This window comes from Flavobacterium sp., assembly GCF_049318325.1.
Lineage (GTDB): Bacteria > Bacteroidota > Bacteroidia > Flavobacteriales > Flavobacteriaceae > Flavobacterium.
The window spans coordinates 1-45,452 of sequence record NZ_JBMOGQ010000003.1 but is presented as its reverse complement, the minus strand read 5'-3'; the positions used below and the strand labels follow the sequence as shown (position 1 = coordinate 45,452).

The following is a 45,452-nucleotide window of genomic DNA, read 5'->3' as shown; positions in this document are numbered from 1 at the left end:
AACAGAAAATAATCAGTTCCGAAGTTCGCAACTGACGCCAAGCGTGGGAACGTTATGGCTGATCGCTTTAGAAACCGGGATATAAAACAGTAAAAAAAATGGAGATTCTTGTAAAGATTATAACATTTACACTACTTGCAAGTCTAATCGCTTCTCCATTTTTCGTGATATATTGTTTTAATAAAATGAAGTGGCGTAAAAATTTCATTGGCTATATCATTTTGGGAATTTTAATAACCTTTATTTTAATAGTGATTATGGGTTGGTGGGGTGATTTTTCAAATCATATTTTACTTACACATTACGGCTATAATTTTGAGGCTATGAATAGCGCTGAAAGATTTGAAAATGTAGATGTTGAAAATTTGGACAAAGTAAACGTTTTAGAAAAGAATATGTTGGGAGTTGGATGGCCTCTCAAAGTAATTATGTTTTATATATTTTTTTCTCCTGTACTTCTAATTCTTTACAGTTTAGTTTACTATTTCATAGTGAAAAAGAAAAAAGAATTAGTTTCTTAAGTTGCGACCAAGCCATAACAACTGACAAACGCAATCTCTGGTTTTCGGTAATTTTATTTTCCTATTTTCGTTTTTTCTAAATTTAGAAAAAACTCAGTTCCTTAGCCACGACAGTCTTCTGTCAGCGAAACGTTACCAGTAAGCGCCAAAAAAATCGAAATAAATTAGACGTTTACGTAGTAAATTATTATTTTTGTACGTAAATAAATTTATTATGAATACTAAACTCACATTAAATCTTGACAAAGGCATAATAGACCAAGCGAAAAACTATGCGAAAGATAATAGCATAAGCCTTTCTAAACTTATCGAAAATTATCTTGATTCTCTAACAAAAAGATCAGAGAAAAAATCCAAAATTAGTCCATTAGTACAGAGCTTAACTGGAGTTATTCCGAGTGGAAACTATGATGACAGAAATGATTACAAAGATTATCTTTCTGAAAAATATTCATAATGGAAAAACTTTTAGTTGACACAAATATCGTCATAGACTTACTTTCTAAACGAGAAGATTTTTTTCAAGAAGCGCAAGAATTGTTTACGCTTGCGGACAATAAAAAAGTTGGGCTTTATGTTTCCGCTTTAACTTTTGCAAATACACATTATTTACTTTCTAAACACCAAAAACTTGATGAAGCTAGAAAAACATTAATCAAATTTAAAGTGTTGGTAGAAGTTTCCCCATTAGATGATAAAATTGTAGAACTTGCTTTAGTTTCGGATTTCAGAGATTTTGAAGATGCAATTCAATATCATACTGCTATAGAAAATGGAATTGATATTATAATTACGAGAAATAAAAAAGACTTTAAGAATTCGAAGCTGCCAATTATGACAGCAAAAGAATACTTAAAGAAATAAGTGCCTGCTGCTAACTCCCGTTTCTCGCAATTCCATACTTGTATTAAATTCACGTTTGCACTTCGTAAGAGCTTTTACCATATAAATCGGCTATGCCTTTTTCGGCAATGAGCTATTGCACATGAATCCTAGTAGAAACAACACCAACTTCTTGTTAAAAAAAATGAACAATACTGATTTCGCAAATTAGTGTTAGAATTTTATTGTTTTATATTGAAGATAAAACTAATTATCAGAAAATAAAAAATTAAATAAAAGTTAAAATTTCTTTTTTGATAGTAATACTATTATATTTGCAAATAAATTATTATTGAGATTTTGAAACTAAAAATATTAATCCTTTTAATTGCATTTACAAGTACTAGCCAAGTTGCTTTTTCTCAAGAAAAAAATAATCTTGGTTCATGGAACATTCTAAATGTAACAATGAAAATAAATCCGAAATGGAGTGTGTTTTCTGAAGGCCAAATTCGGAGTTTATCATTTTATGATGAATTTCATTATTATGAGTTAAAAGCAGGAATGACTTATAAAATAAAACCTAATTTTTCGGTTACAACAGGTATTGGAGATTACAATACTTATAGCGAAGGTGGAAATTTTGAATCACCCATTCAAAATAATGAAATTCGAACTTGGGCTCAAGTCAATTTAAAAAACCCTTTTGATTATATCGTTTTTGAACATCGATACCGAGCGGAACAACGATTTACTTCAAACGGATTCCGAAATAGATTTAGGTATAGATTATCAGCCACGATTCCTTTACAAGAAAAAAAAATAGAACCCAAAACCTTTTATTTGAGTGCTTGGAATGAAATTTTCTTTACAGACAAGGAGCCATTTTTTGAAAGAAACCGACTTTTTATAGGAGGTGGTTATGAGTTTTCAGAAAATTTAGCGATTCAAACTGGATATATTTATCAATTTGATTATAAAATTAACGACGAAACGGGACGCGATTTTTTTAACATTTCATTACTATACAATTTTGATTTAAAACAAAAGGGAAATCATGATTTTCATCCTTCAACAAATGATTAAAAAATGAATAATTTATTATTATCGTTAAAAATCCAAATTAATGACAAAATATATGTCAAAGACCCTGAGACTTCATCGCTTGGCAGAAAGATTATTCAGGAAAGCATCATCTTAATCGATGAAATTGGTTTTGAAAATTTTACTTTTAAAAAGCTTGGCGAACGGATTGGCTCTAATGAGAGTTCTATTTACCGCTATTTTGAAAGCAAACACAAATTATTAGTTTATCTCTCTTCGTGGTATTGGAGTTGGATTGAATATAGATTGGTTTTTATTACCAATAATATAGAAAGTCCAATAGAAAAATTAAACAAAGCCATCATGGTAGTCACTCAAAAAATTGAAGACGACAGCCAAACCGAACATATAAATGAATCTATTCTAAATAAAATTATTATTACAGAGTTTACCAAAACAATGATGACTAAAGAAATAGATACTGAAAACAAAGAAGGTTTTTTCTTAATATATAAAAGAGTTATCAATAGATTAGTAGCCATGATTGAAGTAGTGAATCCTCAATATGCCTATTCTAAAAGCTTAGCTTCATCAATTGTAGAAGGCGCATTACACCAACATTTTCTTAAAACCCATTTGAAAACCATAACAAATTGTAATGAAAACATATCGCCAACCGAATTCTATTTAAACTTAGTTGCCCAAACTTTAAAATCATAATCATGTCAATATCGCCATTACAACGATTAATTAATTTATTAAAATTAGACAAAAGAGATATTTCTCAAGTCTTTTTCTATGCTATTTTTGCTGGATTGGTAAGTTTATCTTTGCCGCTGGGAATACAGGCTATTATTAATCTTATACAATCCGGAAGAGTAAGCGTTTCTTGGATTGTTTTAGTCATAATTGTAATTATTGGAGTTGCTTTAGTTGGCATTTTATCCATCATGCAACTTAGAATCACTGAAAATTTACAACAAAAAATATTTGTTCGCTCTTCTTTTGAATTTGGTTATCGTTTACCAAAAATTAAGTTCGAAGAACTATATAATCAATACCCACCAGAATTAGCCAATCGTTTTTTTGATACTATAACTATTCAGAAAGGAGCTTCAAAATTATTGATAGATTTTTCTACCGCATTACTTCAGATTGTTTTTGGGATTATTTTGCTTTCATTGTATCATCCGTTTTTTATTTTCTTTGGGTTAACATTACTCTTCTTACTTTATATCATTTTTAAATTTTCCTATAATTCCGGACTATCAACCAGTTTAAAAGAATCTAAATTCAAGTATAAAGTAGTGAGTTGGCTACAAGAAATAGCGCGCAATAATTTCAGCTTTAGAAAAGAAACAAGTTTTGAATTTGCATTAAATAAAAATAACAACTTAGTATCTCAATATTTAGACTATAGAGAAAAACACTTTGAAATAATAAAAAGACAATACTTTCAATTGATCATTTTTAAAGTGATTATTACTGCGGGATTGCTTTTTATTGGAGGCTATTTAGTACTGAATCAAAAAATGAATATAGGCCAATTTGTGGCTGCAGAAATCATCATTTTATTGGTAATAAATTCAGTAGAGAAAATTGTAGTAGGTTTAGAAACATTGTATGATGTTTTAACTGCAGTTGAAAAAATTGGGCAAATAACTGATTTCCAGATAGAAACTTCGCAAAGCATAACCAATGAAATATGTTATAATAACATTTCAATAGAAGCTGAAAATATTAATTATAAGTTTCCTGAATCAACAGCTAATGTCTTAAATAAAATTAGTTTTAAAATAGAAAATTCTGAAAAAATACTCTTAGACGGCGATAATGGTTCCGGAAAAACCACTTTAATTAGAATATTATCAGGACTTATCCAGCCTACTTCGGGAGCCTTTTTTATTAATGATGATACTTATAGAAAAATAGATTTACAACAATATCGTTCCCAAATTGCAACAATTATTAACGGTGAAACGCCATTTGAAGGAACCATTTTAGAGAATATAACTTTCAATAATCCTGCTATTACTCAAGAAAATATTAAATGGGCGATTGAAAGTGTAAAATTAGGCTCATTTATTAAATCGTTACCAAAAGGGTTGGAAACAAAAATTTTTCCAGAAGGGAAACAACTCTCTTCTTCTAATGCTCAAAAAATTCTTTTAGCAAGGAGCATTGTGAATAAACCAAAAATTCTTTTTTATGAAGATGCTTTAGACCGAATGGATGCTGATGTTGCTAAAGAAATCATTGACTTTTTAACTTCAAATGAAAATAAATGGACATTAATTGTGTCTTCCAAAAACCCTTATTGGAAAGAAAAATGCACACGAAAAATAACTATGCAAGAAGGAAAAATCAGTAACGACACTAAAACTATTTAATCATGCTCAATATTTCTAACAACAACTTGATTACTGAAAAAATTGAACATTTTAGCACAGTAAAAAACTTAAGCTACAGGCCACATTATAAGGTATTAAATAAAATTATTTTTGGTGTTTGCATGCTTGGATTAATCATTTTATTTCTGCCTTGGACCCAAAATATTTCTGGTTCTGGAGCGGTAACAACTCTTAAACCAGATCAACGACCACAAACTATTCATACGGCTATCGCAGGTAGGATAGAAAAATGGTATGTTAAAGAAGGAGATTTTGTAAACAAAGGTGATACTATTTTATTCATTTCTGAAACAAAAGAAGATTACCTTGATCCGAACTTAGTTAAAAATACAGAAAGTCAAATGAAGGCAAAAGAAATGGCGCAAGTTTCTTATGGTGGAAAAGTAACTACACTTTCAGCTCAAATTGCGGCTATACAAAGCGAAAAGAATTTGAAACTTCAACAAGCTAAAAATAAAATTAGACAAAGTTATCTTAAAGTAAAAAGCGACAGTATTGATTTAATAGCGGTTAGAACTCAAGTGAAAATTGCCAATACCCAATTCAATCGTGCAATTGCTTTAAACAAAGAAGGTCTAAAACCATTAACTGATGTTGAAGAAAAAAGACTAAAACTACAAGAAGTTGACGCTAAAATCATCACACAAGAAAACAAACTTTTAGCCAGCGAGAATGAACTAATTAATGCGAGAGTAGAAGTCAATCGAATCATGGCTGAATACAATGAAAAAGAACAAAAAGCAAGAAGTGATCAATATACCGCATTAAGCAATCAATATGATACCGAAGCTCAAGTAAACAAATTAAAAAACCAATATACTAATTATCAAATCCGAAACGGAATGTACTATATTAAAGCCCCACAAAGTGGTTATGTTAATAGAGCTTTACAGTCAGGAATTGGAGAAACTATAAAAGAAGGAACTCAAATAGTTAGTATCATGCCATCAAAATATGACATTGCTGTTGAAACTTATGTAACTCCAACCGATTTGCCTTTGGTTCATAAAGGAGAAAAAGTAAGAGTTTGGTTTGATGGTTGGCCTACAATAGTATTTTCAGGTTGGCCTAATATGAGCTATGGAACTTTTGGCGGAAAAATTGTTGCTGTCGAAAATTTTATTAGTGATAATGGTAAATTTAGAGTTTTAATTGCACCTGATGCAGAAGAAGAACCTTGGCCAAAACAAATAAGTATTGGATCTGGTGCTCAAACCTTAGCATTACTAGATAATGTTCCAGTTTGGTTTGAACTTTGGAGAAACCTAAACGGATTTCCTCCAAATTATTATCAACCAAAAAGTGGAAATTCACAAAAAGAAAAAAAATAATGAAATCAATAGTTTTTGGATTTTTATTTATTAGTTTTTTGGGGGTTGGTCAAACGATGACTCAAAAAGAATTTACCTATAACGAATTTTTAGGTTTTGTGAAAAAATACCATCCAATGGTTAAAAGTGCGGCTTTAAATATTGGCGCTGCACAAGCAAACTTAATGATGGCACGTGGTGGTTTTGATCCAAAAATTGAAGTAGATTTTGAACAAAAGAAATTTAAAGACAGTGAATATTACTCAATTCTCAACAGTAGTTTCAATATTCCAACCTGGTATGGTATAGAAGTAAAAGTAGGTTTTGATAACAATGAAGGCATTTATCTCAATCCTGAGAACACTGTCCCAAATCAAGGATTAACTTCATTAGGAATAAGCATTCCTCTTGGACAAGGTCTGTTTATCAACCAACGAATGGCTGACTTACGAAAAGCAAAATTACAAATCAAATTAAGCGAAGCTGAACAAAAACTTCAAGCCATCGCGGTTTTATTTGATGCTTCTGTAGCCTATTTTAATTGGAAAAGAAATTATAATGAAATGAAGCTTTATGAAACCTATGCCAAAAATGCACAAGTCAGATTTATAGGTGTAAAATCACTTATAAGAGAAGGTGACAAACCTTCTATTGATAGTGTCGAAGCAGGGATAATTGTAAAAAATCGGTTGTTGAGTTTAGAAGATTCTAAATTGAAATTAAATAAAGCCAAGCTCGAATTATCCAATTTTCTTTGGCTCGAAAACAACATTCCGCTCGAGTTAGCTGATGAATTAATCCCCGAAGAAAATTTACAACAAACCATTCAAGAAACATTACGAACCAATGAATTATTAAATACTGATATTTCTATTACAAATCATCCCAAAATTAATGCGCTTCAAAATAAAGTCGATATTTTAACTGTTGACAAAAAACTGAAAGCTAACATGCTCTTATCAAAAATTGATTTAGGATACTCCTACTTATCAGAGCCAAGCTATTTCGATGATTATAAATTTCAAGATTATAAAGTAGGTTTAAATTTCTCATTCCCTTTGTTCTTAAGAAAGGAAAGAGGTAGTTTAAAAATTGCTAAATTTAAAGTTCAAGATGCACAACTTGAACTAGATTTAGAAAGGGTACAACTGAAAAACAAAATTAATGCGCAACAAATTGAGATTACATCTTTATTAAAACAAGAAGATATTATTTCTGATTTAGTAAAAGATAATAATACGATGCTGACTTCTGAAGAACGTTTATTTTCCTTTGGAGAAAGCTCTATTTTCTTAATCAACACTAGAGAAAACAATCTTGTGCTTAGTCAATTATCAAAAATAAATGTCGAGAATAGGTTTTTTGTATCCAATGCTGAACTATTTAAAATCATGGCAAATCCAGAATAACTAAAGTTAAAATAATTACTTTTGCCAACTGAACCGAGTCCAATGTTCAAAGGAACAAAGTAAAATTTACTATACATGATTATTCCAAAAACTGCCGAAGAAATTGAATTAATGCGCGAAAGTGCTTTATTGGTTTCTAAAACTTTAGGAGAAGTTGCCAAAGTGATTAAACCTGGTGTAACCACTTTAGAATTAGATAAACTAGCAGAAGAATTTATTAAAGATAATGGCGGTATTCCAGGTTTTCTTGGACTCTATGGTTTCCCAAATTCACTTTGTGTTAGTCCGAATGCACAGGTTGTACACGGAATCCCAAATAACATTCCGTTGCAAGAAGGCGATGTTGTTTCGGTTGACTGTGGTGTATTGAAAAACGGATTTTACGGGGATCATGCTTACTCTTTTGAAATTGGTGAAGTTGCTCCGGAAGTAAAGAAACTTTTAAAAGTTACTAAAGAATCTCTTTACGTAGGAATGAGAGAATTCAAAGCTGGAAACCGAGTAGAAGACGTTGGCAATGCCATTCAAAAATATTGTGAATCTCACGGATATGGTGTAGTGCGTGAATTGGTAGGTCACGGACTAGGAACCAAAATGCACGAAGATCCAGAAATGCCAAACTATGGGAAACGTGGTCGCGGTAAATTATTCGTCGAAGGAATGGTCGTTGCCATTGAACCGATGATTAATATGGGAACCAAAAACATCAAGCAATTAAAAGACGGTTGGACAATTCTGACTGCTGACGGAAAACCAAGTGCTCATTTTGAACATAATGTAGCTTTGGTAAATGGTAAACCTGAATTGCTTTCAACTTTCGACTATATATACAAAGCATTAAGAATTATAAGTAATGAGGAAGATGAATTCAGAAACACAGATTCCACAAATTTCCACAGATTTTAGGGTGGAAGATTTTTATCTAAAAGAAGAAACCTATCAAATAATTGGTTTGTGCATGGAAGTCCACAAAATTCTTGGCAAAGGGCATAATGAAAATGTATATGGTGATGCTTTGGAATATGAGTTTAAAATGAATAATATCCCATACGAAAGAGAAAAGAAATACAACATTGAATACAAAGGCATTGTGCTTCCTAGGTATTATTTTTCTGATTTTACAGTTTTTGATGAAATTATATTAGAACTTAAAGCCATTGAAAAACTATCTAAAAGTGAATTAAAACAAACCTTAAACTATTTAGCTGCTTCTAAAAACAAGATTGGTTTACTAATCAATTTTGGTGAAGATAGTTTAAAATACAAACGTGTTATTCTATAATTTAATCTGTGAAAATCTGTGAAATCTGTGTTTAAGTTTATTCTGAATACCATTCCGAGGCCAATTCTTATTCGCTTAAGCATTGTCGTTCGTCCAATATTGGCTTTTTTATTAAAAGGAAGTCGTTTTACTGACCCAATCGACGGAAAAAGTTTCCGTATGTTTTTGCCTTACGGATACGGAAACCAAAGAAATAATGTGCTTTCTCCGAGTACACTTTCGTTAGAAAGACATCGGTTATTATGGTTATACCTTCAAAACGAAACGGATTTCTTTCAATCTGAACTAGATTCAGATTATCCTGTAACCCAAAACAAACGAATTAAATTACGAAAAGATGCTGAAACCAGTTCAGCATTAAAAGTATTGCATTTTGCACCTGAACAAGAATTCTACAAGCGTTTCAAAAAGCAAACTAATATCGAATATACTACTACTGATTTACTGTCTCCCTTGGCAGATGTGAAAGCTGATATTTGTAATTTACCTTTTGAGGATAATATATACGATATCATTTTTTGCAACCATGTCTTAGAACATATTCCTGATGATTCTAAAGCGATGCAAGAATTGTTTCGTGTATTAAAACCTGGCGGAATGGGAATATTTCAAATCCCACAGGATTTATCAAGAGCTAACACCTTTTCCGACGACACAATTGTTGATCAAAAAGAACGCGCGAAAATATTCGGGCAATACGACCATGTTCGTGTGTATGGCAGAGATTATTTTGACAAACTTAGAAGTATTGGTTTTAAAGTAATTGAAGAAGATTATACCCATAAAATAGCACCTGAATTAGTGGAAAAATATTGTTTGGCAAAAGGAGAAATTATTCCGATTTGTTTTAAGTAAAACATAATTATTGGCATATTCTTAATTAGTTAATTTAGTATCTTTACATTTCTTATTTTCAAATTATGCTAAAAAAGTTGCTGTTTCTTTACCTATTATTAGTAGCAATTATTTCTTACTCTCAAGTTGAAAAAGAAATTATTCCACCATATAATTTTAAAACTATAAGCTTTTTGCAAAATGGTCAAAATGTAATTCCAATTTTTAGATTAGGTGATTCATTCCAATTTGTGTTTGATGATTTGTATGGTACAGAAGCCAACTATTTTTATACTATAACCCATTGTGATTATGATTGGAAACCATCACAATTAGCAAAGCAAGAATATCTAAATGGTTTTGATGACCAAAGGATTCAAGATTATTCCAATTCATTAACTACTCTTCAATTATATTCCCATTACAGGCTAACTTTTCCCAATAGACTTACTCAATTTAGAGTAAGTGGTAATTATATGATAAAGATTTTAGACGATGATAAAAATATTGTCTTTACAAAAAAGTTTATTATTTATGAAGAACTCGTTTCGGTTCCAATGCAAGTAAGAAGAGCTAGAAATGTTGCAGTTGTTGAAAAAAAACATAATATAGAATTTTCTATAAAATCTGCCATTATAAATTTTCAAAGTCCTTTACAAAATGTAAAAGTAATGCTACTACAAAACGGAAAATTTGATTCTGCAATTACTAATATAAAACCTCAATTTACAATTGGCAATGATTTAATTTATCGATACGATAAAGAAACACAGTTTTGGGCAGGAAATGAATTTTTATTTTTTGAAAACAAAGACATTCGCGCTGCCAACAACAGTATTGCAAGAATTGACTCCAAAAGTGGACTCTATAATGCCTATTTGTATTTGTCCCAAGCAAGAGCGAACTCACCCTACACCTATTATCCAGATATTAACGGAAATTATATTGTGAAAAACATCGGCCGAGAAAATAATGAAATTGAAGCAGATTATGCTTGGGTTTTTTTCTCACTTTCAGCCCCAGCATTTTATGAAAAAAAGTCTATCTATGTAAATGGCATGTTTAACAACTTTGCTATTGGAGAAGAAAATAAAATGGATTACAATTCCGAAAAAGGAATCTACGAAAAAGCAATTATGATAAAACAAGGGTTTACGAATTACCAATATGTAATTGCAGATAGTAACGGAAAAATAGATGAAGAAAATGCCATTGATGGTAACTTTTTTCAAACAGAAGACAATTATTTTGTTTTAGTTTACTATAAAGAAAACAACCAACGGTATGATAGGATTATAGGAAGAGGAATTGCAAGTTCAGTTGATATAACTAACTAAAAATTAACACTAAATTAATCCACCGACCAGTATTTTTTATAATTTTGATTTCGTTTTATATTCTTATTTATGGTTACTCAAATAACAAGAGGCATAAAAATTTCGGTTTTAACTAGTTTTGAAGGTACCTACTTCAAGAACTACAAGCTTCATTTTGCCTTTAGTTATGAAATTACCATAGAAAATCACAGCAAGGATTCTGTTCAGCTAAACACTCGTCATTGGGAAATCCTTGATTCTCTAAATAATATTGAAATTGTAGACGGCGAAGGTGTAATTGGTAAAAAACCAGTACTAAAACCTGGCGAAAAACACACTTACAATTCTGGTTGTTTGCTTTCCTCTCCTTTTGGTGCAATGAGTGGTTATTTTAATATGATTAATTTCACTACCACAAAAACTTTTAAAGTTCTAGTACCTACTTTTAAATTAAGCGCTCCATTTGCTTTGAACTAATTTTGGCTTTACTTCTTAATAAAATTCAAAATTTCCTTTGTACTTTTGTACACTTTAGATATCTGTTATCTAAAAATCTGAGATGTCTAATAATCTAATAATCTGAATAATATGCCAAAAGGATTTTTTCATGTGCCAAAAGCGGTCAATGAACCCGTAAAATCATACGCTCCGAATTCTCCGGAAAAAGCAGCAGTTTTAGCAGCTTATAAAAAAATGTGGAATGAAACCATTGATGTTCCAAACTATATAGGCAGCGAAGAAATTCGTACCGGAAATACCAAAAACATGACGGCACCGCATGACCATCAACATGTGGTTGGAAAATACCATTTAGCAGAAAAAGTTCATGTTGAAAAAGCTATTACCTCTGCGCTTGAAGCCAGTAAAAAGTGGGCTAATATGGCTTGGGAACAACGTGCTGCTATCTTTTTGAAAGCTGCTGAATTAATTGCAGGACCATATCGCGCAAAGATTAATGCAGCTACAATGATTGCACAGTCAAAAACTATATATCAAGCTGAAATTGATGCCTCTTGTGAATTAATTGACTTTTTGCGCTACAACGTAGAATTCATGGCACAAATTTACAACGACCAACCAAAATCAATTTCTGATGTTTGGAACCGAGTTGAATACCGTCCTTTGGAAGGATTTGTTTATGCAATTACCCCATTTAACTTTACGGCGATTGCAGCCAACCTTCCAGCAAGTGCTGCATTAATGGGTAATGTTGTTGTATGGAAACCAAGCGACAGCCAAGTATTTTCTGCAAAAATAATTATCGATGTTTTCAAAGAAGCCGGAGTTCCTGATGGTGTTATCAATGTAGTTTTTGGTGATCCTGTGATGATTACAGATACTACTTTGGCACATCCTGATTTTGCCGGAGTTCATTATACAGGTTCAACTTTTGTTTTCAAAGAAATCTGGAAAAAAATAGGATGTAATATCCATACTTATAAAACCTACCCGAGAATTGTTGGAGAAACCGGTGGAAAAGACTTCGTTTTGGCGCATCCGAGTGCGAACGTAAAACAAGTTGTTACCGGAATTACCCGTGGCGCCTTTGAATTTCAGGGGCAAAAATGTTCAGCTGCTTCCAGAGGTTACATCCCACAAAGTTTGTGGCCAGCTGTCAAAGAACAATTGATTTACGATGTAAAATCAATGAAAATGGGTTCTCCGGAAGATTTTAGCAACTTTATTACGGCTGTAATTCATGAAGGTTCATTTGACAAATTAACGAGTTATATCGATCAAGCTAAAAAAGATGCAGAGGCCGAAATTATTATTGGTGGTAATTATGACAAATCAAAAGGATACTTCATTGAACCAACTGTAATTGTTACTGCTAATCCAAAATATGCCACAATGGAAACCGAGCTTTTTGGTCCAGTGATCACAATCTATGTATACGAAGATGCCAAATGGAATGAAACTTTGGCTTTAGTTGACGGAACTTCAGAATATGCTTTGACAGGAGCTATTTTCAGTCAAGACAGATACGCTATTGAAGAAGCTACTTTGGCATTACAAAATGCTGCAGGAAATTTTTATATTAATGACAAACCAACCGGAGCTGTTGTAGGAATGCAACCATTTGGTGGAGCTAGAGCTTCGGGAACAAATGACAAAGCGGGTTCAATGCAAAACTTATTGCGTTGGGTTTCTCCACGAACCATAAAAGAAACTTTTGTCACTCCTGAAGATTACCGTTATCCGTTTTTAGGAGAATAAATCGTACTATAATTTTTTAAATGTCCAAGAATAAACTTGGACATTTATTATACATTTGGCTTTAAATAAATTAAATGTAAAATTCTTTTAAATAATACTATAATGAAAATAAAATTACTTTTAACATTTCTTATTATCACTTCTATTAGTTTAGCTCAGAATCAAGTAAATTCATTTTACGGCACCAATGGTTCTATTGTTTCAGCAATTGCCAATCCAAATACACTAAATCATGGTGCAGGAGGTGTTAATCAAAACTGGACTTTTAGTGGTTTTGTACCTCTTGAAAATACAACTTATACTTATGTTGCTCCAACAACTTCGGAATCTTCAACCTATCCTGGTACTACCAATGTAATTGTTTCGACTTCAACTGCAGCTACTGGAAAAATGTTTACAAAAGCTGCCGGGGCAACTGTTTCGATAACCGGTTTAGATTCTTCCGGATTAAATATTAACTTCAATGGCGGCATCGGTGGAAGTGGCAATGCAACATTGGGAGCTTTTCCAATGGTTTATCCGTTTACCAATACCGATAATAACGTCAGTGGAAACTACGTTTATGGAACTAATTCGGGAACATTTTCAGGAACATTAACCACAACAGTTGACGGTTATGGTGTTTTAAATTTACCTGATTATAGTTACACAGGTAATGTAACCAGATTAAAAACTGTACTTTCGGTAACTTTATACCTAGGCATTTTCCCAGTAGGAACGGCTTCTCAAACCACTTATGCTTATTATGAGCCAACCGACACATCGAACAATTTTAAATTTAGAAGTCTTAACACAGTTGTTGTAGCATCTGTAGCGGGGATTAACCAAAATGACACAACATATGAATTAGGGACAATGCCAATTTTGGGAAATGCTCAAAATACGTTACAGTCGGTTTGGATTCAAAATCCAGTACAAAACTCAATTAATATCAATTCATCAAACACCATTGAAAATGCTACCATTTATGTTACGGATATGCTGGGAAAAACTATTTATCAAGCAAAAAACGAATCAATAAATGGCACATTGGAAATTCCGGTTACACTAACTAAAGGAATATACCTCATCACAATCGAAAATGAAAAAGGAAGTGTAAAGAAGAAAATTGTTAAAAGTTAATACTAAAAAGCCCTTAAACAAGGGCTTTTTTTATGCTTTGAACTTTAGTGGTAAATGAACAACTTTTTTAGTTTCGAAAAATTCGTCTTTAAAGAATTCAGCAATGTTATATTCGGTTGCTTTTGGGAAGTCTTTTAACTCTTCACTCAAATCTCCACCTTTTAAATAAAGGATGCCATTAGGCAATTGGTGTTTGTTTTGCTTTTTGATTTTGTCTTTTATCCAGAAAACAAAATCGGGCATATTGGTTACGGCTCGACTTACAATAAAATCGTAATCGCCTTTTACTTCAGAAGCTCTTATTTGTTCCGCTTTTACATTTTTTAATTCTAAAGCTTCCATGACAGCTTTCACCACTTTGATTTTTTTTAGAATTACATCTATCAAATAAAACCTTGTTTCAGGAAACAAAATCGCTAATGGAATTCCAGGAAAACCACCGCCAGTGCCAACATCTAAAATATAGGTTCCAGGTTCAAATGGTTGGATTTTAGCAATAGCTAGCGAATGTAATACGTGTTTGGTATATAGTTCATCTATATCTTTTCTAGAAATCACATTAATTTTAGTATTCCATTCATGGTAAAGCTCTTTCAATTTTTTAAACTGTAGTATTTGATTTTCAGTAAGATTAGGAAATTGTTTCAGAATTTCTTCCATAAATTAAATTTTTAACAAAAATAGTGCATTTGGTTAATAATTATGATTTGTTTATAATCTTTAAAAAAATTATAATAATTATCTTTGGAAAAATTTGAATAAAAAAACATGGACACCACAACGCCTATTTTTTCTAAAAACGATTCGCTTAAATTCTTTAGAACTCTAAATTCAAGAGTTAATAATTACTTCAAAGAAAATAATCTTGAGAGAACCGGAAACTGGAAGCTGCACTTGAAAACAATAGTGATGTTTTCCATTTTCCTTACTCCTTATTTCTTTTTACTAGCTATGGACATGCCTTTTTGGGTTTATCTTTTACTAAATGTAGTTATCGGAGTTGGAATGGCAGGTGTTGGAATGAATGTTATGCACGATGGGAATCATGGCGCCTATTCTTCTAAATCCTGGGTCAATAAATTTATGGGCGGAAGTATTTATATTTTGGCCGGAAATGTATACAATTGGCAAGTGCAGCACAATGTGTTGCACCATACTTACACCAATATTCTTGGCCATGATGAAGATTTAGAAGCAGGAAGAATTATGCGTTTTACAAAAGAAGCAAAATGGTATCGTTTTCATAAATTCCAACAATATTATTCCATTTTTCTTTATGGATTATTAACTTTCAATTGGGCAATCACAACCGATTTCTTTCAAATGAAACGCTATTTGAAAAGAAATTTATCTTATGGCGAATTCAAAAAACCTTCAATTCGTTGGACAACTTTAATCATTACTAAAGTTATTTATTTCTCTATTTGGATAATATCGCCAATGGTAATGGGAATCACATGGTGGAAAGTAGTTTTAGGATTTTTGGTAATGCATTATACCGCCGGAGTTATATTGAGTGTGGTTTTCCAATTAGCTCATGTTGTGGAAGAAACTGAAAACCCGATTCCTGATGATAATGGCGAAATCGAGAATACTTGGGCTATTCATCAATTATTTACCACTGCTAATTTTGCGCCTAAAAACTGGTTGGTAAATTATTATACCGGAGGATTAAATCACCAAGTAGAACATCATTTATTTCCTAATATTAGCCATATTCATTATGGGAAAATTGCTGAAATCGTAAAACAAACAGCCAAAGAATGTGAGTTGCCATACTACGAATTCAAAACAACTAGAGCTGCAATCGTTTCTCACTTTAGACATTTAAAAGAGCTTGGAAGACAGCCTCAATTAGCCTAATATTTTCCAATAAACGCCTTTATCGGCTACGCTGTATTTAACAAAATTAACATTATAATGAGTATTTTATCGGATAGAATTAATAATTTATCTACGTCGCAAACTCTTGCCATGGCAGCATTAGCAAGAGAATTAAAAGCACAAGGAAAAGACATAATCAGTTTAAGTCTAGGTGAACCCGATTTCAATACTCCCGATTTTATCAAAGAAGCTGCTAAAAAAGCTATCGATGAGAATTATAGTACGTATACGCCTGTTGATGGATATGTTGAATTGAAAGATGCAATTTGCAGAAAATTCAAACGCGATAATAATTTAGATTACAAACCTGCAAACATCGTTGTCTCTACAGGGGCGAAACAATCATTATATAATATTGCACAAGTAATGCTTAATGATGGCGATGAAGTTATTCTCCCTGCACCTTATTGGGTTTCTTATTTTGAAATTATAAAACTTTCTGGCGGTGTTCCTGTTGAAGTACCAACTTCAGTAGAAACCGATTTTAAAATGACCGCAGCGCAATTAGAAGCGGCCATTACACCAAAAACGAAAATGATGTGGTTCAGTTCGCCATGTAACCCAAGTGGTTCAGTTTATAATCGCGAAGAATTAACTGCCATTGGTAAAGTTTTAGATAAATACCCAAACATCTATATCGTTTCTGACGAAATCTACGAACATATTAATTTTTCAGGAACGTTTTGTAGTATTGGTTCAATTCCAGGATTGTTTGAAAGAACCATTACCGTGAATGGTGTTGCCAAAGCTTTTGCTATGACTGGTTGGAGAATTGGATACATAGGCGCACCTGAATTTATTGCCAAAGCTTGTACAAAAATGCAGGGTCAAGTGACATCCGGAGCAAACTCTATTGCGCAAAGAGCTACCATCACTGCAGTTGACGCTGAACCAAAAGTGTTAAATGAAATGGTGTCGGCATTTAAAAACCGTAGGAATTTAGTAGTAGAATTAGCCAAAGAAATTCCTGGTTTAAAAATTAATATTCCCGAAGGCGCTTTCTACCTTTTCCCTGATGTTTCCTCTTACTTTGGAAAAACATTACGAGGAAAATTAATAAATAATGCCGATGATTTATCAATGTATTTATTATCCGAAGCTAATGTAGCTACCGTAACTGGAGCTGCTTTTGGAAATCCAAATTGCATCCGAATTTCTTACGCCACAAGCGAAGAACTACTAACGGAAGCTTTCAAAAGAATCAAGGAAGCTTTAATCTAACATTTTAAATATAAAACCATTAAAGTGTTAATTTTCATTAAGTGTAGTAATTCTTAATCTTCTTAATGCATTAATGGTTTAAAAATATACCAATGGCAAAAATAGTATTACTCGGTTCTGGAGAATTAGGAAAAGAATTTGTAGTAGCGGCACAACGAATTGGGCAAACTATAATTGCCGTAGATAGTTATGAAAATGCACCTGCAATGCAAGTAGCACATGGATTCGAAGTGATTAATATGCTTGATGGCGAAGAGTTAGACCGAATTGTAGCCAAACATAATCCCGACTTTATAGTTCCCGAAATTGAAGCAATTCGCACGGAACGATTTTATGACTATGAAAAACAAGGCATAACTGTTGTTCCGTCTGCAAAAGCGGCAAATTTTACTATGAACAGAAAAGCCATTCGTGATTTGGCATCGAAAGAATTAGGATTAAAAACAGCCAATTATCGTTATGCAACTTCTGCCGAAGAATTGAGAAAAGGCGTTTCTGAAGTTGGCATTCCTTGTGTAGTAAAACCATTAATGAGTTCTTCTGGAAAAGGTCAATCAACTATAAAAACAGAAGAAGATATTGAAAAAGCATGGAATTATGCCGTGGAAGGTTCACGAGGTGATGTAGTTGAAGTAATTGTGGAAGCTTTTGTAAAATTCAATTCCGAAATTACTTTGTTAACAGTCACTCAAAATAATAATCCAACATTATTCTGCGCGCCAATTGGTCACCGACAAGAACGTGGCGATTATCAAGAGAGTTGGCAACCAGCAATAATTGCAAATAAAGACTTGTTAGAAGCTCAAGAAATGGCTCAAAAGGTTACAGAAGCACTTGGTGGCGCAGGACTTTTTGGAGTTGAATTTTTCCTAACTGATGAAGGTGTTTATTTTTCAGAATTATCACCAAGACCACATGACACTGGAATGGTTACATTAGCTGGAACACAAAACTTTAACGAATTTGAACTGCATTTACGTGCCATTTTAAGTTTGCCAATATTTGAAATTACTATAGAAAAAGCTGGTGCAAGCGCTGTTATTTTAGCATCTGAGAACTCAGATAATCCAAAATATTCAGGAATTTCTTCTTTAGCCGCACTTCCTAAAACAGATTTTCGTATTTTTGGGAAACCAACTTCAAGACCATTTCGAAGAATGGGTGTCGTATTAACACATGACTCTCTCGAAATACCTATAGAAGTAGTAGTAATAAAAGCTAAAAGAGCTGCTAGTTTAGTAACTGTAAAACCTTAACATAATGAAAAATATTTTTTTAACTTTATTTCTTTTTATTTGCATTGCTACAAATGCACAAGACAAAGCAAAAACACAAATTGTAGAAGCTTCATGTGGTCAATGCCAATTTGGTATGAAAGACAAAAAAGGTTGTGATTTAGCTGTTCGAATTGACGGAAAATCATATTTTGTTGACGGAACTGATATCCACAAACATGGTGATGCTCATGCCACAGACGGATTTTGTTCTGCCGTAAGAAAAGCAGAAGTGGTTGGTGAGATTAAAGACAATAAATTTATAGCTTCAAGTTTTAAGCTTCTTCCAGTAGAAGGGCACGATAGCCACGAAGGTCACAAACATTAAAAAAATACAATTGTCCCGAATAAATCGGGACATTTTTTTATTACAAATTAATTAATATGAGCATGAAAAACACAATATTACATAAAGCCAATACTCGCGGACATGCAGACCATGGTTGGCTTAACGCTCACCACACTTTTAGTTTTGCGAGCTATTATAATCCAGATAGAGTTCAGTTTGGCGTATTGCGTGTTTTAAATGATGACATTGTCGCTTCAGGCATGGGATTCGGAACACATCCACATGATAATATGGAAATAATTACAATACCTCTCGAAGGTGATTTGGCACACAAAGACAGCATGGGCAATACCGAAGTTATTAAATTTGGAGATGTGCAGGTAATGAGCGCCGGAACTGGAATTCAACATTCAGAATTTAATCCGAATCATGATAAAAGAACTAATTTGTTACAGATTTGGGTGTTCCCAAAATATAGAAATGTAGTACCACGTTACCAACAAATTACACTTGACACATCCGATCGTCACAACAAATTACAACAAATACTTTCTCCTAATACTGATGATGCTGGCGTTTGGATACATCAAGATGCTTGGTTTCACATGGGTAATTTAGATAAAGGAAATTCAATTGATTATAATCGCAAAAAAGAAGGCAACGGTTTGTATGTTTTTGTAATAAAAGGAAGCCTAAAAGTTGATAGTCAGCAATTGGAAGAACGCGATGGGTTAGGCATTACAGATTTTGACAAAGTAACTTTTGAAGCTACAGAAGATAACGAAATCTTGCTGATGGAAGTGCCCATGGTATCCTAATTATTTTTAAAAACCATATTTTTGCCAAAACTTTTAAAATTTACATAAAATGAAAGCATACGTTTTTCCGGGACAAGGAGCACAATTTACGGGTATGGGTAAAGATTTATATGATAATTCAGCTTTAGCAAAATCTCTATTTGAGAAAGCTAACGAGATATTAGGTTTCCGAATCACTGATATTATGTTTGAAGGCACAGCTGAAGAATTAAAAGAAACCAAAGTAACTCAACCTGCAGTATTCTTGCATTCCGTGATATTGGCAAAAAAATTAGAAAATTTCAATCCAGATATGGTGGCAGGCCATTCCCTTGGCGAATTTTCAGCATTGGTTGCTAATGGAAGTTTGTCTTTTGAAGACGGATTAAAGTTAGTTTCACAACGAGCTTTAGCAATGCAAAAAGCTTGTGAAATTAAACCTTCAACAATGGCTGCAGTTTTAAATTTAGACGATAAAATTGTGGAAGAAATATGTGCATCTATTGATGGTGTTGTTGTTGCTGCCAATTATAATTGTCCAGGACAATTAGTGATTTCAGGAGAATACAAAGCGGTGGAAATGGCTTGTGAAAAAATGAAAGAAGCCGGAGCCAAACGCGCCTTGATTTTGCCTGTTGGTGGCGCCTTTCACTCGCCAATGATGGAGCCTGCAAGAGAAGAATTAGCTGCAGCTATTGAAGCAACAACCTTCTCAACTCCAACTTGTCCGGTATATCAAAATGTGACTGCAACTGCCGTCTCATCTGCAGATGAAATAAAGAAAAACTTAATTATCCAATTGACTGCGCCGGTAAAATGGACACAATCGGTTCAACAAATGATAAAAGATGGTGCGACCAGTTTCACTGAAGTTGGTCCAGGAAAAGTCTTAGTTGGATTAGTAAATAAGATTGACAAAGAAGTAGAAACAATTTCAGCTTAAATTACCTATGAAAAAAATATTTTTAACCATTTCTCTGTTCTCATTTTTGATAGCTTGTCAAGACAAAACAAAAGAAAAACTAGACGAAGCAAAAGAAGCTTTGACCGAAGAAGTAAAAGCAAGTGTTGATTCGGTAAAAGAAAAAGCCGAAGCAAAACTTGATACATTGAAAGATAAAGCCAATGCCAAAATAGATAGCGCTAAATTAAAGGGTGCTGAAGAAATTGAAAAAGCAGCAAAAAAATTAAAGGAATCGATCAAGAAGTAAAAAAATTGTGCACTATGTTGAGAATTTTTGTATTTGTTGGATACAAAATTAACTTCTAACTTTTTGCTCCCATTTCCAGGCAGAAGCTAGTGCATCTTCTAAAGAAAATGCTGCCTTCCAACCTAAAACTTTATTTGCTTTATCGGTATTAGCATAAGCGGAGATTACATCTCCTTCTCTTCTGCCAACAATTTTGTATGGTAATTTTTGTCCTGAAACTTTTTCAAAAGCATTGATAACTTCCAAAACAGAACTTCCTTTTCCTGTGCCTAAATTGAATGTTTCTACTCTCTCAAGATTTTGTTTATTCAATAATCTTTGTAATGCTACAACGTGGGCTTTCGCCAAATCAACTACGTGAATATAATCGCGAATACAAGTACCATCCGGAGTTGGATAATCATTGCCATACACCGAAAGTTCTTTTCGTATGCCTATTCCCGTTTGGGTAATAAATGGCACTAAGTTTTGGGGAACTCCAATTGGCAACTCTCCTATTTCAGCACTCGAATGTGCTCCAATTGGATTAAAATAACGTAGCAAAACCGAATTGATATTGGTAACTTTTACAACATCATTTATTATTTCTTCACCGATTTGCTTCGTATTTCCATAAGGTGAATTTGCCGGTTGAACAGAAGCATCTTCCGTAATTGGCATTTTTTCGGCCTGACCATAGACCGTACAAGACGAGCTGAAAATAAAATTAGCTTGTGGTAAATTTGCCAGTTCTTGAAGAAGATAAACTAGTGAATTAATATTATTTTCATAGTACAACAGTGGATTTTCAACGCTTTCACCAACCGCTTTTGATGCCGCAAAATGAATTACGCCCATAATATCTTGATGCTTTTTGAAGAAATTTTGGATAGCCAATTTTTCTCTTAAATCAATATTTTCAAATAACAGTTTTTTGCCTGTAATTTTCTCAATTCCGTCAAGAACTTCAAAAGAAGAATTGGAAAGATTGTCAATTGCTACTACTTCAAAACCTTCATTTTGTAATTCAACTACTGTGTGTGAACCTATAAATCCTAAACCGCCAGTTACTAGTATTTTCATATTTATTTAGATGATAGATGATGGACGAATGGATAATAGAAGGTTAATGTTGAATGTCTATTTTCCATTTTCTATAATCTTTGCTCTTTATTTTAAAAACTCTAAAACACTATCCGTAATAAATTTGATTTGCTCGTCATCAAGCTCAGTGTGCATTGGCAATGAGATTACTTCTTTAACCAATTGATTTGTAACCGGAAAATCTTCTTCTTTATATCTTGAATCTACATATGCTTTTTGTGAATGCAACGGAATTGGATAATAAATAGCACATGGAATTCCTTTGGCTAACAAATGCTCCATTAAAGCGTTCCTGTCAGCATCAATAATTCGTAAAGTATATTGATGAAAAACATGGCAATCACAAATATCACAAATACTTGGAGCAATTATATTTTTGTGTCCTTCAAAAGCTGAAGAATATTTGCGTGCCGCATTCTGTCTGGTTTTATTGTAACCATCCAACAATGGTAATTTTGCATTCAAAACTGCAGCTTGTATACTATCCAAACGAGAGTTTACACCAACCACATCATGATGGTAACGAACGTACATTCCGTGATTTACAATTCCGCGAATGGTGTGTGCTAAAGCGTCATTATTGGTAAAAATTGCTCCACCATCTCCATAGCATCCTAAATTTTTTGATGGGAAAAATGAGGTTGACGATACGTGACCTATCGTTCCTGCTTTTCTTTTAGTTCCGTCCGAGAATTTACAATTGGCACCAATGGCTTGTGCATTATCTTCTATTACATATAAATTATGCTCATTGGCAATTCTCATGATCGCTTCCATATTAGCCGCTCTTCCGAACAGGTGCACAGGGACAATTGCTTTAGTTTTTGGAGTTATTGCTTTCTTAATCGCATCTATAGAAATATTCATGTTTACTATATCAACATCAACCAAAACCGGAGTTAATTGCAACAAAGCAATTACTTCAACTGTAGCGGCAAATGTAAAATCGGCAGTAATCACCTCATCGCCAGGCTGTAATCCCAATCCCATCATTGCAATTTGCAACGCATCGGTTCCGTTAGCACATGGTATTACATGCTTGACGTCCAAATATTCTTCAAGATTTTTTTGGAATTCATGAACTTTTGGTCCGTTAATATAAGTTGTAGTATCTAAAACTTCTTGAATAGAAGCATCAACAGTAGATTTGATTTTTTCGTATTGACTTTTTAGGTCAACCATTTGTATTTTTTTCATACTTATGAAATTTGAGCCACAAAAGTAAGAAATTCTATAGTAGAATATCCAATTCGATAAAAGAAACGTATTTTAGCGCAACAAATTTTTGAGGATGCTTTTTCTGTATAATTTTTTAATACTTTTTGCTTCACAATTAGTGAAATTTTTGGCGATTTTCAGTCCCAAAATCAAGCTTTTTGTAGATGGGAGAAAAACTGTTTTTCAATCATTGGAAAGTAAAATCAGCTCTTCAGATAAATCGATATGGTTTCATGCAGCTTCGTTAGGTGAATTTGAACAAGGTTTGCCCGTGATGGAAAAAATCAAAAAAGAATTCCCAAATCATAAAATTGTGGTTACTTTCTTTTCACCTTCTGGTTATGAAGTTCGCAAAAATAATAGTATAGCAGATGTCTGTGTTTATTTGCCTTTGGACACCAAATCAAATGCGCAAAAATTCTTAAAACTTGTTCATCCCGATTTAGTTTTCTTTATCAAATATGAATACTGGCCCAATTATTTGAACGAGTTAAAGAAGCTAAATATCAAAACCTATTTGATTTCGGGAATTTTTAGAGAAAATCAGGCTTTTTTCCAATGGTATGGTGGATTTTACAGAAATGCCTTAAAGGCGTTCGATCACTTTTTTGTTCAAAATGAAAGTTCAAAATTGTTACTTCAGAAACTTGGTTACAAAAATGTGAAAATATCAGGTGACACAAGATTTGACAGAGTTGTTTCGATTTTAGAAAGAGACAATTCTTTGGATTTTATCAAGCAATTTAAAAACAATACAATTACAATTGTTATTGGAAGTTCTTGGCCAAAAGATGAAAGTTTATTGGTAAATTATATCAATCAAACTAATGTGAAAGTAAAATTCATCATTGCACCGCATAATATTAAAGTGGAACAAATTCAGGAATTGAAAAATTCTATTACTAAAAAAACCATTTTGTTTTCTGAAAAAGAAAACACGGATTTATCCAGTTATGATGTTTTAATCGTTGACACCATTGGCATTCTGACCAAAATTTACAGCTATGCTGATATTGCTTATGTTGGCGGTGGTTTCGGGAATCCTGGTGTTCATAATATACTTGAACCTGCGACATTTGGAATTCCGATTATTGTAGGACCAAATTATTCTCATTTTGCTGAAGCTGTTGCTTTAGTTCATCAGGAAGGCTGCATATCTATTGCGAACCAAAATGAACTTAATGATACTTTTTCTAATTTGATTTCCAATGAAGATATTCGACTAGAAAAAGGGCATATTTGCAGTACTTATGTACAGATGAATAAAGGCGCGACAGAGGTTATTTTAAAACATATTTATAACAAATAAACAATATTACAAACTCATTATTCCCTTCAATAATTTACACTATGAAATTTTTAAAACTACTCATTTTATTTGTTTTTACTCAAGTTTCCGCGCAACAAGGCGGTATGTGGATTCCTTCTTTGTTAAAAGGAATGAACGAAAGCGAAATGAAAAAATTAGGCATGAAGATTTCTGCCGAAGATATTTATTCGGTTAACAAATCTAGTTTAAAAGATGCGGTTCCTCAATTTGATGGCGGTTGCACTGCCGAAGTTATTTCAGACAAAGGACTCATTTTAACTAATCATCACTGTGGCTTTGACAATATTCAAAGTCATTCAACAGTAGAAAACGATTATTTAACCAATGGTTTTTGGGCCTATAAAATGGAAGAAGAATTGCCAAACAAAGACTTGTATGTTACTTTCATCATCCGAATTGAAGATGTTACTACAAAAGTTTTGGAAGGAACAGGAACTTTGGCTACTGAAGCTGAAAAACAGAAAAAAATTCAAGAGAATATAAGTTTTTTAAATAAAACTTTGCCTAAAGAAGCTTGGCAAGAAAACAACATACGAACATTTTATGATGGAAATCAATACCTTCTTTTTGTAATTGAAAACTATAAAGATGTTCGACTTGTTGGTGCTCCACCCAGTTCTATTGGCAAATTTGGCTCTGATACAGATAATTGGGTTTGGCCAAGACATACGGGTGATTTTTCATTGTTTAGAATTTATGCAGACAAAAATAATCGCCCTGCAGAATATTCAAAAGACAACGTCCCTTATAAACCAAAACACTTCTTACCTATTTCTATAAATGGAATTAAAGAAAATGATTTTACTATGGTTATGGGATATCCGGGAAGAACGCAAGAATATTTACCTTCAATGGCCGTTGATCAAATTGTAAACACTTTAAACCCAGTTAAAATTGAAGTCCGAGATGCTGCCTTGAAAGTGCAAGATGGATTTATGAGAAAAGACAATGCTATAAAAATCCAATATGCTTCAAAATATGCTGCTGTAGCTAATTATTGGAAAAAATGGATAGGAGAAACCAAAGGTTTGAAAAAGTCTAATGCAATTACTGTAAAACAAAAATTTGAAGTGGCCTTCAAAGAAAAAGTTATTTTAGCAGGAAAGCAAGCAGAATATGGTAACATAATTAGTGATTTTGAAAAAAATTATAGCGAAATAAAAGACTTTGCCTTAGCGAGAGATTTATTTTCCGAAGTAGTATTACGTAATTCTGAATTACTTCAAAACAGCTATCGTTTATATCAATTAGAACAAATTTTAAAAAATAAAGGCGAACAAGCGTTTACAGATAGAAAAAACAATTTATCAAATGGAATTGTGGATTTCTATAAAGATTATAACGCCATGGTTGATAAAAATGTGTTTGAACAATTAATAGCTATTTATGCCAAAAGAATACCAAGCCAATTTTTACCAAATGAATTGAATAACCTGAATGCTTATCAACTTACAAATGATATTTACAATAACACTAAATTAATAAAGCTAGAAGATTTTAGAAGTTTATTAGAAGGTGACTCCAAAACCGTAATTGAAAAAATAAATGCAGACAAAGGATATCAAATATTAAAAGTAATGGCTGATGCTTACACAAAAAATGTATTGCCGAAATATGATGAACTTAATTTAAAAAATATTGCTACTCAAAGAACCTACATGAAAGCTATTTTAGAATTATTTCCAAATAATAGAATTTTTCCTGATGCTAATAGCACACTTCGTGTTACTTATGGAAAAGTGAAAGGATATAAACCAAATGACGCCATTACTTTCGAACCTTTCACCTATCTTGATGGTGTGATGGAGAAATACGTACCGGGCGATTATGAATTTGATGTTCCCAAAAAACTAATTGATTTATACAACTCAAAAGATTATGGTGTTTATGCTTCCAAAGGAAAAATACCTGTTGCTTTTATAGCAACTAACCATACTACTGGAGGAAATTCAGGTAGTCCAGCGCTTGATGCAAAAGGAAACTTAATCGGATTAAACTTTGATAGAGTTTGGGAAGGAACAATGAGTGATATTTATTATTCACCTGAAATCTGCAGAAATATAATGGTTGATATTCGCTATGTATTATTCATCATTGATAAATTTGCAGAAGCTAATAACTTAATAAATGAGTTGAAAATCATTGCTCCAAAAAAGAAAATGTAATTTTTAACATCAATTTAAGTTTTGGCATGATTGTTGATAAAAAGTAGCCGAAGTGAAATATAGGTTTTTTAAAAAAAAATTAAAAATTATTTTAACCTATTAAAAAATTTATATCTTTGCCTCGAATTAATAATTAACCTTTTATATTAAGTAAGATGAAAAAAGTATTTTTAAGTTTAGCTGTTATTGCTGCATTAACTGTAGTATCTTGTAAACAAGCTGATGCTAACGCTGATGCTGCTGCTGACACAACTGCTGTTGAGGCTGTAGACACTGCTGCTGCTGCTGTTGATACTGCTGCTGCTGCTGTTGATGCTGCTGCTGCTGCAACTGAAGCTGCTCCAGCTGCTGCTCCAGCTGCTGCTCCAGCTGAAAAAAAATAATTAGAAACTAATTATTTTTTAAGATTTAAAGCCATCAGCCATAAGCGATGGCTTTCTTTTTTAATTATATTTTGCTAATAAAAGCATCTATCTCAATAAAAAAATAAGAGTTTAAAATTTATATTTTTTTAAATCTTTGAATCAAAATATCAAATATGACCATTTATGAAATTATAATTTCAATATTTTTTTGTATTCTAGTAGCTTTATTTTTAAAATGGATATCTAACATTGACAGAAAAATAAAAAAAGAAGAAAAATTGAAAAAATATTACTTTGAAATTTTAAAAAAAGAGAAAGAAAAAGAAGAAAAAGAAATTGAAAAACCACAATTAAATAAACACTAATTCAATTATCTAATTATTTAATATTATTAACTGAATTAAAATCAATGTTTTTTGACTGTTAAACCATAAATAAAAAGCCTCTAATTAAAAGTTAGAGGCTTTTGTACTCAAGGCGGGACTTGAACCCGCACGAACATTGCTGTTCACTGGATTTTAAGTCCAGCGTGTCTACCAATTTCACCACTCGAGCATTATAGTAGTAGAGCGAAAAACGGGGCTCGAACCCGCGACCTCGACCTTGGCAAGGTCGCGCTCTACCAACTGAGCTATTTTCGCATTAACATTATATGTTAGAACAGCAATACTTATGCTGTATTGCGGATGCAAATGTAATATTAAAAATGAATAATACAAACCTTTTTTTTTAAAAAAAAGTTTGTTACACCCTAACCAATTGATAAACACATTTCATTAACTGCATTTATTTTTTCTGTAGTATACGCTTTAATTCATTTAGCTTCATCAAAGCTTCAATTGGCGTCAAAGTATTAATATCTAAATTCATTATGTCTTCTCGAATTTCTTCCAGTAAAGGATCATCTAGATTAAAAATATTCAGTTGCATCTCGTCCTTAACCGATTTTATGCCATTTAATGATTCACTAGAATGGTTTTTTTCTAATTTCTTTAATATTTTCTGAGCTTTCTGAATTACCATTTGTGGCATTCCGGCCATTTTTGCCACATGAATACCAAAACTATGAGCACTTCCTCCGGCAACCAACTTTCTGATAAAAAGGACAGTGTCTTTTAACTCTTTTACCGAAACATTATAATTATTAATTCTTGGCAACAACTCACTCATTTCGTTCAATTCATGATAATGCGTAGCAAATAATGTTTTTGGTCTGGCCGGATTTTCATGCAAGAACTCAGCAATTGCCCATGCTATAGAGATACCATCATACGTACTCGTTCCTCGACCAATTTCATCTAACAACACCAAACTCCTATCTGAAATATTATTCAAAATTGAAGCAGTTTCATTCATCTCCACCATAAAAGTAGATTCGCCCATCGAAATGTTATCGCTTGCCCCTACTCGTGTGAAAATTTTATCTACGATTCCCATCCTGAGTTTCTCAGCCGGAACAAAACTTCCCATTTGTGCTAACAAAACAATCAATGCCGTTTGTCTCAAAATTGCCGACTTTCCCGACATGTTTGGCCCCGTAATCATAATAATTTGTTGTGATTCTCTATCTAAGAAAACATCATTGGGAACATAAGGAATACCAACAGGTAATTGCTTTTCAATAACCGGATGACGTCCATTTGTGATTTCCAACTCGAATGTTTCATCAAGAGTTGGACACACATAATCATTTTCTATCGCTAATTGTGCAAATGAAATCAGGCAATCTAATTGTCCTATTAAATTGGCATTCAGTTGAACTTGTTTAATATAAGTTGCAATCCAACTGACCAATTGTTCAAATAATTGACTTTCTATTTGATGTATTTTTTCTTCTGCTCCAAGGATTTTAGTCTCGTATTCTTTTAATTCTTCAGTAATATAACGTTCTGCATTAACTAAAGTCTGCTTTCTAATCCACTCAGCAGGAACTTTATCTTTATGTGTGTTTCGAACTTCAATATAATAGCCAAAAACATTATTAAAAGATATTTTTAAAGAAGAAATTCCTGTTAATTCTGATTCTCGTCTTTCAATGTCTTCTAAATATTCTTTCCCAGAAAAAGCAATATTTCGTAATTCGTCTAATTCAGCATGAACACCATTTGCAATAGCGTTACCTTTTGCAATAGCTACTGGCGCATCTTGATTTAAAGTGGTTTTTATTTTTTCACGAAGCAAATCACACGAATGCAAACTATCGCCAATAACCCGAACAGCTTCTTGTTTACTTTCTAAAGCAATCTTTTTTATTGGAATTATTGCATCTAATGATTCCTTCAGATAAATAACTTCTCGAGGAGAAATTTTTCCGGTTGCCACTTTTGAAATCAAACGTTCCAAATCGGAAATTTGCTTGATTTGGTATTGTATTTTCTGAAGAATTTCTGAATTTTGCTTTAAATAAGAAACAACTTCATGGCGACCTCTGATCTTGTGAATGTCTTTCAATGGCAATGCTAACCAGCGTTTCAACAATCTGGAACCCATTGGCGAAAGCGTTTTATCTATCACATCTAATAGGGTAACAGCATTATCAGAATGACTGTGATACAATTCTAAATTCCGAATAGTAAATCGATCCATCCAAACATAGGCATCTTCCGCGATTCTTTGAATATTGGTGATGTGCTGCACTTTATTATGTTGTGTTTCTGATAAATAAAACAAAATTGCGCCTGATGCTATAATGCCATCGAGCAATTCTTCAATTCCAAAACCTTTTAAGGATTTAGTTTGAAAATGATTGTTTAATGTTTCAAGCGCATAATCTTCTTTATAAACCCAATCTTCGAGATAAAAAACATTGAATCTTTCTCCGAATAGTTCTTTGAATTGATTTCGGTTATTTTTTTGAATTAAAATTTCACTTGGACTAAAATTCTGCAGCAGTTTATCAATATATTCCTCATTGCCTTGAGCCGTTAAAAATTCTCCAGTAGAAACATCTAAAAACGAAACGCCTAATTGCTTTTTCCCAAAATAAACCGAAGCCAAAAAATTATTCGATTTCGATTGTAAAACCTCATCGTTCATAGAAACTCCTGGCGTAACCAATTCTGTTACACCTCGTTTGACAATCGTTTTAGTCATTTTTGGATCTTCAAGTTGATCACAAATCGCAACCCGAAGTCCGGCTTTTACCAATTTTGGCAAATAGGTGTTTAAAGAATGATGTGGAAAACCCGCTAAAGCCGTTTCGGTTTCTGAACCTGCACCACGCTTGGTTAAAACAATTCCAAGTATTTTAGATGACCGAATAGCATCTTCTCCAAAGGTTTCATAAAAATCACCTACTCTAAACAACAAACACGCATCGGGATATTTTCTTTTTATCTCGTTGTATTGCTTCATTAAAGGGGTTTCTTTCGTCGAAGTTTCTTTGGCTGCCAATAGTTTTGGAATTAATTTTAGTGAAAGCGAATTTAAATATTTTAGAATGATTTAGCCATCCTAAAAAAAATTAATTTAACCTTAAGACAAAAAAATGAGGGAAGTTATAATTTTTAAATAGATTTGCTCCAGAAACTAAAATACTATAAAAAATGAAAAAAATTATTTTATTAGCTGCAATAACTGTATTTGGTGTTGCAACTAGCAATGCGCAAACTGCAAAAAAAGCTGCAAAAAAAGCTGATGCTCCAGTTAAAGTTGAAACTCAAAAAGTTGACGGACCTGGAATGGTTTTCGAAAACGAAACTATCGATTACGGAACAATTCCTCACAATTCTGATGGAAACAGAGAATTTGTTTTTGTAAACAATGGAAATAAACCTCTAAAAATTGAAAGTACTCAGGGTTCATGTGGCTGTACTGTTCCTACTAAACCAGAAGGTGACATTGCTCCAGGTGCAAAAGGAAAAATCGGAGTAAAATATGCGACTGATAGAGTTGGTCCATTTACTAAAACAGTAACTATTAAATCAAATGCTGTAGGACAAGAAACTAAAGTAGTTACTATAAAAGGAACTGTTTTACCTGATGCTCCAGCTGATGGTGCTGCTCCAACAAAAAGCTAAATTTTACTTAATTATAATTCAAGAAAATCCCGTCTCATTGTAAAAAACGAGATGGGATTTTTTTGAATATCTTTGCCATTTACTAAAGATGGTTGACTCGAAGCTTTAACTGAAAAGACAAAGCAATTTTATAAGATAAAAAATATGCGCAAGCTTGAAAATAAAGAATTAGAACGTAAATCAATTGCTGACTTTAAAGAAGCCGTAAAAACACCCTTAATAATTATACTGGATGATATTCGAAGTCTCCATAATATTGGCTCTGTTTTTAGAACTGCAGATGCCTTTTTAATTGAAAAAATATATTTGTGTGGCATAACGGCAATTCCTCCCAATAAAGAAATTCACAAAACAGCACTTGGCGCTACCGAAACGGTTACTTGGGAATATCAAAAAGATATTTTAGAAGTAATTGAAAATCTTAAAAAAGAAAGCATTTCCGTTTTTGCCATTGAACAAGTTGAAAACGCAATCTTTCTTCAGGATTTTAAAATGGATAAAAATAAAAAATATGCCTTGATTTTTGGAAACGAAGTGTATGGCGTCGACCAAAAAGCTATTGAGCTTTGTGACGGAACCATTGAAATTCCTCAATTAGGCAGCAAACATTCTTTAAATATTTCGGTGAGTGCAGGAATTGTAGTTTGGGATTTGTTTCAGAAAATGAAGTACTAACCTGAGATCTTATTCTGAATTTCATTTAAAATATAAACATAATCTTCTTGATTATTCTGAAAATCTCTATTGGTCACATCAATAATCAAAATGTTTAAATTTGTTTGCGATTTGATATAATCCAAATAACCATTATTTATTTTTTCAAGATATTGTGCCGGAATTTCCTGCTCATAAATTCTTCCTCTTGCTTTGATGTTTTCCAAAAGTCGATCTGTGGTTTGATACAAATAAATATACAAATCGGGCTTCGGCATTTCTTTGTAAATAATATCAAACATGGTTTTATACAAACGAAACTCATCTTCGGAAAGAGTAACTTTAGCAAAAATCAAGGATTTAAAAATATGATAATCGGCAACAATAAAATCTTTAAATAAATCAAATTGCGCCAAATCATCAGAAATTTGCTGATACCTGTCTGCTAAAAATGACATTTCAAGCGGAAAAGCATAACGGTTTTGGTCTTCGTAGAATTTTGGTAAAAAAGGATTGTCTGCAAAACGCTCAAGAACTGATTTAGCATTAAAATCTTCAGCTAGTTTATTTGTCAAGGTAGTTTTTCCAGAACCAATATTTCCTTCTATAGCGATATAATTAAAATGATCGAGTTTTAATCTGGCAATTGGGATTTCAAGATTTTGAATGACTTTGCAATTGCTTTTATCTTCCGAAAGAACCAATAATTCATGCAAATATTTTTGTAAAATAGGATGACGCCAGTCTAAATGCAAATCCTGCATCGGCAGCAAAACAAACAAACGGTTTTGCATTTCCGGATGAGGTACCTGTAGTTTCTCGGAAGCGATAATTTCTTCGTCAAAAGTTATCACATCAATATCAATGATTCGCGCATGATACCCTTTTGCCTCTTCGCGTACTCTTCCCAAAGCTTCTTCGAGTAAAAGGCATTCTTCCAAAACTTGATGTGCTGATTTATGTGTATTCATAATCACAGCACAATTGTAGAATTTCTCACTATCAAAACCCCATGATGGTGTTTCATAAAGTTTTGAAACTCTAATTATTGTACCTATTTCTTTGTGCAAATTATCAATGCAACGGACAATGTTTTCGAGACAATTGCCTAGATTGCTGCCTAAGGATAAAATGACTTGATGCTGCTTTTTCATGTAAGCACAAATTAACTAAAACTATTTTAGAATAATGCCAAAAACAACCGACTGTTAATAACAATTTCTCAACAATTAATGTGAACTTTAAATCATAAAACTTCCACAAATAGTAACCGCTTTTTGAGTAAAAGGCTTTATTTTTGTTATGTGCAAGCGTAACTAAATCTATCACATCATGTTAAAGAAAATCTTAAAAATCGTTGGAATTGTTTTGTTGCTGTTAGTCATATCGGCATTTGCAATTCCGTATTTCTTTAAAGATCAAATCAAAGCTAAAATTTTAACTTCCATTAATGAAAAAGTAGACGCTAAAGTGGCTTTCGTCGATGCAGATTTGAGTTTATTTAGAAATTTTCCCAATGCTAGTGTGTCAATTGAGAAACTTTCAATAATCAACAAAGCACCTTTTGAAGGAGATACTTTAGTAGCTTTTGACGAATTGAATCTAAAAATGTCAATCAAAGAATTGTTTAAAGGCGATAACGAAACTATTAATATCGATGGGGTTTCATCCAAAAATGGTTTAATAAATATCATCTTAAACAAAGACGGAATTGGCAATTATGATATTGCTTTAAAAGATAAAAATAATATCGAAGATAAAAAAAACAAACCGCTTTCGTTAAAGATAAAAGACTATTCCGTAGAAAATTTCAAGTTTAAATACTATGATGAAAAGTCAAAAATAAAAATGGTTTTAGATAGCATCAATCATGAAGGTACTGGTGATTTTGCCTCTTCAAAATTGGATTTAGTAACTAAATCCAATGCCAAAGTTTCTTTGGATATGGATAAAGTAAATTACATGAAAAATGTTGGGATTACTCTAGATGCCGTTATTGGAATTGACTTAGATAAAAGCAAATATACTTTCAAAGAAAATAAAGCCAAAATCAATGAATTACCTTTAGAATTTGACGGTTTCATCCAATTGGTCGATGCCGGACAACAATATGATTTGACATTTAAAACACCAACTTCTTCGTTCAAAAACTTCTTGGGATTAATTCCGGCGCAATATTCGAGTAATTTAAAAGAGGTGAAAACCAGTGGCGATTTTACCGTTGCCGGTTTTGCGAAAGGATTGTATTCAGAGACTTCTGTGCCAAAATTCAATGTCAAAATTGCTTCAAACAATGCATCATTTCAATATCCGAATCTACCAAAGTCAGTCAATAACATTATCATCGACACCAAAATCATCAATGAAACCGGGGTGATTAATGACACTTATGTGAACTTGGATAAATTGTCGTTCCAAATTGATCAGGATGTTTTCAATGCCAAAGCAAATATTAAAAACATTTCCGAAAATGCTTTAGTGAATGCTACACTAAAAGGAACTATCAATTTGGCTAATCTCACAAAAGCATATCCTATAAAATTGGACAAACCGTTAACCGGAATTCTAAAAGCCGATGTAACGACAGCATTCGATATGCAATCGGTAGAAAAAAGTGATTATGCACGAATCCGAAATTCAGGAACGCTTGACTTAACAGGTTTTAATTATACGGATGAAGATGGTAAAACCATGAAAATCAGCAGAGCTTTTGTTTCATTTGACCCAAGTCGTGTAAACTTAAAACAATTTAATGCAACAACCGGAAAAACGGATTTGGCTGTAACTGGAATTTTGGAAAATTTCTATGGTTTTGTGTTTAAAAATCAGGAATTGAAAGGGAACTTTAATTTGAATTCCAATCAATTGGCGGTAAGCGATTTTATGACTTCGAAAACGGATGCTAAAAAACAAATCAAAGCAAATGAAGCCATGAAAATTCCGGCGTTTTTGAATTGTTCTCTTACAGCAAAGGCGAACACGGTTTTGAATGATAATTTGGTTTTGAAAAACGTTTCCGGCAAGGTAATTATCAAAGACCAAAAAGCTACTTTGGAAAATGGCAAAACTGATATTTTTGGTGGGTTGATTACGTTTAATGGTGAGGTGTCTACAAAAGAAAAAATATCCAAATTCAATATGAATTTAGAATTAAATGGAGTTGAAATTGCTCAAACTTTTACACAGTTGGACATGATGAAAAAAATTGCTCCAATAGCTGGAGTAATTAACGGAAAACTGAATTCGAAAATCAAAGTTTCTGGGAATCTGAACGACAAAGAAATGACGCCCGATTTGAAAAGCATTACGGGAGATTTAATGGGACAATTGCTTTCAACAACAGTGAATTCAAGTAACTCAACTTTATTAACCGCTTTGGATAACAAGTTAGGTTTTGTGGATTTGAAAAAATTAAATCTTAATGATTTAAAGGCCGCATTAACTTTTAAAGATGGAAAAGTAAACGTAAAACCTTTCGACATCAAATACCAAGACATCAAAGCTACAATATGCGGGTCGCATGGTTTTGATCAATTGATGAACTATAATGTGAAATTAGATGTTCCGTCTAAATATTTGGGAACAGAAATCAATAATTTAATCGGAAAATTAACCCCTAAAGACGCCAATAAATTTGAAACGATTCCTATAAATGCTATTCTTACCGGCAATTTTAAAAATCCAAATATTACAACTGATGTTAAACAAACTACAACCACTTTGGTTACTAACTTGGTGAAACAACAAAAAGATAAGTTGATAAAACAAGGCACTTCTGCACTCGGAAATATTATCCAAAATATCACTAAACCAAAGGATACTTCCAAAACGGCGACACCAAAACCAGATTTGAAAACACAGGCTAAAGATTTACTCAATGGCTTGTTCAACAAAAAGAAAAAAGAGGAACCAAAACCGGCTATAACAACACCAACTAAATAAGGAATTTTTTTTAAATAGGCAGGGCTATATACAACTAAAAAACAGAGTTTAAGTGAAGAGGAACTAGTTAGAATTTTCGTTAACTAGTGCCTTTTCCCTTTTAACTTTTCTCTATTTCGTCACGTAGTTTTTTTGTCAAACTCTTATAAACCAAATCATAGGAATGATTGATTAATTCGCAAATCATTTTATCAGAAACGTCACTATTAAAATCAACGGTTATCCAATGTATTTTACTCATGTGGTATCCTGGATTTATAGCTTCAAATTGCGCGCTAAATTCTGCATTATTTTCAGGTTCTCCTTTTAGGTTTAGTGACGGTGTTCCTTTTTCCCATTCCTTTAGTGAAGTAAGGCAAAACATTTTACCGCCAACTTTAAAAACCAAAGTATCTTCATCAAACGGGAAATGTTCAGTCACCGCTTTTTTAGATAAACAAAATTCATAGAGTTGTTGAATGTTCATGTGTTTTAGTTTTCAGATGCAATTTTTAATTTTCTCCATCATTTTTTCGGGATGAGCCAAAGGGGTAAAATCAAATTTTTCATATAAAAAATGGGCATCCGATGTGGCTAACCGCCAAATTTTGACTTGTTGCAATTGTGGTTCTTTCATCATTGTATCAATCAAGATGGTAGAATATCCTTTTCCGCGATGTTTCTCATCTATAAACACATCCATCAGATAAGCAAAAACAACATAATCCGTAATAACACGAGCAAAACCAATTTGATCCTCATCCTCATAAATTCCGAAACAAAATGAAGCATCAATTGTAGTTTGCACTTCATCAATTGTCCTGCCGGCTGCCCAATAAATATCCTTCAAAAAATTTTGAATAAACGGAACATTGAGTTTGTTTTTATCGGTGGAAACGGTTATCATATTGATTGTTGATTGAACATTAACGATTGTTGATTTTTAACTTCAGAAATCTAAATTCAAAAATCTTAAATCTTAAATAATACAGGTTTACTTGGAGATGCATCATTTTCAAACGGCGCTATTTGTAAATTCAACAGATAACTTCCATCACGAATGTTGTCATCAACAAAAATCAGTTCAGTAATGGTACAATCCAATCGTGCATCTTCATTGAGATTATTGATGTCTTTGACGTTCCAAAAGGCTTTGTGTGCCAATAATCTTCCTTCATCTTCTTCCCTGTCAACACTTGGTAAATCAATTAGCAAATGCTTAATACCGCTTTCGCGAATGAAAGTTGCAGCTTCTTCTAATAAATATGGCGGATTCGTTTTGGAATAGTTTTTATGTTTTTTGCTATCAAAATTTGGCAAGGTTCTAATGACAATAGCTTCTGGAGTTATACCGCTCAACCCTTTTTCAATTTGTTCCTTGGTTATAATCATATCTCCATTTATGTTCTCTGGTTCAATCGAAATTAATTCAGCTGTAAAGAAAAACTGTTTTAAACATTGATTAATGCTATAAAATTCGCGTGTTATATGTCCTAGACATTCGGTATGCGTTCCGTGTCCGTGTGGATTGAAGAAAATATTATTGAAATTAGTCGAACTTCCTTCAGAAACTTTTCCAATCCAATTACCAAATTTTACCGGTTCAATTTTCGGTTTTTCGATATACCAAGCAATCGGATTGGCATTGGTATTTGATAATGGAATAGAAATATCAATAGGTTTTGATAAGTCGATTTCGAAGTTTTGAATTTTTGCTTTCATAGTTTAACCGCAAAGAGCGCAAGGATTTTACGCAAAGTCCGCGAAATTTTTATAGATTGTTAACTATTCTTTTTATTCCATTTTTTATTAAAACGACATTGAAATTAATCAACATCCCTAATTTACAATTTGTGAGTTTTAAATAAGTCAATAGTTGTGCAAAATGAACATCATTTAAAGCATCAACTGATTTTATCTCTAGAATTATTTTATTTTCTACAATTATATCGATTCTATAACCAACTTCTAATTTAACTTCTTCATAAAACAGAGGTAATGATTTTTGCTTTTGGACCTCTAATCCGGTTTTTTTCAATTCGTAAAATAGACATTCTTCATAAGCACTCTCTAAAAGTCCTGGTCCAAGTGATTGATGTACTTTTAGTGCGCAATCAAATACTACTTTTGATAATTCATTTACTGTCATAAACTTAGCGCTCTTTGATTATTTCATTGCGAACTTTGCGGTTAACTACTCCAAATTTAGCAAAAACAAATCACTTGCAATTCCATCACTAAAAAACTTACCATTTTTCGTGGTTCGCAAAATATTATCATCTACAAAAAGCAAATGATCTTCGATATAGTTGTAGGATTGTTTATTTAAATAATCCAAATATGTTTTCCCAAATTCGCGCTCAATTCGGTCTAAAGAAATGCCCCAAATGGTTCGTAAACCAGTCATCACATACTCGTTGTATCTATCTGTTTTGGTTAAGGTTTCTGTTTCCGATGGCAACATGTTATCAGAAATTGATTTTAAATAAAGTGTATTGTTTGAAATATTCCAACTTCTCGAAATTCCATTGTAACTGTGCGCCGAAGGACCAATTCCGATGTATTTTTTTCCTAGCCAATAACTCGAATTGTTTTTGGAGAGATAAGTTGACTTTCCAAAATTAGACAACTCATAATGAATAAATCCATTTTGTTCGAGCTTGTCAACCAGCAAATGAAAATGCTCCTGCGCCACTTCATCATCGGGTGGCGGAATAATTCCTTTTTGGACAAAGGTATGTAAAGCCGTTTTGGGCTCGACTGTCAAAGCGTAACTCGAAATGTGAGGCACGTTAAAAGACAATGCGGTTTCTATGTTTTGCAACCATTTTTCATTTGACATATTTGGTACACAATAAATCAAATCGATGGAAATATTATCAAAATATTGTGTGGCAATTTCCAAACATTTTTTGGCTTCCGCCGAATTATGAGCTCGGTTCATCAGCTTTAAATCATCCTCAAAAAAGGATTGGATTCCAATGCTTAAGCGGTTGATTCGGTTGTGTGATAATTCGATTATTCGAGTTTCTGTTAAGTCATCTGGATTGGCTTCAACCGTGATTTCCGGATTTTCTGCAACAGTATAATTTCGATATACTTCATCAATCAAAAATCTTAAATCCTGAGTCTCCAAAATCGATGGCGTTCCGCCACCAAAATAAATCGTTTCGACTATTTCATCTTTTAATTCAATTGCACGCAATGAAATTTCTTTGGCTAAAGCCAAAACCATCTCATCTTTTTTCTTTAATGAAGTCGAAAAATGGAAGTCACAGTAATGACAGGCTTGTTTGCAGAAAGGAATATGGATGTAAATGCCGCTCATTGATTTGAAAATTGATTAATTTGAAAATTTGAAAATGAAACTACCAACTTCAAATTTCCAAATCTTCAAATTATTTAATTCTGTCTTCATTCTGTTTTACAAAAGCATCCCAACCGGTATAACTCTTTGTTCCCGTAACTTTTCCTGAGTTGAAAAAGTGGCAAACTGCTGCGGCTAAACCATCTGTTGAATCGAGATTTTTTGGTAATTCTTTCAACCCTAAAAGCTGTTGCAACATTTTGGCTACTTGTTCTTTACTGGCATTTCCGTTGCCCGTAATAGCCATTTTTATCTTTTTGGGTTCGTATTCGGTAATTGGTATTTGACGTGACAAACCAGCAGCCATGGCAACACCTTGCGCTCTTCCAAGTTTGAGCATTGATTGTACATTCTTGCCAAAGAATGGCGCTTCAATTGCAATTTCATCTGGATGATGCGTTTCTATTAATTCAATAGTTCGTTCAAAAATAACTTTTAGCTTGGTGTAATGATCATCATATTTACTAAGAATCAATTCGTTCAGTTGAATGAATTCCATCTTTTTGTTTACGACTTTTATCAACCCAAATCCCATAATGGTGGTTCCCGGGTCAATTCCTAATATTATGCGTTCGTTTGCCATTTTTTTAATGGTTGTCGGTTGTTGGTTGTCAGTATAATTTATTTTCAAATTCTCAAATTCTGAAATCTTAAAATCCAATTACCTACTTTTGTAACAATGATTACAATTCCACACAAAGCTAAGCAATTCAGTGTTTTTATTATCAAACTTTTGATTGTAACTGCTGCTTTTTATTTCATCTACGAGCAATTAGCCAATAATGACAAACTCGATTGGGTAAAATTCCACAGTTTGCTTTATGATAACCAATCGATTTCGGGAACTTTATTTTTGCTTTCCTTCAGTTTTACCAATCGGTATCTCGAAATTTTAAAATGGCAAAATCTGGTTTCGGTTATAAAACCGATTTCACTTGGCGAATCTACTAAACAAGTTCTCGGAGCATTAACTGCAGGGATTTTTACACCAAATGGACTTGGAGAATACGCTGGGAAAGCTTTGTATTTTGACAAAAAGAAAACCAAGAAAATCATATTTCTAAATCTAATTTGCAACGGAATTCAGATGGTTTTAACCGTGGTTTTTGGAACAATTGGACTATTGATTCTTGGCTATTGGAAATGGAGTTTAGCCATAATCGGTTTGTCTATTTTCTTTATACTATTTTCTTTTCTCTTCAAGAATATCAAGATTAAAGGCTATTCGATTGAAAAACTTATATACAAAATCAACGAAATCCCGAAACGAATTCACACTAAAAACAATCTTCTTGCACTTTGTCGCTATTTGGTTTTTTCGCATCAATACTATTTTTTATTTCTCGCTTTTGATGTAGATTTACCTTATATAACGATGATGGCAACCATTGCAACTGTATATTTTTTTGCTTCGTCTTTACCGAGTTTCCAGTTTCTGGACTTTGCTGTAAAAGGCAGTGTGGCGGTTTTTTTCTTCGGAAAATTAGGTGTAAACGAATGGATTGTTGTTTTTATTTCCGCTTTAATGTGGTTTTTAAATGTGGTTTTACCTGTTGTTGTCGGAAGTTATTATGTACTTAAATTCAAACCAAAATGGGAATAGTTTCGATTGTATTGCTAGTTATTTTATTGGTATATGTTCTTTTAATTGTTCAATTGATTTTTGGATTCAACAAAGTGAAATCTTTTCATGTAACAGATTTGGCTTCAAAAACGGCTTTTACAATTGTGATTCCTTTTCGGAATGAAGCTAAAAATTTACCAAAACTTTTAGAATCGATTTCCAATTTGAACTATCCGCATAAGATGATTGAAATTATTCTGGTAGATGATTTTTCAACCGATAATTCGGAACGCATTTGCATTCAATGGCGCATGAAATATGAGCATTTGGACACAACATTATTGGAAAACCTTCACCTTTCCTATTCGCCCAAAAAAGATGCAATAGGACGAGCTATGCCAATTGCCAAACACGATTGGATAGTTACTACTGATGCTGATTGTATAGTGAATAAAAATTGGTTATTGACATTAAATAATTATATTCAAACAAATAATCCAGAAATGATTGTAGGTGCTGTGATGTATCGAGCCAAAAACAACTGGTTTCATCATTTTCAACAGCTGGATTTAATGAGTTTGCAGGGCGTAACTATCGGGAGTTTTGGTATTGGGAAACCATTTATGTGCAACGGAGCGAACTTTGCTTACACCAAAAAAATCTTTTCTGAAATTGGTGGATTTGGTGGAATTAGTGATAAAGCCAGTGGCGATGATGTTTTCTTATTACAAAAAGCGGTAAATACCAATAAAGAGAAAGTGCATTATCTTAAAAACAACGATGTCATTGTAAAAACCAAACCAGAAAACGATTTATATAAACTTTTTATGCAACGGGTTCGTTGGGCAGGAAAATCAACCAGTTATAAAAGTGATTATGCTAAGTTTTTGGCAGTTATAGTCCTTCTGATGAATTTATCTTTAACTATTGCCTTTTGCCTTTTGCCTTTTGCCTTTTTAAACTGGAAAGTAGTATTGAGTGTGTTTTTGATAAAATATATAGTTGATTCTATTTTGCTTTATAAATCGAATGCTTATCTGCGTAAAGGGAAGTTTTTTGTACCGATAGCAAGTAGTGTCACTTATCCTTTCTTTTCAAGTTTGGTTGGAATTTATTCGCTTTTTGGAAGCTTTAGATGGAAAGGTAGAATGTTTAGAAAATAATTACTCCGTTTTAATAATAACTGGAAGCACAAATTTTGTTTTAACCGGAATTCCCCTTTTAATGGCCGGATTAACTTTAGGGAAATTAACCAAGCGAACACGAAGAATGCTGTCGATTTTTATAGTGTCATAAGCAACCGAATCTTTTGGAAATTGTGGCTCGAACTCCATAATTGAATTAGGAAAAACAGTCACTTTAACTTCAATGGTATCGAGTTTTGGAAATAAAGTTGAAAGAGTATCAACTGCCAGTTTTTGTTGAATGGTTGCTGTTAAAAATTCGAAAAAACATTGTTTGCGTTGGGTTGCATCGGTAAGTTTTTCACAATCGGCCACCGATGGATATTCATCCACTTCATTCCAGTTAATTTCCTTCAATTGCTTTTCCAATAATTCTTTTTCATTAGGTACTTTCTTTTCAAAGTATTGACAGGAAAAACACAGTGATACTAAAAATAAAGCAATAGCTTTTTTCATGAACGATTTCAATGGATTAATAAAACCAAAAATAAGAAATTATATTCACTACCTCTTTCGTTTGCCAAAAAAAGAAAAGCGCTCTTCCGATACTTCAGAATTGAGCGCTTTTCTTTTATATAAATTTTAAAAAATTATTCTACTATTAATTTTTTAATCACTTTCATATTATTGTCTGAAGTAACTTCAAGCAGATAAACTCCTTTTGAAACTGATGACAAATCAAGAGTTTGTAATGAAACTGCTCTTGTTGGTTTTTCAATAAGTATTAGTTTTCCAAGTATATCATAAACAGCAATTGCTGCAATAGTTCCACTGTTTTTAACCGAAATAGTAACTAAATCAGACACTGGATTTGGATAGAAAATAAAATCACAATTCTCAAATTCATTAACTCCAAGTTGAGCTACAAACTCTGTTTGTAATGTATTAGTGATAATCGGAGGGTTAAAATCAAAATAAATAGATGCTGTGTTTGAGATAATATCACCTACAGCATAACCTGCTCTAGGTTTTACTTGAAATGTTATATAACCTTTTCCTATATTAGAGTCTGCAACAGAAACAGGCAATTGAATATTGTCAAATCGCCAAGTCAAATTATTATCAACTCTATCCATAATATAATTGTGACTAGCACCAATCATTTTTATAGTATTTTCATTTAATCTTGAATCTAATAAATCATTTACTCTAACATTGATGGCGCTGGCTGTTCCCGTGTTTTCAAATCGGATGGTGTAATACAAATAATCATTAGCAGTAAAAGTAGAATGCAATATTTTTTCTCCATGCGACTCCATTTTATCGTTAGGATCATATGAACCAATAATTATTTGAGAACTAGAAGAAGAATTATTTGAAGGAACCACATCTCCGCTAATTGGTGCTATATTGGCAGTATTAGTTAACAAATTCCCTAAAGTGACTGTTGGAATATTTGGCACTTGCATGGTCACTGTAATAGTTCTTGTTTCAAAAGGTAAAAGGTTGGTAAAATTATATGTAAATCCGTTAACTGTGGAAGTTGTTCCTGTTTGAGAGTTTGCAGTTATAGTTACCAAAGCATCTTTAATAAAAGTAACTGTTCCAGAAGCAACTGTTTGATTACCAAAATTAGTATAAACAATTCTTTCTTGATAAGTAAACCCAGGTCTTGGAGAATTAAGTGGAACAATGTATACTGCCAAGTCGTTGTAGCTTTGTGTAACAGTAATTGGAAAATTATAAGTTTGCATTCCAGCACCAATTATTACATTAACATTGCTATAAGAAGAAGTAGTTATACCATAAGAAGATACATAATTTGGATCAATAGCATAACTCAAATCATACGAATTAGTTGCGTTTGTATCATATATATTATAAACTCCTGTTGGAGAAATAATATTATGAACGTTTCCATTATTATTTACTTCATAGGTAAACTGTCCTAATGGAAAGTTTTGCTCACCAACATCTTTAGTTCCGTTACTGTTACTATCTAAAAAGGCATTTAATCGTAAACCTGAACAATCTATTCCTCCAATTGAATTTCCTTGTTCAGTAATTGTAATAAGACCTGATTGATTACTAAAATTAGTGACCATCATCAAATAATATTGTCCTGGTTGTGCATTAGGAATTATAGGATATTCAACTGCTGCATTAGAATAACTACAACTTACAATATTGTTTGGCGATAGCTGACTACAAGCATTCGTCAATGAAGAAAATGGCCCGTATACCACAAAATCTACATCAGAAGTTCCACCATTTAAAGTTGTTTGCACTATTTGTAAATTTATTGTTCCTGCGCCACTTACTGGTAAATAAAACCAAGTTGGATTTAGAGTTGTATTCAAACAACCTGCTTGACCAGTTGAAGTAGCATTAATTGTGTTTTGAAAAGGAACACCCAATGAATTACATAAAGAGTTTGCTTGAGAACAAACATATGCCAAGTTACAATTGGAATAAGTATTTAATTGAAACGAATAAATATTATCGCAAGAATTAGGAACAATCTCTCTAACAAACACATTTGTAATTGGATTTTGAATACCAATATTCAATATTTGTGGATTCGAAAATGGCACTACTTGATTTTGTGCATTAGTCAAACTTGGATAATATTCTAAAGTATTTGTTGTATTTATTTGCGCTTGAACTGTTGTTAAATCAAAAGTAACTACACCATCATTATTATCATCACATTGTTGCATATTGTTTAATGGGGTTACTACACTAGAAAACGTATCAACAATAAGAGAGAAACCTAATATTTGAAAAGTTTGATTAGCATTATTCTCCAATCGAGCAAATACCGGCCGCGATGTTGCAGTACAGAAAGACGTTATTGAAGTTATAGGATTAACATCATTTTGAGCATCTGATTGCGAGTTGTGATATGTAATTGTATATTCGGATGGATTTAAGGTATTCAGGATAAATACATTATTCAAAGAAATATCGAAACAAGCTGAGCCAGTTTCATTTATACACTGTCTTAAATCTACTGGTTGCCCAGCTTGAGGAATACAAGCCGTTGTGGAAAAAGTAGTTTGAACCCATGAACTTAAATTTACAGAACTACAATAAGTTCGAATATAAACATCATATTGCGAACCACAGGTCAAACCTACAACTGTATATGGACTTCCTTGAGCAAATATTACAGCATTATTGTTTGTTGGTGCAGGACTTCCAGCAGGAGCAATATAAATAGAAGATTGCGTAATTGAATCTGTATTAGTCCAAGCTATGGTTGCCGAAGTTTCACTTATATTGGCTGTGGCTAAATTTGTAGGTGGCAAACATGTTGTGCCTCCACCACAATCTATTGTAACTAATTCTATAATTCCTATGGAAAAACAACCTGTTACGACATTCTCGGCTCTGTAATAAATAGGTAATTGACTAGCTGGTAAGGCAATACTAACATAACAACTAGGATTTGTAATTGGATTAATTCCTGCTTGGGCATTAAATTGAGACTGATAAAAGCTAACAGACATATTTGGCATTCCAAAAGCAATTGAATTTTCAACACTCGTTAAATTCAAACATTGAAAAGTATTTGAACAAGCTGATATTGTTTGTGTTGGTGATGGTGGTATTGGATTTACATTCAAATTATAAGGCATAATGATAACTTGTCCCGTAGCAACAGTTACTATTCTA

At 32.7% G+C, this 45,452-nt stretch carries 44 protein-coding genes and 2 tRNA genes; 31 read left to right on the top strand and 15 right to left on the bottom strand.

Features of this window, described 5'->3' with window-relative positions:
• The first annotated feature begins 185 nt into the window (after positions 1–185).
• From ACOYLP_RS01070 to ACOYLP_RS01000, 15 genes are all read left to right on the top strand, one after another.
• Positions 186–521 carry a hypothetical protein gene (locus ACOYLP_RS01070; protein ID WP_422854315.1) on the top strand — a complete coding sequence of 112 codons (336 nt, stop codon included), beginning with the start codon at positions 186–188 and terminating at the stop codon, positions 519–521.
• A gap of 214 nt (positions 522–735) precedes the next feature.
• Entirely contained in the window at positions 736–978 is a 243-nt protein-coding gene (locus ACOYLP_RS01065) for a DUF6364 family protein (protein WP_422854314.1), read from the top strand.
• Entirely contained in the window at positions 978–1,385 is a 408-nt protein-coding gene (locus ACOYLP_RS01060) for a type II toxin-antitoxin system VapC family toxin (RefSeq protein ID WP_422854313.1), read from the top strand. The genes ACOYLP_RS01065 and ACOYLP_RS01060 overlap by 1 nt, the downstream gene beginning before the upstream one ends.
• Before the next feature lie 318 nt (positions 1,386–1,703).
• Entirely contained in the window at positions 1,704–2,429 is a 726-nt protein-coding gene (locus ACOYLP_RS01055) for a DUF2490 domain-containing protein (protein WP_422854312.1), read from the top strand.
• A gap of 3 nt (positions 2,430–2,432) precedes the next feature.
• A complete protein-coding gene (locus ACOYLP_RS01050) occupies positions 2,433–3,107 on the top strand; it encodes a TetR/AcrR family transcriptional regulator (protein WP_422854311.1) in 675 nt (224 codons plus the stop codon).
• A gap of 8 nt (positions 3,108–3,115) precedes the next feature.
• Complete coding sequence (locus ACOYLP_RS01045; RefSeq protein ID WP_422854318.1) at positions 3,116–4,777, top strand: peptidase domain-containing ABC transporter; 1,662 nt, start codon at positions 3,116–3,118, stop codon at positions 4,775–4,777.
• 2 nt (positions 4,778–4,779) lie between these two features.
• Positions 4,780–6,129, top strand: coding sequence for an HlyD family secretion protein (locus tag ACOYLP_RS01040; RefSeq protein ID WP_422854310.1), 1,350 nt, complete (start codon positions 4,780–4,782; stop codon positions 6,127–6,129).
• Complete coding sequence (locus ACOYLP_RS01035) at positions 6,129–7,517, top strand: TolC family protein (RefSeq protein WP_422854309.1); 1,389 nt, start codon at positions 6,129–6,131, stop codon at positions 7,515–7,517. Before ACOYLP_RS01040 ends, ACOYLP_RS01035 begins: the two co-directional genes overlap by 1 nt.
• A gap of 75 nt (positions 7,518–7,592) precedes the next feature.
• On the top strand, positions 7,593–8,423 hold the full coding sequence (gene map / locus ACOYLP_RS01030) for a type I methionyl aminopeptidase (RefSeq protein ID WP_422854308.1): 831 nt from the start codon (positions 7,593–7,595) through the stop codon (positions 8,421–8,423).
• Positions 8,380–8,799: a GxxExxY protein gene (locus ACOYLP_RS01025; protein ID WP_422854307.1), complete on the top strand. Its 420-nt coding sequence runs from the start codon at positions 8,380–8,382 to the stop codon at positions 8,797–8,799. The genes map and ACOYLP_RS01025 overlap by 44 nt, the downstream gene beginning before the upstream one ends.
• An 18-nt stretch (positions 8,800–8,817) precedes the next feature.
• On the top strand, positions 8,818–9,654 hold the full coding sequence (locus ACOYLP_RS01020; RefSeq protein WP_422854306.1) for a class I SAM-dependent methyltransferase: 837 nt from the start codon (positions 8,818–8,820) through the stop codon (positions 9,652–9,654).
• Between the two features lie 65 nt (positions 9,655–9,719).
• The gene (locus ACOYLP_RS01015; RefSeq protein ID WP_422854305.1) at positions 9,720–10,970 is read left to right on the top strand and encodes a DUF5103 domain-containing protein; all 1,251 of its coding nucleotides are present in this window, start codon (positions 9,720–9,722) and stop codon (positions 10,968–10,970) included.
• A 69-nt stretch (positions 10,971–11,039) separates the two neighbouring features.
• Positions 11,040–11,426, top strand: coding sequence for a Co2+/Mg2+ efflux protein ApaG (gene apaG / locus ACOYLP_RS01010; RefSeq protein ID WP_422854304.1), 387 nt, complete (start codon positions 11,040–11,042; stop codon positions 11,424–11,426).
• Between the two features lie 111 nt (positions 11,427–11,537).
• Positions 11,538–13,166 (top strand): L-glutamate gamma-semialdehyde dehydrogenase, encoded by a 1,629-nt coding sequence (pruA, locus tag ACOYLP_RS01005; protein WP_422854303.1) that lies wholly within the window; start codon positions 11,538–11,540, stop codon positions 13,164–13,166.
• Between the two features lie 102 nt (positions 13,167–13,268).
• Positions 13,269–14,288, top strand: coding sequence for a T9SS type A sorting domain-containing protein (locus ACOYLP_RS01000; RefSeq protein WP_422854302.1), 1,020 nt, complete (start codon positions 13,269–13,271; stop codon positions 14,286–14,288).
• Between the two features lie 30 nt (positions 14,289–14,318).
• Here the strand turns inward: ACOYLP_RS01000 and rsmG are convergent, their stop codons facing one another.
• Positions 14,319–14,948 (bottom strand): 16S rRNA (guanine(527)-N(7))-methyltransferase RsmG, encoded by a 630-nt coding sequence (gene rsmG, locus ACOYLP_RS00995; protein ID WP_422854301.1) that lies wholly within the window; start codon positions 14,946–14,948, stop codon positions 14,319–14,321.
• Positions 14,949–15,056: 108 nt separating this feature from the next.
• Here rsmG and ACOYLP_RS00990 point away from each other — a divergent pair, with 108 nt between their 5' ends.
• The 7 genes from ACOYLP_RS00990 to ACOYLP_RS00960 all read left to right on the top strand — a co-directional run bounded on the left by ACOYLP_RS00990 (position 15,057) and on the right by ACOYLP_RS00960 (position 20,964).
• Entirely contained in the window at positions 15,057–16,151 is a 1,095-nt protein-coding gene (locus ACOYLP_RS00990; protein ID WP_422854300.1) for a fatty acid desaturase family protein, read from the top strand.
• 57 nt (positions 16,152–16,208) lie between these two features.
• Positions 16,209–17,393, top strand: a complete 1,185-nt coding sequence (locus tag ACOYLP_RS00985) for a pyridoxal phosphate-dependent aminotransferase (RefSeq protein ID WP_422854299.1) — start codon at positions 16,209–16,211, stop codon at positions 17,391–17,393.
• 92 nt (positions 17,394–17,485) lie between these two features.
• Positions 17,486–18,649: a formate-dependent phosphoribosylglycinamide formyltransferase gene (purT, locus tag ACOYLP_RS00980; RefSeq protein ID WP_422854298.1), complete on the top strand. Its 1,164-nt coding sequence runs from the start codon at positions 17,486–17,488 to the stop codon at positions 18,647–18,649.
• A 4-nt stretch (positions 18,650–18,653) separates the two neighbouring features.
• On the top strand, positions 18,654–18,995 hold the full coding sequence (locus ACOYLP_RS00975) for a DUF6370 family protein (protein ID WP_422854297.1): 342 nt from the start codon (positions 18,654–18,656) through the stop codon (positions 18,993–18,995).
• Positions 18,996–19,057: 62 nt separating this feature from the next.
• The gene (locus tag ACOYLP_RS00970) at positions 19,058–19,774 is read left to right on the top strand and encodes a pirin family protein (protein WP_422854296.1); all 717 of its coding nucleotides are present in this window, start codon (positions 19,058–19,060) and stop codon (positions 19,772–19,774) included.
• A gap of 49 nt (positions 19,775–19,823) precedes the next feature.
• Positions 19,824–20,696, top strand: coding sequence for an ACP S-malonyltransferase (gene fabD, locus ACOYLP_RS00965; RefSeq protein WP_422854295.1), 873 nt, complete (start codon positions 19,824–19,826; stop codon positions 20,694–20,696).
• Positions 20,697–20,703: 7 nt separating this feature from the next.
• Positions 20,704–20,964 (top strand): hypothetical protein, encoded by a 261-nt coding sequence (locus tag ACOYLP_RS00960; protein WP_422854294.1) that lies wholly within the window; start codon positions 20,704–20,706, stop codon positions 20,962–20,964.
• Positions 20,965–21,012: 48 nt separating this feature from the next.
• Here the strand turns inward: ACOYLP_RS00960 and galE are convergent, their stop codons facing one another.
• Both galE and ACOYLP_RS00950 read right to left on the bottom strand, forming a co-directional pair.
• Positions 21,013–22,026: a UDP-glucose 4-epimerase GalE gene (gene galE / locus ACOYLP_RS00955; protein ID WP_422854293.1), complete on the bottom strand. Its 1,014-nt coding sequence runs from the start codon at positions 22,024–22,026 to the stop codon at positions 21,013–21,015.
• 87 nt (positions 22,027–22,113) lie between these two features.
• Positions 22,114–23,244 carry a DegT/DnrJ/EryC1/StrS family aminotransferase gene (locus ACOYLP_RS00950; protein ID WP_422854292.1) on the bottom strand — a complete coding sequence of 377 codons (1,131 nt, stop codon included), beginning with the start codon at positions 23,242–23,244 and terminating at the stop codon, positions 22,114–22,116.
• Between the two features lie 94 nt (positions 23,245–23,338).
• Here ACOYLP_RS00950 and ACOYLP_RS00945 point away from each other — a divergent pair, with 94 nt between their 5' ends.
• The 4 genes from ACOYLP_RS00945 (at position 23,339) to ACOYLP_RS00930 (ending at position 27,490) form a co-directional block, all read left to right on the top strand.
• Positions 23,339–24,574 (top strand): 3-deoxy-D-manno-octulosonic acid transferase, encoded by a 1,236-nt coding sequence (locus tag ACOYLP_RS00945; RefSeq protein ID WP_422854291.1) that lies wholly within the window; start codon positions 23,339–23,341, stop codon positions 24,572–24,574.
• A gap of 41 nt (positions 24,575–24,615) precedes the next feature.
• Positions 24,616–26,760: a S46 family peptidase gene (locus tag ACOYLP_RS00940; protein WP_422854290.1), complete on the top strand. Its 2,145-nt coding sequence runs from the start codon at positions 24,616–24,618 to the stop codon at positions 26,758–26,760.
• 155 nt (positions 26,761–26,915) lie between these two features.
• On the top strand, positions 26,916–27,143 hold the full coding sequence (locus tag ACOYLP_RS00935) for a hypothetical protein (protein WP_422854289.1): 228 nt from the start codon (positions 26,916–26,918) through the stop codon (positions 27,141–27,143).
• 155 nt (positions 27,144–27,298) lie between these two features.
• Positions 27,299–27,490, top strand: a complete 192-nt coding sequence (locus tag ACOYLP_RS00930) for a hypothetical protein (protein ID WP_422854288.1) — start codon at positions 27,299–27,301, stop codon at positions 27,488–27,490.
• Between the two features lie 104 nt (positions 27,491–27,594).
• Here the strand turns inward: ACOYLP_RS00930 and ACOYLP_RS00925 are convergent.
• From ACOYLP_RS00925 to mutS, 3 genes are all read right to left on the bottom strand, one after another.
• A tRNA-Leu gene (locus tag ACOYLP_RS00925) sits at positions 27,595–27,680 on the bottom strand.
• Positions 27,681–27,693: 13 nt separating this feature from the next.
• Positions 27,694–27,766, bottom strand: a tRNA-Gly gene (locus tag ACOYLP_RS00920).
• 145 nt (positions 27,767–27,911) lie between these two features.
• Positions 27,912–30,518: a DNA mismatch repair protein MutS gene (gene mutS / locus ACOYLP_RS00915; RefSeq protein ID WP_422854287.1), complete on the bottom strand. Its 2,607-nt coding sequence runs from the start codon at positions 30,516–30,518 to the stop codon at positions 27,912–27,914.
• Between the two features lie 152 nt (positions 30,519–30,670).
• Here mutS and ACOYLP_RS00910 point away from each other — a divergent pair, with 152 nt between their 5' ends.
• Both ACOYLP_RS00910 and ACOYLP_RS00905 read left to right on the top strand, forming a co-directional pair.
• Positions 30,671–31,144 (top strand): DUF1573 domain-containing protein, encoded by a 474-nt coding sequence (locus tag ACOYLP_RS00910; RefSeq protein WP_422854286.1) that lies wholly within the window; start codon positions 30,671–30,673, stop codon positions 31,142–31,144.
• A gap of 144 nt (positions 31,145–31,288) precedes the next feature.
• Positions 31,289–31,819, top strand: coding sequence for an RNA methyltransferase (locus ACOYLP_RS00905; RefSeq protein WP_422854285.1), 531 nt, complete (start codon positions 31,289–31,291; stop codon positions 31,817–31,819).
• Here ACOYLP_RS00905 and folK read toward each other — a convergent pair.
• Positions 31,816–32,952: a 2-amino-4-hydroxy-6-hydroxymethyldihydropteridine diphosphokinase gene (folK, locus tag ACOYLP_RS00900; RefSeq protein ID WP_422854284.1), complete on the bottom strand. Its 1,137-nt coding sequence runs from the start codon at positions 32,950–32,952 to the stop codon at positions 31,816–31,818. The two genes, ACOYLP_RS00905 and folK, sit on opposite strands and share 4 nt — an antisense overlap.
• 178 nt (positions 32,953–33,130) lie before the next feature.
• Here folK and ACOYLP_RS00895 point away from each other — a divergent pair, with 178 nt between their 5' ends.
• Positions 33,131–35,740: an AsmA-like C-terminal region-containing protein gene (locus ACOYLP_RS00895; protein WP_422854283.1), complete on the top strand. Its 2,610-nt coding sequence runs from the start codon at positions 33,131–33,133 to the stop codon at positions 35,738–35,740.
• 100 nt (positions 35,741–35,840) lie between these two features.
• Here the strand turns inward: ACOYLP_RS00895 and ACOYLP_RS00890 are convergent, their stop codons facing one another.
• The 6 genes from ACOYLP_RS00890 to ruvC all read right to left on the bottom strand — a co-directional run bounded on the left by ACOYLP_RS00890 (position 35,841) and on the right by ruvC (position 39,669).
• Complete coding sequence (locus ACOYLP_RS00890) at positions 35,841–36,206, bottom strand: MmcQ/YjbR family DNA-binding protein (protein ID WP_422854282.1); 366 nt, start codon at positions 36,204–36,206, stop codon at positions 35,841–35,843.
• Positions 36,207–36,218: 12 nt separating this feature from the next.
• Positions 36,219–36,626, bottom strand: a complete 408-nt coding sequence (locus ACOYLP_RS00885; RefSeq protein WP_422854281.1) for a GNAT family N-acetyltransferase — start codon at positions 36,624–36,626, stop codon at positions 36,219–36,221.
• 65 nt (positions 36,627–36,691) lie between these two features.
• The gene (locus ACOYLP_RS00880) at positions 36,692–37,441 is read right to left on the bottom strand and encodes a cyclase family protein (protein WP_422854280.1); all 750 of its coding nucleotides are present in this window, start codon (positions 37,439–37,441) and stop codon (positions 36,692–36,694) included.
• A 49-nt stretch (positions 37,442–37,490) separates the two neighbouring features.
• The gene (locus ACOYLP_RS00875; protein WP_422854279.1) at positions 37,491–37,868 is read right to left on the bottom strand and encodes a GxxExxY protein; all 378 of its coding nucleotides are present in this window, start codon (positions 37,866–37,868) and stop codon (positions 37,491–37,493) included.
• Between the two features lie 45 nt (positions 37,869–37,913).
• A complete protein-coding gene (gene hemW / locus ACOYLP_RS00870; protein ID WP_422854278.1) occupies positions 37,914–39,047 on the bottom strand; it encodes a radical SAM family heme chaperone HemW in 1,134 nt (377 codons plus the stop codon).
• Positions 39,048–39,117: 70 nt separating this feature from the next.
• Positions 39,118–39,669, bottom strand: a complete 552-nt coding sequence (gene ruvC, locus ACOYLP_RS00865; protein WP_422854316.1) for a crossover junction endodeoxyribonuclease RuvC — start codon at positions 39,667–39,669, stop codon at positions 39,118–39,120.
• A 96-nt stretch (positions 39,670–39,765) separates the two neighbouring features.
• Between ruvC and ACOYLP_RS00860 the strand changes: the two genes are divergently transcribed.
• Both ACOYLP_RS00860 and ACOYLP_RS00855 read left to right on the top strand, forming a co-directional pair.
• Entirely contained in the window at positions 39,766–40,689 is a 924-nt protein-coding gene (locus ACOYLP_RS00860) for a hypothetical protein (protein ID WP_422854277.1), read from the top strand.
• Positions 40,680–41,813, top strand: a complete 1,134-nt coding sequence (locus ACOYLP_RS00855) for a glycosyltransferase family 2 protein (protein ID WP_422854276.1) — start codon at positions 40,680–40,682, stop codon at positions 41,811–41,813. The genes ACOYLP_RS00860 and ACOYLP_RS00855 overlap by 10 nt, the downstream gene beginning before the upstream one ends.
• On the opposite strand, the gene ACOYLP_RS00850 is transcribed toward ACOYLP_RS00855, so the two are convergent.
• Both ACOYLP_RS00850 and ACOYLP_RS00845 read right to left on the bottom strand, forming a co-directional pair.
• Positions 41,814–42,290, bottom strand: a complete 477-nt coding sequence (locus ACOYLP_RS00850) for a hypothetical protein (RefSeq protein ID WP_422854275.1) — start codon at positions 42,288–42,290, stop codon at positions 41,814–41,816.
• A 134-nt stretch (positions 42,291–42,424) separates the two neighbouring features.
• Positions 42,425–45,452: DUF7619 domain-containing protein (locus ACOYLP_RS00845; protein ID WP_422854274.1), on the bottom strand; the 3,028-nt coding region annotated here is incomplete at its 5' end.

Bases quoted from the DNA above. Each gene is read 5' to 3' on its own strand.
- ACOYLP_RS01070 (WP_422854315.1), top strand. From the start codon at position 186: ATGAAGTGGCGTAAAAATTTCATTGGCTATATCATTTTGGGAATTTTA.
- ACOYLP_RS01065 (WP_422854314.1), top strand. From the start codon at position 736: ATGAATACTAAACTCACATTAAATCTTGACAAAGGCATAATAGACCAA.
- ACOYLP_RS01060 (WP_422854313.1), top strand. From the start codon at position 978: ATGGAAAAACTTTTAGTTGACACAAATATCGTCATAGACTTACTTTCT.
- ACOYLP_RS01050 (WP_422854311.1), top strand. From the start codon at position 2,433: ATGAATAATTTATTATTATCGTTAAAAATCCAAATTAATGACAAAATA.
- ACOYLP_RS01040 (WP_422854310.1), top strand. From the start codon at position 4,780: ATGCTCAATATTTCTAACAACAACTTGATTACTGAAAAAATTGAACAT.
- ACOYLP_RS01035 (WP_422854309.1), top strand. From the start codon at position 6,129: ATGAAATCAATAGTTTTTGGATTTTTATTTATTAGTTTTTTGGGGGTT.
- map (WP_422854308.1), top strand. From the start codon at position 7,593: ATGATTATTCCAAAAACTGCCGAAGAAATTGAATTAATGCGCGAAAGT.
- ACOYLP_RS01025 (WP_422854307.1), top strand. From the start codon at position 8,380: ATGAATTCAGAAACACAGATTCCACAAATTTCCACAGATTTTAGGGTG.
- ACOYLP_RS01015 (WP_422854305.1), top strand. From the start codon at position 9,720: ATGCTAAAAAAGTTGCTGTTTCTTTACCTATTATTAGTAGCAATTATT.
- apaG (WP_422854304.1), top strand. From the start codon at position 11,040: ATGGTTACTCAAATAACAAGAGGCATAAAAATTTCGGTTTTAACTAGT.
- pruA (WP_422854303.1), top strand. From the start codon at position 11,538: ATGCCAAAAGGATTTTTTCATGTGCCAAAAGCGGTCAATGAACCCGTA.
- ACOYLP_RS01000 (WP_422854302.1), top strand. From the start codon at position 13,269: ATGAAAATAAAATTACTTTTAACATTTCTTATTATCACTTCTATTAGT.
- rsmG (WP_422854301.1), bottom strand. From the start codon at position 14,948: ATGGAAGAAATTCTGAAACAATTTCCTAATCTTACTGAAAATCAAATA.
- ACOYLP_RS00990 (WP_422854300.1), top strand. From the start codon at position 15,057: ATGGACACCACAACGCCTATTTTTTCTAAAAACGATTCGCTTAAATTC.
- ACOYLP_RS00985 (WP_422854299.1), top strand. From the start codon at position 16,209: ATGAGTATTTTATCGGATAGAATTAATAATTTATCTACGTCGCAAACT.
- purT (WP_422854298.1), top strand. From the start codon at position 17,486: ATGGCAAAAATAGTATTACTCGGTTCTGGAGAATTAGGAAAAGAATTT.
- ACOYLP_RS00975 (WP_422854297.1), top strand. From the start codon at position 18,654: ATGAAAAATATTTTTTTAACTTTATTTCTTTTTATTTGCATTGCTACA.
- ACOYLP_RS00970 (WP_422854296.1), top strand. From the start codon at position 19,058: ATGAAAAACACAATATTACATAAAGCCAATACTCGCGGACATGCAGAC.
- fabD (WP_422854295.1), top strand. From the start codon at position 19,824: ATGAAAGCATACGTTTTTCCGGGACAAGGAGCACAATTTACGGGTATG.
- ACOYLP_RS00960 (WP_422854294.1), top strand. From the start codon at position 20,704: ATGAAAAAAATATTTTTAACCATTTCTCTGTTCTCATTTTTGATAGCT.
- galE (WP_422854293.1), bottom strand. From the start codon at position 22,026: ATGAAAATACTAGTAACTGGCGGTTTAGGATTTATAGGTTCACACACA.
- ACOYLP_RS00950 (WP_422854292.1), bottom strand. From the start codon at position 23,244: ATGAAAAAAATACAAATGGTTGACCTAAAAAGTCAATACGAAAAAATC.
- ACOYLP_RS00945 (WP_422854291.1), top strand. From the start codon at position 23,339: ATGCTTTTTCTGTATAATTTTTTAATACTTTTTGCTTCACAATTAGTG.
- ACOYLP_RS00940 (WP_422854290.1), top strand. From the start codon at position 24,616: ATGAAATTTTTAAAACTACTCATTTTATTTGTTTTTACTCAAGTTTCC.
- ACOYLP_RS00935 (WP_422854289.1), top strand. From the start codon at position 26,916: ATGAAAAAAGTATTTTTAAGTTTAGCTGTTATTGCTGCATTAACTGTA.
- ACOYLP_RS00930 (WP_422854288.1), top strand. From the start codon at position 27,299: ATGACCATTTATGAAATTATAATTTCAATATTTTTTTGTATTCTAGTA.
- ACOYLP_RS00910 (WP_422854286.1), top strand. From the start codon at position 30,671: ATGAAAAAAATTATTTTATTAGCTGCAATAACTGTATTTGGTGTTGCA.
- ACOYLP_RS00905 (WP_422854285.1), top strand. From the start codon at position 31,289: ATGCGCAAGCTTGAAAATAAAGAATTAGAACGTAAATCAATTGCTGAC.
- folK (WP_422854284.1), bottom strand. From the start codon at position 32,952: ATGAAAAAGCAGCATCAAGTCATTTTATCCTTAGGCAGCAATCTAGGC.
- ACOYLP_RS00895 (WP_422854283.1), top strand. From the start codon at position 33,131: ATGTTAAAGAAAATCTTAAAAATCGTTGGAATTGTTTTGTTGCTGTTA.
- ACOYLP_RS00890 (WP_422854282.1), bottom strand. From the start codon at position 36,206: ATGAACATTCAACAACTCTATGAATTTTGTTTATCTAAAAAAGCGGTG.
- ACOYLP_RS00885 (WP_422854281.1), bottom strand. From the start codon at position 36,626: ATGATAACCGTTTCCACCGATAAAAACAAACTCAATGTTCCGTTTATT.
- ACOYLP_RS00880 (WP_422854280.1), bottom strand. From the start codon at position 37,441: ATGAAAGCAAAAATTCAAAACTTCGAAATCGACTTATCAAAACCTATT.
- ACOYLP_RS00875 (WP_422854279.1), bottom strand. From the start codon at position 37,868: ATGACAGTAAATGAATTATCAAAAGTAGTATTTGATTGCGCACTAAAA.
- hemW (WP_422854278.1), bottom strand. From the start codon at position 39,047: ATGAGCGGCATTTACATCCATATTCCTTTCTGCAAACAAGCCTGTCAT.
- ruvC (WP_422854316.1), bottom strand. From the start codon at position 39,669: ATGGCAAACGAACGCATAATATTAGGAATTGACCCGGGAACCACCATT.
- ACOYLP_RS00860 (WP_422854277.1), top strand. From the start codon at position 39,766: ATGATTACAATTCCACACAAAGCTAAGCAATTCAGTGTTTTTATTATC.
- ACOYLP_RS00855 (WP_422854276.1), top strand. From the start codon at position 40,680: ATGGGAATAGTTTCGATTGTATTGCTAGTTATTTTATTGGTATATGTT.
- ACOYLP_RS00850 (WP_422854275.1), bottom strand. From the start codon at position 42,290: ATGAAAAAAGCTATTGCTTTATTTTTAGTATCACTGTGTTTTTCCTGT.